Here is a 57,671-nt window from a genome sequence, read left to right on the forward strand (position 1 = left end):
CGATACTGTCGATGCGCGCATGCGCCGCGCTGTCAGCCGTAACGAGGAAATAGGCGGAGATCACGGCGAAGCAGGCGGCCGATATCGCGGCCACGCGTAGCGTCAGACGGACCTTGAGATCGAACCTCGGGCGATTCCACATCGGCTTGCACCTGGTGCGAACGGGTTTGTCGCGCCTCATTAAACGGCAGAACGCCGGCGGCGGGAAGCGTTCCCGCCTTACCGCAGTGCAAACGTCGTGAAATTTTCCCGGCGTTTGTCGGGACGGTCACGGCTGCACGGCGTCAGGCGACCCGTCCAGATTTGCGGGCCGCGTCATCCCCGCGAGGTCCGTATGCACCGCTTCCGGTTGATTCTCTCTGCTTTGCTCCTCTTCGTTTTCTCTTGTTCGCCGGTCGATGCCGCGGGCGCCATTGGCGTTGCCATGGACGATTTCAGCTATACGGACACGTCGGCCGAGCCGACCAACCAGACCGCCGCCCACGAGCGGCGGCTGGCGGCGTTCATGGCCGCGCTTCGACGGGACATCGGCGCGGATCAGCGCTACCGCTTAGTGCCGTCCGCCCAGGACGGAGCGGCGTTCAAGGTGATCGGCGGCATCCAGAAGACGAGCACGCTGGTGCAGTGGGCCAAGGTCGCCGTGATCGACGTCGGCGCCAAGAAACTCGTGCTGGACAAGCTCTACAGCTTCCGCGGCGACAGTGACGAAGCATGGGAGCGCGCCGAGATCTTCGTGTCTCGCGAGGTGATGACCGCGCTCGGCACGCCTGCGCCGGTCGGGCTTGCAGTGTTCGATTTCGAGCTCGAGGACATGACCGCCGCCTCAGCGGGCGCGTCAGCCGGTTCGGACGCCTCGTATCTGGCCGAGGTCACCGGCGGTGTGCGCGAGGCGCTCGGCCAATCCGGCCGCTACCGGATCGTTGATGTCGGCGACGAGGCGGGGAAGGCGAGGGCCTTACGAGATTGCGGCGGCTGCGAGGCCTCCATTGCGCGGAAGCTCGGTGCGGACCAGTCACTGATCGGCGTGGTGCGCCGCGTCAGCCGCACCGAATACACGCTCGGCTTCCAGGTTCGCGATGCCAGGACCGGCGCGGTGCTGGCGCGCGGCGACAGCGGCCTGCGCATGGGCGCAGACTATTCGTGGAAACGGGGTGCCGTCCGGCTGGTCAGCGACCAGCTGATCGAGAGCCAGGCAAAACCCTAGAACGTCAGTTGCACCTTCATCGATTGCGAACGGTCGCTGGCGAGCTCGAAGGCGGCGACCGCGTTCTCGAACGGCATGGTCGCCGTGATCAGCGGCTTGACGTCGATCAGGCCTTCGCCCATCAGGCGCACCGCGAGCTCGAACTCGGGATCGAAGCGGAAAGTGCCGCGGAGCTGCAATTCCTTGGCGACGATGGAGTTGATCGGCAGCGTCATCTCGCCGCCGAGGCCAAGCTGCACCAGCGTTGCGCCGGGCCTGAGCACGTCGAGCGCCGTGCGGAGCGCTGCCTGGTTGCCGGAGGCCTCGAACAGCGTGTCGAACACGCCCTTGCCGGCGCGCCAGGGGTCGAGCGCGGTGGCATTGGTCGCGACATTGATGGCATGCGTGGCGCCGAGCTTTTTCGCGACCGCGAGCGGCGTGTCCGCCACATCCGTCACCACGATCTCGGATGCACCGCCGAAGCGCGCGACCAGGATCATCAGTGCGCCGATCGGGCCGCAGCCGGTGATCAGCACGCGCTTGCCGAGCAGGGGACCGGCCTGCTTGCCGGCGTGCAGACAGACCGCGAGCGGTTCGGCGACCGCAGCTTCCGCCAGCGAGAGCTTGTCGGAGATCGGCACAGCCTGCGTCGCATCGACCGTGATGAACTCGCGAAAGCCGCCCTGTACATGGGGAAAGCGCATCGCGCTGCCGAGGAAGCGCATGTCGAGGCACTGGTTACGTAGGCCTTCCTGGCAATGCAGGCACTGGCCGCACGGCTTGCTCGGATTGACCGCGACGCGCGTGCCCGGCCTGACGCCGGTGACGCCGTCACCGACATCAGCGACCACGCCGGCGATCTCGTGGCCCAGCGCCATCGGCTGCTGGATGCGGACGACGCCGAAGCCGCCGTGATGGAAGTAGTGCAGGTCTGAGCCGCAGATGCCGCCATTGGCGATCTTGACGCGGACCTCGCCGGGGCCGGGGGCCGGATCGGGATAGCTATCGATCCGCAGGTCCTTGGGGGCGTGAATGACGACGGCGCGCATGGCTTGCTCCTGGTTCGCGGATCACATCGCGGCGATCATGCCGCCATCGACATAGATGATCTGGCCGTTGACGTAGGTGGAGGCGTCCGACGCCAGGAAGATCGCGGTACCCACCAGCTCATCCGGCTTGCCCCAGCGCTTGGAGGGAATGCGGCCCATCAGCCAATTGTTGAAATCGGCATTGTTGACCAACGCCTCGTTCATGTCGGTCAGCATGTAGCCGGGGCCGATCGCATTGGCCTGGATGCCGTGCTGGGCCCATTCCACCGCCATCGAGCGGGTCAGGTTCTTGATGCCGCCCTTGGCCGCGGTGTAGGGCGCGATGGTGGGGCGCGCGAGCTCGCTGCCGAGCGAGCCGATATTGATGATCTTGCCGCGCTTGCGCGGGATCATGCGCTTGGCTGCTTCGCGGCCGATCACGAAGGCGCTGGTGAGATTGGTCTCGATCACCTTGCGCCATTCGTCGGTGGTGAACTCGACCAGCGGCTTGCGGTGCTGGATGCCGGCATTGTTGACGACGATGTCGACCACAATGCCTTGTCTGTCGAACTCGTTGAAGGCCGCGATAATCGCGGGCTCGTCGGTGACGTTGAAGGCGGCGCCTTCGGCCTGATAGCCCGCGCTGCGAAACTCGGCGACGGCCTGCTCGACTCGCTCAGGATCGACGCCGTTGATGATGATCTTCGCGCCGGCCTTGGCCATGCCCTCGGCAATGGCGCGGCCGAGGCCGCGGGAGGAGCCGGTCACGAGCGCGGTGCGGCCGGAGAGGTCGAAGAGGGAAGTGCTCATCTCGAGGAATCCTTAGACGTTGGAATGGCGCACGGTGAGATCGGAGCGCTCGAATACGGCGGGCAGAAGGTCGACGCCGAGGCCGGGTCCTTCCATCGGATAGACGTAACCGTCCTTGATCACAGGCATCGTGGTGACGAGCTCATTGTACCAGCCCTTGTAGAAGGCGCGCACCGATTCCTGGATCAAGGTGTTGGGCTGGCTGAACGACATGTGGATGGCCGCGATGAAGCCGATCGGGCCGATGCAATCGTGCGGCGCGAAGGGCCGGTGATAGGTCTCGGCCATCGCCGCGATCTTGCGGCCCTCGGTGAGACCGCCGGTCCAGCACAGATCGGCCATCACCACATGCATGGCGTCTCGGTCGAGCATGTCCTTGTAGGGGAAGCGCGAGCCCAGCGTCTCGCTGGCGCAGACCCAGACGTCGGTCGAGCGCGCATATTCGGCGAGCGCCTGCGGCGAGTTCATCCGGATCGGGTCTTCGTACCAGGTCGGCTTGTAGGGCTCGAGCGCGCGCGCGATCTGCTTGGCGGTCGGCAGATTCCAGAGCGAGTGGAGCTCGACCATGATCTCCATCTTGTCGCCGACGGCTTTCCGGATCTTCTCGAACGGCTCGATCGCCTGCTTCATCTGCGCGGCGGTGATGTAGAGGCCCTTGTTCTCCTGCGCGGCCGGATCGAACGGCCAGATCTTCATCGCCGAGATGCCGCTTTCGAGCAGGCTTTCGGCGAGTGCATCGGCGTGATTCATGAAGCCGTCGAGATCCTCGTAAGGTCCCTTGGAGGCGCCGAGATTCCAGTTCGCGACCGGGCTGATATTGGTCGAGCGGACATATTGCGTGCCGGCGCAGGTGTTGTAGATGCGCTGCTTGTCGCGGCACAGGCCGCCGAGCATCTGATGCACCGGCTGGCGGCAGACCTTGCCGAACAAATCCCACAGCGCGATGTCGATGGCGGAGGCCGCGCGATACTCGACGCCGGTCGACGACTGCGCCATCGGCAGATTCAGCATGTCGCGATGGATCGCCTCGATGTGCAGGGGATTGCGGCCGAGCAGGCGGCCGGCAAAGGTGTCGTGGATCTGCGCCTCAACCGCGCCGGCGCCATAGAAGGTTTCGCCGAGACCGATCATGCCAGTGTCGGTGTGAATGCGCACCCAGATGACGTTGGAAAATTCCTCGGTGCGCAGCGTCTCGATCGACGTGATCTTCACGGCCATTGTCCTCCCCTCACAGGCGCCTCGCGCCCGACGTCTCATTTCGCATTGCAACATGTTGCAGGTCGTGCGGGAGTCTTACGCTTGCTTGTAATATATCACAACATGTTTTAAGGGTACCACAAACCAGGCGCCACCCTGCAACGAGAGCGCGGGCTGACGGGAGAGGACGACATGGCACGGCGCAAACGCGCGCTCGAGGTGGTGAGAAGCGACGGCGGCGGAGGCAAGCCCTCCCGGAGCAACCGTCTCAACTTTTTCGAGCTCGCCTATCAGAGGATCGAAGAGCTGCTCGTTCATTGCGAGCTCAAGCCCGGACAATTCATGACGATGCTGGAATTGCAGCAGATCACCGGCTTCGGGCGCACACCGGTGCATCACGCCGTCAATCGTCTCTCCGCCGATACGCTCATCATCATCCGGCCCCGTCATGGCCTGCACATCGCCCCGATCGACCTCGCGCGCGAGCGCATGCTGCTTGGCCTCCGCCGCGACATGGAGCGTTTTGTCATTCGCCTCGCGGCGGATCGCGCCAGCCTTTCTCACCGCAATCAGGCGCTGCACATCGAGCGTTTGCTGCGCGAACGTCGCGCCACTTTGACACTCGACGAATTCAACAGCCTCGACCGCCGCATCGACGCGCTGGTGCTGGAGGCGGCGGGCGAGCCGTTCCTGGTCCACACGCTGCGGCCGCTGCACACGCTGTATCGCCGCATCGGCTACATCCACCACCGCTTCATGCCGGGGCAGGCAGATCTGTCAGGCACGATCGATCATCATCTCGCCATTCTCGCAGCCGTCGCCAACCGCCGCGTCGACGACGCCGTGAAGGCCAGCGATGCATTGATCGACTACATGGGCGAGATGTTCACCGGCATGGAGGCGGGGATCGATCCGCGCCTGCTCGATTGCAGCATCGAGCCGCTGCTCGGCGCGTAGAGCGTGATCCGGACCCGAAGGGCCGCGTTAGCGCAAAGTGTGAAGCGGTTTTCCGAAGAGATCATGCTCAAAACAACAAGCTAGAGCGCGATGACGAGTCATCCTGATCTCATCGCGCTTAGAGAGTTCTGAAGAAAGGAAGAAGAATGACAACGATGGCGATGCCACAACCGACCGCGAGCGAAGCCGCGGTCCGCTACCTCATCACCAACTACAGCCCCAAGGGCAACAAGGTCGGCTGGCTGATGATGGCCTCGATCCTGGTCGAGGCCTGGGACCTCTATTCGATCGCCTTCGTGCTGATCTTCATCAAGGAGCAGTACAATCCCGATCCGTTGATGCTCGGTCTCGCCGCCGCGGGCACGCAGGGCGGCGCCCTGATCGGCGCGCTGCTCGGCGGCTGGCTGTCCGACAAGATCGGGCGCCGCGTCATGTTCCTGGCGACGATGGTGCTGTTCATCGTGCTGGCGCTGGCGCAGGCCTTCGTGCCGAACGTGGCCTGGCTCGTCGTGATCCGCTTCCTGCTCGGCATTCCGCTCGGCTCCGACATCTCGACCGGCTACACCTACATCATGGAATCCATGGCCAAGGGCGAGCGCGAGGTCATGGGCAACCGCTGGCAGTTCATGTTCGCCGTCGGCGAGGTTCTGACCATCGGCGTCATCGTGATCTTCCTCCTGGTCGACATGAACCACGAGATGCTGTGGCGCGTGACGCTCGGTCTCGGCGCAGTGCCGGCGCTGATCATCCTCATCATGCGCCACGACGTGCCGGAAACCGCGGTGTGGCTGGTGCAGAAGGGGCGCTACCGCGAGGCCAAGCGGGTCGCGCGTGAGATGTTCAACGACAATCTCGACATGCTGCCGGACCAGGACGTCAAGGTGCCGAAGGTCTCGACACGCGCGTTTCTCGCCGACCTCAAGAAGGATCCGATCCGCTGGCGCGCGACGGTCTACGGCTGGATTGCCTGCTTCATGCAAGCAAGCGAGTTCTCGACCTTCGCGTTTTACCTGCCGGTGCTGTTCGCGATGGTCGGCGTTTCGTCAATTCTCGGCAACAATCTGGTGACGATGGCGCTGTTTGCCTTCGCGGGGCTGTCGGGCTGGGTCGGACCCTTGCTGACGCCGAAGATCGGCCATCGTGGCATCTCGATCGCCGGTTTCTCGATCGTGCTGGTGTCGCTGCTCGTCGCGGCCTTCGCGCTCTACACCGACAACAAGATGCTGCTGCCGTTCGCGGCCGCCGCGATGCTGTGGGGCCATTACTGGGACGCCTCGAACTGCATGACGATCCCGACCATGGTCGCCAAGCCGAGATATCGCGGCACCGCCAGCGGCTTCGCCTACATGTTCGTGAAGCTGCCGTCGTTCCTGGCGATCTTCCTGTTCCCGTCGCTATTTGCGGCGATCGGGCAGGCCAACGCCACGCTGTTCGTCGCAATCTTCCCGCTGATCGGATTGCTCGCGGCGATCTTCATCCTGCCGGAAGTCTACGGCTACGAGAACGACTGACAAATTGCCCGGTCGCGGCCTTAGGGCCGCGATCGGGCTTCTCTCGCTACGGGCTCAAGAAGATGGGATCGATCCCGACTCCGTGGCCGAGCAGGCCGATCGCCTGGAGCTGGGCGGTATGGAAATCGATCTGCACGATGGCAAACAGGGTGAACAGCGCCGCTGCGGAGAAGATCAGCAGCGGATGAGACGTCTCAGCTCGGCTCTCGTTCGGCGCAATGAAACCCTGAATCTCGCGGCGCAGGGAGAAGCTCCGCGGCAGCATCTTTGATCGAATCTGCATGATGACCTTCCTTGCCGCGGCCTATCTGAAGCTCGCGACAAGTGAACTCTAGCCGCGGCCGCGCCACCGGCATTGATGCACCGCAAACAACTGCAGTGAATTCGCGGACGCTACCTGATGGCCGCCGCCAGCGCAGCGATCAGAGCAGGCGGCGTCACCAAGAGACCGAGCTTGAGGAACGGCCAGGCGCCGACCTCGATCTTCTCGCGCCGGAGCGCGACCAGCCAAAGGATGGTGGCGAGCGATCCGGTCACCGACAGATTGGGGCCGAGATCGACGCCGATCAGGATGGCGCTGACGACCGGTGCGGGCAGATGATCGTTGGCGGCGACGGAGCCGGCGACGAGGCCGATCGGAAGATTGTTGGCGACGTTGTCGGCGAGCGCGGTGGCGATGCCGACGCTCCAGGCGGCTTCCGTCACGGACTGCGCCACAGCTTGGTGCAGCAGCGCGCTCAGCTGCGCGATCACGCCGGTCTTCACCAGCGCTTCCACCATGACGAAGAGCCCGCCGACCAGCGGCAGCACGCTCCAGGAGACACCGTGCAGCACGGGCAAAGGCGATTGCCGGCTGATCAGCAGCACGAGAGCGGCCGTCACCACGCCGCAGATGAAGGTCGGCAGGCCCAATTGCAGGTCGAGGGCCGAGGCCCAGATCAGCACTATGCCGATGGCGCCGATGCCATAGGCCGTCAACAGGCCACCGCGGCTGAGTTTGCGATGAGGCACCCGCGTTTCGAGGGTTTCGTCCTTCAGCTCGCGATGCAAGGCGAGGCGCAGGGCGATATAGGTGAGAACGATCGAGGCAAGCGACGGCAGAGCGAACTGGCGCAGCCAGGTCCCCAGATGCGGCATGTTCTTGCCGAACACGACGAGGTTGGCCGGATTGGAGATCGGCAGGACGAAGCTTGCGGCATTGGCAATGAAGGCACAGACGAAGAGGTAGGGGAGCGGCTTGGCGCCGGCCGCGCGCGTCGCGGCGTAGACCGCGGGCGTCAGCACGATCGCGGTTGCGTCGTTCGAGAGCAGCACCGTCACGAATGTCCCGACCAGATAGATCAACAGGAACAGCCGCTGCGGCGAGCCGCGTGCATGCTCGACCGCGAACGCTGCCAGATAATCGAACAGGCCTTCGAGCCGCGCCAGCTCGGCGATCAGCATCATTCCGATCAGAAAGAGATAGACGTCGACGCCTTTCTCGATGCCTGTCAGCGCATCCTGCCACGGCAGCAGACCAAGCAGCACCAGCGTTGCTGCACCGATCACGGCCCAGATCGCCTCGGGCAGGCGAAACGGGCGGATGATGACGCCTGCGGTCGCGGCGGCGATGATGCTCCAGGCCCAGATGGCGTCAGACGGCACGGTCAATCCTCAATGTGGAACGGGATCAATCGGCAGCGATAGCCGATGCCGGAGGCGCTGTCTTCCCCCGCGGCCGCAAGGCGCCATGCCGCGTCTCGGGCAAGGCGAGGAGGCAGATGAGGGCGCCGATGGCTGCGACTGCGCCGAGCGTGATGAAGGCCGCGCTGTAGCCCGCACCGACCGCGACGAAGCCGGCGAGCGTCGTCGAGAGCGCAGCTCCGATGCCCTGGGCGGTGATGACGGCACCCTGCGCCACGTTGAAGCGGCCGGTATTGCGCATGAGGTCGGCCACAATGACGGGGAAGATCGCGCCGAAGATGCCGGCGCCGACGCCGTCGAGAAGCTGCACGCCGACCAGCCAGAACGGATTGTCGGAGAGTGTGTAGAGCGCCGCCCGAACAGGCAGGATCAGCAATGCGGCGAGGAAGAAGCGCTTGTGGCCCCAACTGTCGGCCTTGGCGCCGACCAGCATCGCGAACGGGACCATCACCAACTGCGCTGCGACGATGCAGGCCGACATCAGGCTGGTGCCCATGTTCTTGTCCCGAAGTGCAAGCTTTTGCCCGACCAGCGGCAGCATAGCTGCGTTGGGGAGGTGGAAGAGCAGGACGCAGATCGCGAAGACCAGCAGGGGACGGCAGGTCAGGAGCACGGCGAGGCCCGAAGGTGTGTCGCGCTGCGTCTCTGCGTCGGCATCGTGCAACCCGCGGGCGCGGTCGTGGTCGATGGCGCGAGCCGGGATTGCAAGGATGCTGACGAGGCTCGCGATTGCCATCGCGGCGAGAAGATAGAACACCACAGTCGGGCCGAACCAATAGGCGAAGATGCCCGCGAGCCCGGCCGCGACCGCATTGCCGGCGTGATTGAACGTCTCATTGCGGCCGATTCGCCGGGTGAAGGCGGCATGGCCGAAGATGCCGAGCGAGACGGCGGCGATCGCCGGCGGAAAGATCACGGCCGCGGCCTGCGCGATGCCTTGCGAGATCGCAACCGGCAGAAAACCTGGAAAGAACGGCAACGAGAGCGAGGCGAGTGTAACCATGATAGCGGCAATAACCATCACCAGCCGCTTCGCCCGCGTGGCATCGACCAGCGCACCGGCCGGCGTCTGCGCCACGATGCCGGCGATCGTCGCGATCGACATCACGAGGCCGATGCGTGCCTCGTCCCAGCGCTGTTCGGTGAGAAGATAGACCGCGAGATAGGGCCCGAGCCCGTCGCGAACGTCGGCGAGGAAGAAATTGGCCGCGTCCAGCGCACGGCCGGCCCGCCTCGTCTGGTCGGGGTCTTGGCTCGACATCGGACTCCCGATCGAGGCTTCAAATGGTCCCGGATGCAACCTTCATGATGTCCGCCTGGTTCCGCCGATCACGCCGGGCTCCTCAAAACTTGACCGCCAAGCAGAACCGAAAAGGTCAGCGCCGCAAAGCAGGCGGACAGGAGCGCCCAGGTCTGCCAGGCGGAGAGGAGGGCGGGTTTCATGGATGTGTTGCCTTCATCTGGTCGTAGCCTTGTTCGTAGCCCAACACGCCGCTGTCGTCCCGGACAAGCGTAAGCGCAGATCCGGGACCCATAACCACAGGATGCTGTTTGGCGAAGATTGGTGGTTATCAGCTGGCCCGATGGCCTCTCCCTGTGATTATGGGTCCCGGATCAGCGCGCGCTTTAGGCGCGCTTGTCCGGGACGACAGTGGAGAGACACTCACCTTGCCACCGACAGCTTCTCCGTGATCGCCTTGCGGAGGATGCGCGAGAGCGATTCCACCGAATAGGGCTTCTGAATCAGCTCGAAACCGCGATGGGCGCTTTCGGCGAGCACGTTGCTGTAGCCAGAGGTGAGCACCACCGGCAGGCCCGGATAGCGCTCGCGGATGATGCCGGCGAGCTCGACGCCGTTCATGCCGGGCATGATCACGTCGGAGAAGACGAGGTCGACGGCGAACTCGTTCTCGCCGAGGATCGCGAGCGCCGCATTGGCGTCGGCGACGCGGCGGACGACATAACCGAGGTCTTCCAGGAGCTCGGTCGAGAACTGGCCGACATCGTCATTGTCCTCGACCACGAGCACGCGGTAGCCGCGCCCGGTGGCCGCAGCCTCGCTGGTCAGCGCCGCCGCGTCCTTCTCGGTGGCGGGGCTTTGAGCCTGCGGCAGGTAGATGGTGAAGGTCGCGCCTTCGCCCGGCGTGCTCGTCACGACGATGTCGCCCTCAGACTGCTTTGCGAAGCCGAACGCCTGGCTGAGGCCGAGGCCGGTGCCCTTGCCGACCTCCTTGGTGGTGAAGAACGGTTCGAAAATGGACTCGAGATGTTCCGGCGCGATGCCGCTGCCGGTATCCGCGACCGAGATCGCGATGTAGTCGCCGCCGCGCGCCGATTGCGCGCGCAGGCTCGGAATCCCCTGCACCTTGCGCACGGCAATGGTGAGGCGGCCTTCGTCCTCCATGGCGTCGCGGGCGTTGATGGCGAGGTTGATCAGGGCGGTCTCGAACTGTGCGACGTCGGCGACAGTGAAGCAATCCGCGTCCTGAATCTTGACGCTGATCTCGATGCGGCCGCTGACCAGCGGCCGGACCAGCTGGGCCACGCCTTCGACCTGGCTGCCGACATTGAAGATCTGCGGCTTCAGCGGCTGCCGGCGGGCGAAGGCCAGAAGCTGCGCGGTCAGCTTGGAGGCGCGCTCGACGGTGTCGGAGATGGCGTCGACATAGCGGCGGCGCCGCTCTTCCGGTAGCTCGCGCCGGCGCAGGAAGTCCGTGGCCGAGCGGATGATAGTGAGGAGATTGTTGAAGTCGTGGGCGACGCCGCCGGTGAGCTGGCCGATAGCCTCCATCTTCTGCGACTGGCGCAGCGCCTCTTCGCCGAGACGGCGCTCGGTGATGTCGACGGCTTCGGGCACGGCGCCGGTGATGTTGCCGTGGCGGTCGAGCACGGGCCGCATGCCGAAGTCGAAATCGCGGTCGCCGATGGGAAGATGCAGGCGCATCTCCAGCCGCACGGCTTCGCCTTTGAGCACCTTGTCGAAGGCTTCGCGCACGGCGGCACTCATACCGTGCGTGCCGGTGAACCAGGGCGTGTCCCAGAACGGCTTTCCGATCACGTCCGCGGAGTTCGCCTTGATCCCGGCGAGCGCGGTCTTGTTGGCGTAGACCAGTTCGCCCTTGAGATCGACCAGGCCCTGATATTGGTTGCTGGTCTCCAGGATTGCGCGCAACCGCGCCTCGTTGGCTTCGAGCTCGGCGGTGCGCTCGGCGATGCGCTCCTCCAAGGTCTCGTTGAGCCGGCGGAGCTCGATCTCGGCCTGCTTGGCGACCGTGATGTCGTGGGCGACGCCGATGAAGCCGATATGTTTGCCGGTCGCATCCCAGCGCGGCTGCGATTCCGAGCGCAGCCAGCGCCATTCGCCGCTGGCATTCTTGTAACGCGCTTCCAGCACGAAGGGCTTGAGGGACGCTTCACCCTGGACGGATTGCTGCAGCACGTGCGGCAGGTCGTCGGGATGCAGCACCTTGCGCCAGTCGAAATCGATGGCCTGGTCGTAGGGCAGGCCGACGAAGTCGACATAGGCCTGGTTGGCGAAGGACCGCTTGCGGTCGAGCTTTGTGACCCAGATCGGCACCGGCGCGCTGTCGGCGATCAGCCGGAAGCGCTCCTCGCTTTCGCGCAACGTCTCGCGCGCCATCGCCTGGTCGGTAATGTCGATATGGGCGCCGACGAGGCGGACGGCGCGGCCGTCCTTGTCGCGCTGGATCTTGGCGACGACCCGGATCCAGCGGGTCTCGCCGTCGCTCGGACGGATGATGCGGTATTCGGCGGTGTAATCCTCGCTGGTCCCGGAAAGCGCCTCGAAGAAGTGTTTCACCGCCGCGTCGCGGTCGTCAGGATGGATACGGTTAACCCAGTCCTCGTGCGACTCGTCGGCTGCCTCCGGCGGCAGGCCATGGATCATCAGATATTCCGGCGAGCGGCGGTTCTTGAAGCCTTCGCGGAAGTCGACCTCGAGGCCGCCGACCTTGCCGATGCGCTGGATGCGTGCGAGCTCGGCCTCGCGCTCCTGCAGCGCGCGGTAGGCATTGTCGCGCTCGCGCGCGACGTCTTCGAGGTGCTGGCGCAGCCTTTCGGCGGCGATGGTCTCGGGCAAAGGATCGTTCAAGGCGTCGGCCGTTGTCATGCGGGTGCGCACGTGCCGGGCTGATATTCACACAGACGGAGCGCGATGACCATTGCCTAGAGGAAATAGACGGGAAGGGCCCGCGGCCAGCCGGAACGCGGGAAAGTGCGGTCAAGCAACGCCCGGTCTGGCAATTTGTTCCTGATATTGGAACGATGCGGCTGCGGACGAGTCTTCGCGAGGCGCCACAGCTCTCATTCATAAGACTCCCTTTCGGAGAGGCCAGATCTTGAAGCTCTTTGTCTGTCAGTCCTGTGGCAACGTCCTCTATTTCGAGAACCGCACCTGCGAGCGTTGCGGTCACCGCGTCGCCTTCCTCCCGGAGAAGGAGACGATGTCGGCGCTCGAGCCCGAGGGTGAGGCTCAAAGCGGGGGTTGGACGACTCTGGCCGACGCTGGCAGGGGACGCATGCTGTGCCGCAATGCCGAGTACGATGCCTGCAACTGGCTGACGGACACCGGCGAGAGCAGCGGCTATTGCCGCGCCTGCCGCCACAACGGGATGGTGCCGGACCTGTCGGACCCCGCACAGCTCGCCGGCTGGCGCGAGCTGGAGGTGGGAAAACACCGGCTGTTCTATTCCCTGATCCGCTGGAAGTTGCCGCTGCAGAACCGTCAGGACAATCCCGAGCATGGCCTGATCTTCAATTTCCTCGCCGACGATCTACACAGCGGCGAGAAGGTCATGACGGGCCATGACAACGGCCTGATCACGATCGCGCTGACCGAGGCCGACGACATCGAGCGCGAGCGGCGCCGGCTCGAGATGGGCGAGCCTTACCGGACGCTGCTCGGGCATTTCCGCCACGAGGTCGGCCACTATTTCTGGGACACGCTGGTGCGCGACGGCGGCAAGCTCGACCAGTGCCGCGCCGTGTTCGGTGACGATGCGGTCGATTACGGTCAGGCCTTGCAGCGCCACTACGCGGAAGGCGCGCCGCCGGACTGGCGGCAAAGCTACGTCTCGGCCTATGCCACGATGCATCCCTGGGAAGACTTCGCCGAAACCTGGGCGCACTATCTCCACATCGTCGACACTCTGGAGATGGCCTCCGAGTTCGGCATGGAGGTGCGCCCCAAGGTCGACCGCGACGGGGAGTTGACGGCGCGCATCCGTTTCAACCCCTACGAGGCACGGGACGTCCAGGCGCTCGTCGACGCATGGCTGCCCTTCACCTTCGCCATGAACAGCGTCAACCGGGCCATGGGCCTGCGCGACCTCTATCCCTTCATCCTGTCGCCCGCGGTGGTCGCCAAGCTCGGCTTCATTCACGGCCTGGTTCGGGACGCCGCCAAGGCCGGTAAGCCCAGGGAAGCTGCACGGCTTCCCTAGGGCTCGCCGCGCCCATTTCGGTCTTGCGCTGGTACGCCAGAAGCCCCGGATTTAGACCGTTGCCTCCAGCCCATTTTGCTGTACCACGGGAGCCACACGGCCCGTCCCATAGGCCCCAACGGCCGGGGAAGGGTCCCGCCCAAGGTCGAGACTCAAGAAAAGCATGTTCAAACGCATTCTGATCGCCAATCGCGGCGAAATCGCCTGCCGGGTCATTAAGACTGCCCGCAAGATGGGAATTCAGACGGTTGCGGTCTATTCCGAGGCCGACCGCGATGCCCTCCATGTCGAGATGGCCGACGAGGCCGTGCTGATCGGCCCGCCAGCTGCGGCTGAGAGCTACCTGGTGATCGAGAAGATCGTGGAGGCCTGCCGCAAGACGGGCGCCGAGGCCGTGCATCCCGGCTACGGCTTCCTGTCCGAGCGCGAGGCGTTTCCGCGCGCGCTGGAGGCGGCCGGCCTTGTCTTCATCGGCCCGAACCCGGGCGCGATCGCGGCGATGGGCGACAAGATCGAGTCCAAGAAGGCGGCCGCGAAGGCCAAGGTCTCGACCGTGCCCGGCTATCTCGGCGTCATCGAGGACGACAAGCACGCGGTCCGCATCGCCGACGAGATCGGCTACCCCGTCATGATCAAGGCCTCCGCCGGCGGCGGCGGCAAGGGCATGCGCATCGCCCATTCCAAGGCCGAGGTCGCCGAAGGCTTCAACCTCGCCAAGGCCGAGGCCAAGGCCTCGTTCGGCGACGACCGCGTCTTCGTCGAGAAGTTCATCGTCGATCCCCGCCACATCGAGATCCAGGTGCTGGGCGACAAGCACGGCAACGTGATCTATCTCGGCGAGCGCGAATGCTCGATCCAGCGCCGCAACCAGAAGGTCATCGAGGAGGCGCCGTCGCCGCTGCTCGACGAGGCTACGCGCCGCAAGATGGGCGAGCAGGCGGTCGCGCTGGCCAAGGCCGTGCACTACGATTCCGCCGGCACGGTCGAGTTCGTCGCAGGCCAGGACAAGAGCTTCTACTTCCTCGAGATGAACACGCGCCTTCAGGTCGAGCATCCCGTCACCGAGCTCGTCACCGGCATCGACCTCGTCGAGCAGATGATCCGCGTCGCCGCCGGCGAGAAGCTCGCCATCGCGCAGAAGGACGTCACGCTGACGGGCTGGGCGGTGGAATCGCGCCTCTATGCGGAAGACCCGTTCCGCAATTTCCTGCCCTCGATCGGGCGTCTGGTGAAATACCGCCCTCCGGCGGAAGCGAGCCAGGACGGCATCACCATCCGCAACGATACCGGCGTGCAGGAGGGCGGCGAGATCTCGATCCATTACGATCCGATGATCGCCAAGCTCGTCACCCACGCGCCGTCGCGCGCGGCCGCGATCGAAGCGCAGTCCACCGCGCTGGATTCGTTCTATGTCGACGGCATCCGCCACAACATCCCGTTCCTGTCGGCGCTGATGCACCACCCGCGCTGGCGCGAGGGACGGCTCTCGACCGGCTTCATCGCCGAGGAATTCCCCAGGGGCTTTGCAGTGCGCGTGCCCGAAGGCGAGGTCGCGCGGCGGATCGCCGCGGTTGGCGCTGCCATCGATCACGTGCTCGGCGAGCGCAAGCGCCAGATATCGGGTCAGCTTGGCGGCCGCATCGTGCAGCGCGAGCGTCGCCGCGCGGTATGGCTCGACCGTCAGGAGATCCAGCTCGAGGTCGGCCGTGAGAGCGATGCGATCGCGATCCGCTTCATCGATGCCGAGGGCAAGGCCGGCAATGCACATCTGTTGCAGTCGCCGTGGAAGCCGGGCGATCCGGTCTGGCAGGGCACCATCGACGGGCACTTCATTGCGGTGCAGGCGCGGCCGATCGCCAACGGCATTCGTCTCGCGCATCAGGGTGTCGAGGTGCCGGTCTATGTCTGGACCGAGACGGAAGCGACGTCTGCCCGGCTGATGCCGGTGACGACGGCCTCCGACACCGGCAAGAAGCTGCTGTGCCCGATGCCCGGCCTCGTGGTCTCGATCGCGGTGAGCGAGGGGCAGGAGGTCAAGGCCGGCGAGACGCTCGCCGTGGTCGAAGCCATGAAGATGCAGAACGTGCTGCGCGCCGAGCAGGACGGCACCGTGAAGAAGATCCACGCGAGCGCCGGCGCGACCCTTGCGGTGGACGCGCTGATCCTGGAGTTTGCGTAAGGAAGCCCACTCTCGTGTCCCGGACGCGATGCAACGCATTAGCGTTGCTTCGCAGAGCCGGGACCCAGATCGTTAGCGTATCACTCAGCAGCATGGGCCCCGGCTCTGCAGCGCATCGCTGACCGGACGATGCTTCGCATCGCCGGGATGGCGCTGCGTCCGGGGCACGAGAGCGCCATATTTCCGTCGCTCGCAATGACGGAGTATGCTGCGGCCTCCGTGATCTAACCGAGACAACACCATGGCCTTTCGTTCCCGCCGCGAGAAACTGCGATCGATCCTGTCGGGCGGGACGTGCGTCCATCCCGGCTCAGTCTATGACGCGATCTCGATCCGCATCGCCGAGGATCTCGGCTTTCCGCTCGGCATGTTCGGTGGGTCGGTCGCTTCGCTCGCCGTGCTCGGCGACCCCGATGTCGCGCTGATCACGCTCACCGAGCTGGCCGAGCAGATGCGGCGGATGTCGCGCGCCTCAGCGCTCCCGGTTCTCGTCGATGCCGACCACGGCTACGGGAATGCCCTCAACGTGCGCCGCACGGTGCAGGAGCTGGAGACCGCGGGCGCCGCCGGCCTCACCATCGAGGACACGCTGCTGCCGGCGGCCTTTGGCGAGACGAAGGCGCAGCTGATCTCGGTCGAGGAAGGGATCGGCAAGATGAAGGCCGCGCTTGGCGGCCGCAGCGATCCGTCGCTGGTGATCATGGGCCGCACGGGCGCTGCCGCGATCGCCTCGATCGACGATGCGATCCGCCGCGCCAAGGCCTATGAAGCAACCGGGGTCGATGCGTTGTTCTTCACCGGAATCAAGTCGCGCGCCGAGCTCGAGGCCATCGCATCCGCCACGCGCCTGCCGATCGTGCTCGGCGGCGCGTCGGAGGAATTGAACGCACTCGATTACCTTGCGAGCCGCCGCGTACGCATCGCGCTCCAGGGCCATGCGCCGATCGCCGCCGCGACGCAGGCGGTCTACGAGACGCAGAAGGCGTTGCGCGAGGGCATGGCGCCGAAAAGCCTCAAGGATTTGGCATCGTCGGAACTGATGGCCCGCGTCATGCGCGAGAGCGACGTCAAGACGCGCAGCGCCGATCTCCTGGGACCGAAAAAGTGAGCAGGGCGATCCTTCAGGTCATGATCCGCGGCCGCGTCCAGGGCGTCGGCTATCGCGCCTGGGTCGAATACCAGGCGATGACGAGCGGCCTCGAAGGCTGGGTCCGCAACCGCCGCGACGGCAGCGTGGAGGCGCTGTTCGCCGGCGCGCCGAAGCACGTTGCCGACATGGTCGCGCTGTGCCGCCACGGGCCGCCGTCCTCGCGCGTCGACAGTGTCACCAGTGAAACTGCCAGCGAGGATGAACTGAATCTGCGCAGGGCAGGGGAGACGTTCTCGGTGCTGCCGACGGTGTAGGTGTATCGACTCCCTCGCCCCGCTTGCGGGGAGAGGCGAAGAAAAGCCGTTACCTTGGCAATTTCGCGATCGCCTCGCTCAGCTCGTGGATCTCGTAGGGCTTGCGCAGGATCGGGAAATCGCCGCGCACGCCGGCGGCGACCTCGCTGTAACCGGTGGCAAGCAGGATCGGCAGGCCGGGGCGGATCTGGCGCAGGTGATGGGCGAGGCTGAGCCCGTCCATCTTGCCGGGCATGACGATGTCCGAGAATACGAAGTCGACGCCGTTGCTCTCGATCTCAAGCAATGCCGCTTCGGCATCGGCGACCCGGCGCACGTGATAGCCGAGCTGCTCCAGAAGACCGGTGCAGACGGATGCGACGTCGGGATTGTCCTCGACCAGCAGCACCGTACCGCTGCCGCGGAACGGCGTTCCCGATGTCTCGCGCGACGGCGCATCGGTGCCGCGCGGCAGGATGATGGTGAATGTCGTGCCCTTGCCGAGCTCGCTTGCGACCTTCACCGTGCCGCCGGCCTGGTGGGCGAAGCCGTGCACCTGCGAAAGGCCGAGGCCCGTGCCTTTTCCGATCGGCTTGGTCGTGAAGAACGGCTCGAAAATCTTGTCGAGAACGTCGGAGGGAATTCCGAGCCCGGTATCGGTGACGTCGATTGCGACGAAGTCGCCGGCGAGGGGTGTCTCGTTCAGCACGACATTGCGCGCCCCGATCGTCACCGTGCCGCCGTCCGGCATCGCGTCGCGGGCATTGATGACGAGGTTGAGCAGCGCGGTCTCGAGCTCGGAGGCGTCGGCATTGATCGGCCAGGTGTCGGAGTGGATGTCGAAGGCGAGACGCACGGAACTGCCCACGCCGGCGTCGAGCACCTCGCGGATGGCCGCGATGCGTTCGGCGAAATCGATCGCCTGCGGATTGACGCTCTGCCGCCGCGCGAAGGTGAGGAGCTGGTTCGTCAGCGTGGCGCCGCGTCTGGTCGCCGTCTCGATCGCGGACAGGGCGCGCTCGAGCTTGGGGTCGTTGGCGGCGCTCTTCTTCAGGATGTGAAGGCTGCCACTGATGATCATCAGAAGATTGTTGAAGTCGTGGGCAACCCCGCCGGTGAGCTGTCCGAGTGCATCGAATTTGTGCGCCTCGGCCAGCTGCTTCTGCATTGCCTCGAGCTTGAGCTGTGAATTGCGGCGCTCGGTGATGTCGCGCGTGATCTTGGCGAAGCCGATCAGCGTGCCGTCCTCGTAGATCGGGTCGATCACAACGCTGGCCCAGAAGAACGTGCCGTCCTTTCGGACGCGCCAGCCTTCCTCCTCGTACCGGCCCTTTTCCCGCGCAATAGCAAGCGCCCGCGCCGGCTTGCCATTGGCGCGGTCGGTCTCGGTGTAGAAACGGGAAAAATGCTGGCCGAGGATCTCGTCCGGCGAATAGCCCTTGATGCGTTCGCCGCCGATGTTCCAGCTGGTGATGATCCCCTTGGGGTCAAGCATGTAGAGGGCGTAGTCGGCAACCCCCTCAACCAACAGCCGGAAACTGCGCTCGCTCTCGAACAAGTCTCTCTGTTGACTGAACTTTTTGGTCATTCCGGACCCCGCCTCGACGGGGACAAACGCTGCAGCCGGCGGGTTTGTTCCGTTCTATGGGACATTTTTAGGCAAGTGTCATGGGCGGTGTGCAGGGCTTCTTGACACGAAGCCGAAGGCCTGTTGCGCCGGATCGGCGGCCAGCGGGTGCTGCCGAACAAGGCGCTGGGTCGCTGCCTTGTGTTCCGCCAAGAGACGCTGCGCAGCGCGTTCGAGGCGATCCTGTGAGCGCCAAGCGGGCTCAAGCCGCCACGCTCCGAAACGTCGCCGCCACCGCGCGCAGCGCCGCGAGCTTGGCGGGATCGCTGACCTTCGAATGCAGCATCACCTTCGAGCTGCCGAGTTTCGGCAGCTTGTGCGCAGGACCGATGTCGATCAGCCCGGGAGGCGCGATCCGCCGCGCCAGCGGCGCAATGGCAAGTCCGGCGAGTGCGGCTGCGACCACCGCGGTGACGCCGCCGCCGACAAAGCGCTCGCGCCAGACGATGCCGGCCTTGTCGAGCGCGCGCACGGCGACCGCGCGGACGCCGCAGGGCGGGGCGAGGGTCGCGAGCGGCAGTGGCTCGCCCTTCGGCAACGCGAAGCGTCGCGACGCGAACCAGCCGAACTCGTCCTCGGCAAGCTTCTCGCCGCCGCGGCGGCTGCCTTCCTGGCGGACGATCACGGCGTCCAGCCCGCCAGCGTCATAGGCATCCTGCATCTCGCGCGAGAAGCCGATGGTGACGGCGAGGGTGAGGTTGGACGACATCGCATGCAGGCGTTCGAGCAGCGGCACCAGTTCGGGCCCCGCGGCATGATCGGAAATGCCGAGCGAGAGCGACGGCGCGGCCGGTGCCTCACCCGACAGTGCGAGATCGTGCGCCGCGATCAGCGCGCGGGCGCGATCGAGAAACGCAGCGCCATCGGCGGTGAGCCGGACCGCGCGCGGCGAGCGTTCGACGAGGCGTCTTGCCAGCAAAGTCTCCAGCCGCTGGAGCTTGAGGCTGACCGCGGCCTGCGTCGTGCCGAGCGCTTCGGCGGCACGCGTAAAGCTCTGGAGGTCGGCGACCAGAAGGAATGCCTGGACGGTGGCGATGTCGAGTGTGGCTGTCATTATAAGTCGTTATCACTTGTATCAGTATAGATAAGATACCAAAATGACATCGGCGGGTCTAGTTTCTCACCAACGCCGCGCAAGTCGCGCGGCATATCGAGGAGAACGACCATGCCGCTGATCACCGTGTCCTACAGCTCTTCCCGCCAGTCGGCCTCGCTGAAGGCCGACATCGCCAATGCCGTGTCCGAGCTCACCGCTGAGATACTGCACAAGGATCCCAAGGTGACCGCCATCATCGTGAAGTCCGTGGATGCCAGCGACTGGTTCGCCGGCGGCAAGTCGCTCGCCGAGCAGAAGCTCGCAAGCTACTGGATCGACATCCACGTCACCGAGGGCACCAACACCAAGGACGAGAAGGCGGCCTATCTCGCCGCCATGTTCATGCGCATGGCCGAGATCCTGGGCCCGCTGCATCCCGAGACCTACCTGCATGTCGACGAGGTCAAGGGCGACGCCTACGGCTTTGGCGGCCTGACCCAGGAGCGGCGCTACATCGCCGGCAAGCTCGATGTTTCGCTGAAGGCGGCATGACGTTGCAGGCCGCGGGTGAACAATCTCACCCGCGGCCCGCAGCCATCAGCTCGCCACGCGGAACTGAACTTCGGCGTCGTTGATGAAGCACATCTTGTCGAACAGCTTCAGGTCCAGCGGGTTCGGCAAGCGGACATCGCTGAGGTCGGGGCAGGGCTTGGCTGTGGGATCATAGGATCGATCGATCTGCGAGATGAAGACGACGATCAGCCCCTTGTCGCGCGCAAATGATTTCAGCGCGCGCACCTGCACCGTCAGATCGGGATTCTCCCGCCTCTGGTCGAGCAGTTGCAGATAGTCGATCACGACGAATGTGCCGCGGGCAGAAGCGGCCATTTGCTTGACGACATAATCGGCGCTGATGGCATCGGAGCAATCGACCTCGAACAGCTTGTCGAACTGTGCAGGCTCCACGCCGATCGCACGGAGGCGGTCCAGCACATCTCGCTCGGTATATTCCAGCGAGAAGAACGCGGCGCGATGGCCCGACTTCATGGCTTCGACGGCTAGTTCGAGGCTCATCAGCGTCTTGCCCTGGCCGGGACGTGCCCCGACCAGCACCAAATCGCCCGGTCGGAATTGCGGGAACAGCTTGTTGGCTGGCGTCACTGCCGCGGCCTTCGCCGCGAGCATGCTCCAGGCGGAAAACCCTTCCGTCGCAGCGATGCGGTCAAGCGCGTCGTGGAGCGGAATGCTGGCTTCGCGGGACAGGCGCTTCGCCTTGCGCTTCAGATGGTAGATGGGTGCAGACAGTTTCATCGCAAAAACCTCCCATTGCGAGCATGGATCGCAACCCCTCCTTATGCCTGGCGCTCGAACAGTCGGCCGATGATCAACTCGCCCGGCATGAGGTCTGCTTTCCCGGCGGAGGGGGGAGGCGTGGGCGGCGCCGAAATAAAAGCGTAGCTGATTCCGCGGCCGCAGAGAACGAGAGCCGCGCACGGCGAACAGGAAAGCGCCTAAAGCATGATCCGGACCCGAAGGGACGCGTCAGCGCAAAGTACGAAGCGGCTTTCCGGAAAGATCACGCGTAAACAACAACCTAAAGCGCGATGACGATTCATCCCAATCTCATCGCGCTTTAGGCGGTCGCCTCCGGCAGCAGCGCGCGGGTCGGTCCGAACAGTTCTTCGAACGCCTGCCTGAGCGCGATGTCGACATCGGCCATGGTCACGAGCTGGCCGAGATCGACCAGCGAGGTGACGCCGTAGCGGGGATCGACGACGCCGCAGGGCACGATGCCGGCGAAATGCGACAGCTCCGGCTCGACATTGATGGCGATACCGTGGAACGAGACCCAGCGTTTCAATCGGACGCCGATCGCCGCGATCTTGTCCTCGTGATCCGCTCCCTTGTCGGGCCGCCTGACCCAGACGCCGACCCGGTCCTCGCGCCGCTCGCCGCGGACGTTGAACGCGGCAAGCGTGCGCAGGATCAGCTCCTCCAGACCAGCGACATAGGCCCGGACATCGGGCCGGCGCCGCTTGAGGTCCAGCATGACATAGGCCACGCGCTGGCCCGGCCCGTGATAGGTGAGCTGGCCGCCGCGCCCGGTTGCGAAGGTCGGGAATCGGGCATCGAGCAGGTCCGAAGCCTTGCCCGAGGTGCCCGAGGTGTAGAGCGGGGGGTGTTCGAGCAGCCAGACCAATTCCGGGGCCTCGCCCGCCGCAATTGCGGCGACCCGGGCCTCCATCGCGGCCACCGCGTCCGGATAGGGCACCGGAGCGTCCGAGATCAGCCATTCGACAGGCTCGCCGCCTGAGGCGGAAAACGACGTCAAATCGAGCTCTTGACGCTGGTTTTGGCGGGGGTTTTCAGGCGAATTAACCATTGGCTAACCATAACGTGGTGATGATCGCAGGCGCAAATGCCAAGTCCCTGATGCCAAGTCCTTTGGCGCAAGTCCCAAGTTGCGGCGGTCCTGACAGTGCCCACTCTCGACAAAGTCACCGTGGATCTCATGGTCGTCCTCGGGACGACCACGATGCCGATCCATCAGGTATTACGTCTTTCCCGCGGCGCCATCATCGAGCTGGATGCAACCGAGGCCGACGAGGTCAAGGTTCTGGCCAATAATCTGCCGGTCGCCTCCGGTGTCGTGCTGGTCGACCGCAACCGGATCGCGGTCGAGGTCAAGCAGATGCTGCCGCGCACGCCGGGGACCCGGTAGGCCCCGGGGCACACGGTAGCGGTCGGGGCACCCGGTAAGGCCGATCTCCTGGGGAGGGCGGCATTTTCCTGCCAAGCCTGTGGAATTCAGGGCTTTTGCAGGCTTGTATCCCCCTGATGGATTTGTTAGATCGGCGCCGCTGATCCGGCCACCCGAATGACCTCAGGCCGGCATCTCCTAGCGCTCGTGGCGGAACTGGTAGACGCGCTGCCTTGAGGTGGCAGTGGGTAACACCGTGGGGGTTCGAGTCCCTCCGAGCGCACCACTTCGCAAAATCATATTGAGATTGCTTCGGTTTATGGCCGAGATGTTCTCACTTGCGAGTCAGTGGGAACATCGACCTCAGCGCTTCAGCTTTTTGGGCCGTCACGCCGCTTTCTGTAACTTGATCCCGGGGCGCAGCCCGGCGCGCTGCGCAAGCCGGACCAGCATGCTCAGGCTGAACCGGTTGATCTTTCCGTTCTTGATCTCCGATATCCGAGCCTGAGTAACGCCGAGTTGTTCCGCCGCCTCGGTCTGCGTCAATCCGGACTTGTTCAGCCATTTGTTGATGCCGGACAGCAATTTGGCGCGCATCTCGAGCTCTGCGGCCTCTTCCTCGGGGAAGAGGTCGTGGAATACTGATCTTGCCATCATCGTCACCTGATCTGTCTGAGTCGTGTCTTGGCCAGGTCGATGTCCCGTTTGGCCGTTGCCTGTGTCTTCTTCTGGAAGGCGTGCATCACGTGAATTACGTCGCCTCGCGAACGCCGGGGCCGATTGATGGCATGGGTTTCCAGTCAGAGGGATTTTCGCCGATCTGAACCTGAAACAATTGATATCCAGCTTCGCGTCGCGCGTCGTTCGGAAAGGCTTCGACGTCGGATCGGCTGCCGCCGTACCATCTCACTTCCTTCCATTGCCTGATTATGCCAATTTTGGCATAGTCAGTCAATGCGGCTTGGCGTCGGACACTGGCCTTGAAAGAAAGCCGGTGGTACGCGTGGGTGCTCGCGGAAAGGCACTCTTAGCCGCTGCATTTGGGCATGAGGCTGTTCACATCCCGCACCAGATTGGGCATCGCCTCCTCAGCCGAATGTTTGCCTGTCACCAGGCTCTCGGTGTGGTTCTTGATGACCTCGATGATCTTCAGGGAATTCCCTCCCGGAAATGATGCCCAGTCCGTCAGCACCGGCAGTTGTTGAATGCTGGTCATGTGATTGGGGTTCTTGGCATAGAACGAGCCGAGGAGGTCGGACGACTTCACAGCGATCTCATTGCCGGGCATGTAGCCGGTATAGTTCACCATCAGCGTCTGACCGCTCGGGCCAGTGACGAACTTCACATACTCCCACGCAGCCTTCTGCCGCTCGGCGTCCTTGGCGAAGACCATGGCGACATTGCCGCCCGCCGGCAACTTGCCCTCCGGCGCCGATAGCGGAAATGCGACGGTCTTGAAATCGAAGCGGTTGCCGATCTGGCGGTCCGCCGCGGCGACGTAGGATGTGGAATCGACGAGGATGGCGATGCTGCCCGCGACGAACGCCTGACGCGCCTGGCCGATACCGAGATTGGGCATTCCCGACTTGCCAAAGGATTCCAGGATCCCGAGGGCCCACATGCCGGCAGCATCATCGAAGCCGACCGTGCAGCCATCGGCTTTCAACATACGTCCGCCGCGGCTGGTGATGAGCGACTGGAGCAGCCAGTTTCCGGTCTGGTCCCATTGATAGTAGAAGCCGGTCACGCCGGCTCCGGCGATCGCCTGGATTTTCTGACCGACGGCGACAAGTTCGGGCCAGCTTCTGGGCAGATCGGCGGGGGCGAGGCCGGCCTTCTTCACGAGGTCGGCGTTCACGTACAGCACCGGGGTCGAGACCGCGAAGGGGAGGCCATAGAGCTTTCCCTTCCAGCGGCCGAGCGTCGCGAGCGTGGGGTAGTAGCCAAGCTTGTCGAGGCCACCATCCGCCGCCACGAAGGCATCGACCGGCGCGCCGAGGCCGCGATCCACGAACAAGCCGATCTGATTGATGCCGTTGAAGGCGACATCCGGCAGGCGACCGGTGATCTGGTCGCGCAGGATCTGCTGGGCCCCTTCTTCGTATCCGGCTACTGGATTACGAAACTTCACCTTGATGTCGGGATGGGCCTCGGTGAAGCGCTTGGCCAGCTCCTGCTGAAGAGCATTGAAGGTCCCTGGCGTGGTATAAAGGACGTCCAGCGTGATCTCCTCGGCATGGGCGGGGGTGACCGCGCAAGCGGCCAGCAACGCGGCACCCACAAATCTCAACACGCGGCGCGGCAGCAGTTTGTCGATCATGACAATCTCCCTTGGGTCACTTCATGGCGGTGGTTGCCAGCCCGTCGATGAAACGGCGCTGTGCGAGAAGGAAGGCGAGTAGCAGCGGAGCGACGATGATCGTGGCGCCAGCCATCAGCGGCCCGAGGAATTGACCGGCCTCGTCATCGCGGAACAGGAGAATGCCGAGCGCCGGCGTCGAGATGTCCTCCGCCCGGACCGCGATCAGCGGCCAGAACAGGTCGTTCCAGTGGGCGACGACCGAGAACACTCCGAAAGCGGCAAGCGCCGGCGCGCTCATCGGCATCATGATGCGCCAGATGATCTCGAACTCGCCGAGCCCATCGAGACGGGCGGCGTGGATGATCTCGTCCGGGATGGATCGGAAGAACTGGCGCAGCAGGAAGATGCCGAAGGCCGAGATGATCCACGGAAGAATGAGAGCCGCATAAGTGTCGAGCAGCCCGAAGCCATAGAGCAGGACAAAATGGGGGATGGCCAGCGCCTGAGGCGGCAAGAGAAGCCCCACCAGCACAGCGGAAAACAGCGTGTCGCGGCCGCGGAATCGCAGCTTGGCGAGCGCATAGGCACATGGCACGCAAACCATGAGCTGAAGCACGAAGATCGTCGCGCAGACGAACACGCCATTGAGCAGGAAACGGAGCATCGGCGCCGCCGTCAGCGCAACGCGATAATTCTCGACTCCCTGGAAGGTCTTCGGCCAGAGATGGAAGTCGGGTTGAAAGATCTCGTCGGGCGGTTTCAGCGACAAGCTGATCATCCACACGAAAGGCAGCAGCGCGAAGGTTGCGGAAACGGCCAGCAAGGCATGGCGCGCGATGCGTCCTGCAAGCTGGTATCCGGGACGGCGCGCGCTCATGAATAGTGCACGCGGCGCTCGATGAACCGCGCCTGTGCGAGCGTGAGCGCGATCACGATGGCAAGATAAACGACCGTGAGAGCCGCGCCGTAACCCGTGCGCAGATAGTCGAAGCTTTCGGAATAGAGCCGATTCAAAAGAACTTCCGAGGCGTAGTTCGGGCCGCCCTGGGTGAGCACGCGCACACTGTCGAACACCTCGAAGGCACGGCTTGCGGAGAGGATGATGACGAACATGGTGACCGGCCCCAACATGGGGAGAGTTACGATGCGCAGCCGATCAACGAGGCCGTCCGCGCCGTCGACTGCGGCGGCGTCGTAGAGCTGCTGAGGTACCGCCTTCAGGCCGGAGACGAACAGCACCATAGCGAAGCCGAAACCCTGCCAAATGCCGATAAGGGCGAGGGCGAGGAGGGCGGTGCGCTCGTCCCGCAGCCAATTGATCCCGGCCACGCCGAACGCGGCGAGCACCCGGTTGACGAGCCCGATGCTGGGATGGAGCATGGTGCCCCACACCACAGCCATGGCCGACATGGTGGACATGACCGGCAGGAAGTGCACCGCGCGATAGAAGCCGCGCAGGCCAGGGCTCGCCTCGATGAGCAGAGCTGCGGCAAGGCCAAGTCCCACCGTTCCGGGCACGACGATCGCCACATAGAGACACGTGTTGATCAGGGCCTTCCAGAATGGAGGGTCCGCCCACAACGCAGCAAAATTCTCGGTACCGATGAAACGGAATGTCGCGGCACCCAGTTGCCAGTCGGTGAACGAGAACAGGATCACTGCCGCAGCGGGGCCAAAGAGCAGGCAGATGAGCAGGATCGACGCGGGGGAGACTGCAAGCCAGCCAATGGCGGCCTCCCGAGTCCGATGCCGGCGACGGACAACCGAGCGGATGGGGTTCTGGATCGACGCCGTCAGGCTCATGCCGCCACCCGCTCGATGTCGCCGCAACGCCTGCCGGCCTCGTCGAACTGCATCAGCCGCGCGGCGTTGATCTTGAGCCCAACCGTGCAGCCGAGCGAAAAGCGCCGTTCGTCGGGCGCGGTGCGGACCACGACGGTTTCCGGGCCGTCGCGCAGCGCGACATGCACGAAGATGTCGGAACCGAGATTTTCAAGAGTCGTCACCGTGCCGTTGGGCAGCTCATCGGCCGGCGTGGTCAGGACCGCCGCTTCGGGACGAAATGCGAGACGCCTGGTCTGGGGCGCGAGGGCTGCCGACAGAACCGATCGATTGTCCGTCCAGTGAGCGCGCGTGACGATGTTGATCTTCGGGCTGCCGATCATCTCGGCCACTCTGAGATCCTGCGGATCGCGATAGAGTTCTTCCGGAGGGCCGACCTGGAGCAACTCGCCGGCCATCATCACGGCGACGCGGTTCGCCATCGTCATGGCCTCCGACTGGTCGTGCGTGACATAGACGAAGGTCACGCCGAGGCGGCGGTGCAGCGAGGTGATTTCCGTGCGCATCTGCACACGGAGCCTGGCATCGAGATTGGATAGCGGCTCGTCCATCAGGAAGACGGTGGGGCGCCGCACCATCGCTCGCCCGAGGGCGACCCGCTGGCGTTGCCCGCCGGAAAGCTCTCCGGGCTTGCGGTGGAGCAGTTGAGCAACGTCGAGCATAACGGCGGCCTGCTCCACCTCCACGCGAATGCTCCGTTCGATGCCGGCGCGGCCCGGCACGAGTGGTCCGATCAGCGGCAGGCGCTGTACGAAAGAGAGCTGCCGCGTGCGCAATGGCAGCGCGATGTTGTCGAATACGGTGAGATGGGGATAGAGCGCATACGACTGGAACACCATCGCGACATCCCGGTCCTTTGGACGGGCTCCGTCCACGGGGCGGCCGCCGACGCTCACCTCGCCGGCGTCTTGATCCTCGAGCCCCGAGATGATCCGAAGTAAGGTCGACTTGCCGCAGCCAGACGGTCCCACCAGGGTCAGGAATTCCCCGTCTTTGATTTTCAGGGAGACGCCCTTCAGAATCGGTGTCTCGCCATAGCGCTTCTCGATGCCGCGCAGCTCGATCTCAGCCACGGCTGCCTCGCTGGAGCGCGTTGCCGTCCGTCCCGGTGTCGGGCAGACCAAGATGAGCAAGAATAGTAGGCGCGATGTCGATGACCGAGGTTGCTTCGGAGCGCACTGCGCCGGCCGAGAAGCCCGGACCCGAGATCATGAGGAAGGGGGACTGCTCCGCCGCGCCGAGCCCACCGTGCTGACCTGCGCCAATGACGTCTTCCTTGCCTTCGGAACGCTTGGCGGCAAAGCTTGTCCCAACAACCCCGAAACCATTGGGAGCCTCGGTCGCGCGCATGGCGACGGCGCAGGCGAGTCCGTTATCGGTGGATTGGCCAACACGGTACAGCTCGGCCCTGGGCAGGACGGCGCCGGCCCAGTCCTTGCCGGTCAGAAAGCTGGTGATTGCCGCCTCGCGGCCAGCAGCGTCAGGGTGAAGATAGATAAGTGCCGAAGTGCCGTTGGAGGCGACCACCACGTCGTCGGAATCGAGACTTTCCTTGAGGCCCGCGGCGACCAGCTCAGCCTCGATGTGGATGACGCCGCTCACCACCTGATGGCCGTGGTCGGATCCAAGCAGGAAGAGTACATCATCGCCGTCGGGCAGGTGCGCCACCGCGTCCATGACGCGTTTCGCGTTCCGATCGGCTTCCTTCAGGACGGTGAGATGTTCGGGCGAGCCCAGCGGCAGTGCGTGCTGCGACGAGTCGGGTTCGCCCAGCCACATCAGAGCGAGGGCGGGAGGACCCGCGGCCAGCACAGCCTCCGCAATGAAGCGTTCGGTCATGGCCCGATCGCCGGCCACGTCCAGGGTCACGCGAAGCTGTTCGGCTTCGGGCAAGGGAATGCGGCCTCGCCCAAACGAGCCGGCGCGATGATAGATGCGTCCGTGGCCATCGGGATCGTGAGCATAGGCCGCTCCCGGAGACACGTTGCTGTAGATCACTGCACCACCATGCTCACGCAGGCGCTCGGCAAGCGTCGGAACGGCAAGGCTGCGTCCGGTGACCCGCCTTTTGTGCTGGAGAAAATCCGGCCGACCTGCGTCGTGACGCACAAGACGGTCGTCCTCAACGAGGACCATGGTGTTGCCCTGAAGGCCGTGGCGAGCCGGCAGGCAGCCGGTGGCAAGACTTGCCGAAACCACGCGCGTGCATGAAGGAAAGACTGTGCTGTAGGCCGAGAATTGCTCGGCGCGTGCCGCGAACGCGGCCAGATGCGGCGTGGTCTCGGGGGCGACGAAGTCCCGGCGCAGGCCGTCAAGGACAACGAGGATGGCGCGGCGCATGTTCACGCTTCCACGTCGTTGAGCGGCACGAAGGGACGCAAGCGCTGCCGCCATGTCGGCCTGCTGGTGCGACCACTCTTCGGCCGACGTTTGGCCGTCTCCGGCCGCCCGGGCCACCGGTAAAATTTTCGGTTTGTGTTCTGAGGAGGCCGTATCGGCGTCGGTTCACCGCGCTGCATGTCGTTCCATCGTGCCTGAGAGGAGGCGAGGTCTCTTTTGGATTCCTAACGGCGACCGGCGACACTTTTGTGACATAGAGGGTACATTTGTGCCCGATGCAGAATTGCGATATGGATCGAGCAACAGGGAGCCTGGACGTGCTGGACCGAGCGAACAAACAAGAGAATGAGAATGCCGCGGATGCTGCGCTCATGGCGCGGATCTGCTGGCACTATTTCAAGGAGGGGCAAACCCAGGATGCGATCGCCCAACACCTCCAGGTTACCCGCAAGCGTGTGAATCGCCTTCTTGCCGAGGCGCGCGACACAGGATTCGTGCAGATCACCATCAACAGTCCGGTGAGCGCATTTGGAGCGCTCGAAAGCGGCCTGGTGGAGAGATTTGGTTTGCGTCGCGCTATCGTCGTGCCATCGCCACTCGACGGTGGAGACGCGCGGCCCATCGTGGGCGCAGCCGCCGGCCACTATGTGTCCGAGCATTTGCCGGAACCGGGCACCCTCGGCATCAATTGGGGCGGCACCATCAACGCGGCAGCACAGAACCTGCAGCGGCGGGCTGGCGGCGGCAATCGTGTCGTACTCTTATGCGGCGGGCTCGCGGAGAGCACCCGCATCAATCCGTACGACAATGCGGCAATGGTGGCGCGGGCACTGGATGCGGTGTGCTATTACGTCACCGCGCCGATGTTCGCCGATACGGCCACGCTCAGGGATGCGCTTGTTGCCAGTGAGCCGGTGCAGACGGTGCTGGCGATGGTCCCCTATCTCGATATGGCGCTGCTCGCAGCCATCGATTTGTCCGAAACCTCGAAAGCGCTGGAGTACGGCCTCATTAATCAAAATGTTTGGCGATCGCTTCTGGATGCGGGTGCAGTCGGCGACATTTGCGGACACTATCTCGATGCGGAGGGCCGATTGATTGGCCACGATCTGGCAGCGCGGGTCGTCAATCCTCCCCTCAAAGAACTTCTCAAAATCCCTCAGATCGTGCTGGCGGCCGGCGGCCTCCAGAAGCTCGCCATCATCCGCGCCGGAATCCGTGCCAAGCTCTGTCACGTTCTGATCACCGACGAGCAAGTCGCTCGAGCGCTGCTCGAAACATAGTGCTGGCTTACAGGTCAGTTTTTCATTTCTACCACCTCACATCCGTGCGACGCACGCCACCTCAAACGACAGCTTCGCGCGCCCAGCGGTCAAATCAGCGCCGTCGCAACGCCGGCCACGGCGCTGAAGGCGACGACGAGGAGCGGAGGGGCGCGCCACGCCACCAGCAGGACAAAGCCGACAAGCGCGATGCCGAAATCTCTCGGCGCGTGCACGGTCGTCGTCCATACCGGATCGTACAATGCAGCGCCGAGCACGCCGACCACCGCGGCGTTGACGCCCCGCATCATGGCCTGGGCGCCGGCCCGCTTCCGGAACGAATCCCAGACCGGCAGGGCGCCGAGCAGGATCAGGATCCCCGGCAGGAAGATGCCGGCAAGGCCGAGCGTGGCCCCGGCGAGCCCGTGCGGCTCCGGAGTGACTACCGTGCCGAGATAGGCCGCGAAGGTGAAGAGCGGGCCGGGCACCGCCTGAGCGGCACCGTAGCCGGCGAGGAAGGCATCGTCGCTCAGCCAGCCCGGCGCAACGAAGGCCTCGCGGAGGAGAGGGAGCACGACATGGCCGCCGCCGAAGACCAGCGCACCGGAGCGATAGAACGCGTCGAACAAGGCGACGCCCGAGGATCCCGTCAGCCCGCGCAGCGCGGGAAGCCCCACCAGCAGAATAAAGAACATCCCAAGCGTGATCAGGCCAACGGTTCGCGACACCGGAATTTCGACGTGCCCGGACGGCGCCGCCGCCTCGCTCCGGCACAGCCACAGACCGGCGAGGCCGCCGAGGACGATCGCGCCGATCTGGGCGATCGACGCCGTGCTGAAGAGGATGATCAGTGCCGCCACCACCGCGATCGACGCGCGCTCGCGGTCCGGACAGAGGTTGCGCGCCATGCCCCAGACGGCCTGCGCCACGATGGCGACCGCCGTCAGCTTCAACCCGTGCAGCAGGCCGGCCCCGACCGGCCCGGTCAACGCCCCGGCGCCATAGGCGAAGAGGACGAGCGCCGCGGCCGACGGCAGCGTGAAGCCGGCCCAGGCGGCGAGGGCGCCCAGGTAGCCGGCGCGCATCAGCCCGATCGAGAATCCGACCTGGCTGCTGGCGGGGCCCGGCAGGAATTGGCACAAGCCGACCAAATCGGCATAGGCGTGCTCGTCGATCCACTTCCGCCGCACAACGAACTCGTCGCGGAAGTAGCCGATGTGGGCGATCGGGCCGCCGAAGCAGGTCAGCCCGAGCTTGAGGAAGATGCGCAGGACCTCGAGCGGCGAGCCGCGGTGGGCGGGGACGGTCGCGGTTTCGGCGGTGAGATCCATGCGTCACACGTCGTCGAAAACAGGGCGGTGAAACCGAAATCCATATGCTGTTGCTGGTGGCAGTGGAAGAGCGTTGTCCCTGGCAGAGCGCCAAGAACGCTCAATTGATCGCCGGTGCCATCGTGAGACTCTTGCAAGCCATCAGTGACATATTGATGTCAAGGAAGGTTCGTAGACTACGTACTTCTTGTGGCATCCTGGCAAGGGTTTGGGACGATTGTCAATTCGCCTCTCGCGATGCTGATGGCTTGCCGGAGCAATTGATCGGTGTCACGTCGCGTGCCGTATCTGGCTGTGTGTTTGATGTTTGCGGCCGTTGCAGCCGAAGCGGAGCCAAGCGGCGCAATAATTGGGTCGCCGCGCGCGAACTCAGAAATGTCCGTGCCGATGTCGTTCGACATTCCGGCCCAGCCGCTCGCCTCCGCACTCGATCGATATGGCGATGCGACTGGTCGCGAAGTCCTCTACAATCCGGCGCTTGCGCAGGGCCGCACCTCTGAGGCCGTCAAAGGCAGCTTTGGGCCGGAGCTGGCGCTACAACTGCTGCTTGCGGGCACCGGTCTTGCCGCCCGCTTCTTGAAAGACAATTCGTTCGTTCTGGTCCCGGTGCCGGTAGCCGCCGGATCGCCGGAAGGCAGTGCTGCCGCTCTCACGCGCCAATATTATGGTGTCGTTCAGGCGAAGTTGCGCGATGCTCTGTGCCGGACCAACGGAGCGCGGCCGGGAAGCTATCGCATCGCGGCCCTGGCCTGGATCGCACCATCGGGGGCCGTAGCCAGGTTCGAACGACTTGGATCGGCCGGCACGGCCGAGCTCGACCGCGATATCGACGATGCACTTCGACATTTCAGTGTGGGTGCCCCGGTGCCCCCGGGCTTTGCACAGCCGGTACTGATCGTGGTCCTGCCGCAGGCTTCGGGCGTCACAATGAGTTGTGGCGCGACGGCCCTGCCGAAGGCGGCCGGAGGCGTGCGGTGACCGAAGCCTCCGTGGCGATACTGCGCCGCCTGCTGCTCGACCGATATGACGATCTGAAGCGGGGGTTGACCCGCCGACTGGGATCGTCCGAGATGGCGGGCGACGTCCTGCACGACACCTGGCTGCGCCTGGCCCGAACGGACACGACGATCGGCACCTTGCACAATCCGGCCAGCTATCTGCTGCGCATGCTCTTCAACGTGGCGCATGACCGTCGTCGCGCTGAGAAGCGCCGTTTGACGAAGGTTGACATAGAGCATCTGCTCGAGGTCGCCGACGAGACGCCTGGTCCCGCGGAAGTCGCGGAGGCGCGATCGGATCTGGACGCAATGGCCACCATACTCGCCGAGCTGCCGCCGCGCCGTCGCACCATCCTGCTCGCGGCCAGGGTCGACAACATGGCGCGGCAGGAGATTGCGGATCGGCTTGGCGTATCCTTGCGCCTCGTCTCAAAGGAGCTGCAACTCGCCCATGAGTATTGTCTGGCGCGGCAAAGGCAAATGAGAGAGACGGATTGCGCACCGGACCGGCGAAATTCGTCATTGAATCGTGACCCGTCGCCGCCACGCGGTGATCGCGACCATGACCAGGCTGAATGACTCCATGACTCAAGGGCAGATGCAAAGGCTGGACCTGCTGCAACGCGAGGCGATCGCGTGGGTCCAGCGCATCGATTCCGGACATGCGACGTCAGCCGATGCCGAGACCTTGCAACGATGGTGTGCCGCGAGTCCGGAGCATGCGGCTGCCTTCGCCGCGGCGAGCGGGGTATGGCGCGACATCCGCCGGGCCGGCGCGAGCATCCCCCGCAGCCAATTCGAGGCGTTGCCGGTCCGGAAGACGTCACGCCCGGTACTCGACCGCCGCCTCGTTCTCGGTGGCGGGTTGGCAGCCGCCGCGGCCGCCTGCGTCGCCGTTGCCAACCCGCCGCTCGGCTTATGGCCGTCCCTTCGCGAACTGAATGCCGACTACAGAACGGCCGTCGGCGAACAGCGGCAGGTCAGGCCGGCAGAGAACGTCTCGGTCCGGTTGAATACGCAGACCAGCATCGCGGTCCATCCCGCTGACGGGGAGGGTGATCGCCTGGAGCTGCTTGCAGGGCAGGCGCTCTTCGAAACGGTCGCGAGCGCTCGCCCGCTCGTCGTGTTGGCCGCGGACGGGCGTTCGACCGGCAGCCATGCACGATTCGACGTACGTCGCATGAACGGTCCGGCAGGCGCGGTGGTGAGTGTCGCCTGTTTCGATGGCGAGGTGCGCATCGAGCGCAATGACGATTCTGCCATCCTCCGGCCCGCGCAGAGCGTGCGTTACGATGCCAATGGGGTCGGCCGGGTTGCCGCGATCGACGCGGAGGCGGAATCCGCCTGGCAGCGCGGAATCGTGCTGTTCCGGGCTACCCCGCTCGCGGACGTCGTGGAAGAGGTCAATCGCTATCGCGCCGGCCGGATTGTCCTTGTCAATGCGAGCCTCGCGCAGAGGCCGGTCAGTGGCCGCTTCCGCATCGACCAGATGGAGGAAATCCTCGTGCGTCTCGAGCAGGCTTTCGATGTCAGGACCCGCAAGCTGCCGGGCGGCCTGGTTCTGTTGGGCTGACATCCGCTGACAAGAAACTTTCACACAGAAATCGTGCGCGTTCGCCTACAGGCTTCCGTCTTAGAGCTAGATCGTCATCGCAGGGGATGACGAGGGGCGACCCTTCATTGGGTCTAGCCGCGCTGCCAGAAGGAATGCCGTCTTGTCCCACCGCACCGTCCGTTTTCGCTCGTTCCGGTCCGTTAGACACGCGATGTTCCTCAGCGGTGCCAGCGTAGCTGCGTTGCTGGTGGGATCGGCTGCTGCCGACGCGCGCAACCTGGGCAGCGGAAGCGGGAGCCCCGTGGCAAACGTCGCCGTGACGACCAACGCTGCGGGGCAGGCGGGGGCGATCGCATCGGCACAGGCGATGAATCGAATCAACGCCTCGCTTCAGGCGATGCGCGACGTGCAGGCGGCAGCGAGGGCCGGCGCACTGATCGGTCCGGCCAATCTGGGTCTGGACAAGAATCATCCCGGCAAGCTGCTTCCGAATGTGCCGAACGGACTTGCCCCCGGAGGCCTCAATCCCACCAGCAATCCGACCGCGATGATCGACGGGCAACCGGCCTGGACCGGCGCCGGTCTGCCGACCCAATCAACCGGCTCGAATGGCCGGGTCCAGGTCGAGGTCGTGCAGAACCAGCAGAAGGCGATCCTGACCTGGAACAAGTTCAATGTCGGACGCGAGACCGACTTGTACTTCAACCAGTCCGCCGGCGGCGGTGGCGCCGCCAATTGGATCGCGCTCAACCGCGTGCTCGACCCGAGCCTCGTTCCCAGCCAGATCCTCGGCACCATCAGGAGCGAGGGACAGGTCTACATCATCAACAAGAACGGCATCATCTTCGGCGGCTCCAGCCAGGTCAATGTCAGTACCCTCGTGGCCTCTTCCCTCGCCTTGTCGAACGCGCAGTTTCTGGCCGGGATCAACACCTCCATTGTGCTCACCAACGACATCCACGTGCCGACATTCGGCGAATACAACCCGCGGCTGGCCAATTCGCAAAAGCCGGCCACGGATCCAAGCCAGCCTGCGCGGTTCACGCCGGATGGCGTGCCGGGTGACGTCACCATCCAGACCGGAGCTCAGATCAGCGCGAAGACCGGCGGCAAGGCGATGCTGTTCGCGCCGATCGTCTCGAATGCCGGCCAAATCAGCGTTCCCGACGGTCAGATCATCATGGCCGCCGGCGAACAGGTCTATCTGAGGACCAATCCGGGCGACGTGCGCGGTGTGGACGTCGCGGTGACGGCCCCGATGCCCTGGCTATTCAACTACAACCATCTGATGGGGGCGATCGCCGGTTGGGACCTCTTCACGGAGAAGCCCTGGGGCGAGAGCGTTCGCGACATCCTGCTTCCCGAGATGTACGCGCGCGCGGCATCGGTCGGCTACAAGGTCGTGAACACCGGCGTCGTGCAGTCCGATCGCGGCAACATCACTGCGATGGGGCGTGAGATCTTCCAGGGCGGCGTGATGCTGGCCGCGACCGCGCTCAACAACCGCGAAGGATCGATCCGGCTGGATGCCTACAGCCACGGCATGATGGCATCGAGCGGCAGCCTGGACGCCCAGCTCGTGTACTGGAAGACGGGAGACCTGCATCTCTCGCCGGGCAGCGTCACCGCCGTTCTGCCTGATGTCACCGACACGAGCGAGATCGAGGAGACGGCGAAGGCTACGCGCTACAAGCCGGGGCGCGTCGAATTGCGCGGCAACTTGATCGATATCGGGGCGCAGGCGAACATCCTGGTTCCCGCCGGCACCGTCAGCATTGTCGCCAGTACCGCGCCCGTGCCGACGGAGGAGCCGATCAACGGCGAGACGCCAATTCGTGACGGCAGCCGGATCTATATCGGCGAGGACGCCTATGTCAGCGCCGCCGGCGTGCAGGATGTCCTCATTCCCATGTCGCGAAGGTTCGTGCAGGCCGAATTGCGCATCAACGAGCTGCGCGATTCTCCGCTGCTGCGGAATTCCTGGCTGCGGGGGCAGAAGATCATCGTCGATCGCAGCGCCAGCGGCGTCTTCACCGATGGTCCCATGGCCGGCGTGAGCTGGGGAGGCGCGGCGGGTGAATGGATCGGGACGCCGCTCGGCGACGTCTCGGCCTGGATCGGCAACAGCAAGACCAATCTCGCCGAGCTGTCCACCATCGGCGGCAACATCACGCTCAAATCGGCCGGCTCGATCATCACCCGCCAGGGTTCGCTGCTCGATGTCTCGGGCGGCTCGTTCCGCTATCAGGACGGCATGGTCAGATCGACGAAGCTGCTCGGCGCCGATGGCAGGATTTACGATATCTCCTCGGCAACGCCGGACAGGGTCTATGTCGGCTTCGCCGGCGGGTTCACTCGCACGCACAGCAACTGGGGCAAATCGGATTCCTGGAGCACGCCGTGGTCAGCGAGCCACTTCGAACGTGGTTTTACCGAGGGACGTGATGCCGGCGCCATCCAGTTTTACGCCACCGAAGGCGTTGCGTTGGAGGGCGGCTACTGGGGCGGCGTGATCGTCGGCGAGCGTCAGTCCGCAAGCGGAAAGACTGCCAAGGCCGGCTCGCTGACGTTCGGCGGCGACGGCGACGAAGACCGGCTGTGGCTGCTCGGCAAGCTCGTGATCTCCAAGGATCCGACGCAGCTGCCGACGAATTTCACGGCCACCACGTCGCTTCCGTCCAGCTGGTATTCGGGCGCTCCCGGCAACCAGGATTCGTTCCGGTTGCGGACGACCTATCTCGACTCGGACGTGCTTGCAGATGCCGGGCTCGGGAAGATCGAGCTCTACGTCTCCAACAACGTCACCCTCGAGAAGGGCACGACGCTCGAACTGACGCCGGGCAGCACGTTCTCGATCAAGGCCAATTCCACCGTTGCATACAGCCAGGACTTCAAGATCGATGGCGTGATTCACGCTCCGGGCGGCAGCGTCAATCTGCTGGGCGCGGAAAACGTGTCGTTTGGAGCCGGGGCGGCCATCGACGTCAGTGGCCAATGGGCGAACCAGGTCAAGGGCGGCGCCTCGGCACAGCCGCCGGTGATCAACGGCGGCAGCATCACGCTGGACCAGGCGCACTTTCAGCCGGGTGTCGTGCTCGATGTATCCGGCGGCGGCTGGTATCGGCTGCGCAACGGCAAGCCGCAGGTGAAATTCGGCGACGCGGGCAAGATCAACACGATCGATGCAACGGAGTTGGCGAACGCCGACATGCGCGCGCATGCGGCCGGCTCCGGCGGCAGCCTGACCATCAGCGTAGGGACGGCGTCGCTGCAGATCGGCGGCGATGTGCCGACCGCGCCCAACACCGTTCGCCTGTCGGAAACGCTGTTCTCGGAGCGCGGCTTCCGCTCGCTTCAGATCTCCACGGGCGGCGATATCACGATCCCGGAAGGGGTGAGCGTCACGCAGCTCCCATACAACGTCGATCTCAGGGGTGTAGACGTTTCGGGCTTCAGCACGGGTACGCCGATCGGCGAGATGGGCCCGCTCGCGGTGTTGCCGTCACCGCAGCGTCTGGCGCTCAAGCCGACGTCGCTCTCGCTCAGCGGCGGGTCGCTGACGATCGGCGCGGGGGCAACGGTGCGGACGGACACCGGCGGCACGATCGCGCTGTCCCTGCAGAATTCTTCGACCGGTACGCTGCGGGTTGCCGGCACAGTGGAGGCGCTGGCGGGCACGATCAATCTTTCGACAAGTGCGGGATCGGTCGTTGTTGCAAATACCGGCGCGATCATCGCGCGGGGGACGGCGGTCGGCGAAACCGATGTCAGGGGGCACCGGAGCGGCGTCGTACGCAACGGCGGCTCGGTCGCGTTCGAGTCCGCCGCGGTCGAACTCGAATCCGGCTCGCTGATCGACGTCGCCGGTGGCAGTGGCGAATTCGACCTCGAGTCGGATGACCGCCGGTTCGCACCGGTCACCCTCGCCAGCAATGGCGGCTCGATCAGCGTCAAAGCCCAGCGGGGTCTGGTCGAGGGAACATGGCACGGTCAGAGTGGAGGCAACGGCGCGCGCGGCGGCAAGGTGACGTTGGCGTCTGCGACGTCGACCGTAATATTGTCCGAAACGGCCGCCGCCCAGCCCGGTCTGGTCGTGCGCACCTCGAGCCTGCAAGGGGCGGGCTTCGCCGATCTCGTTCTTCCGTCGACGACGCGGCTGGACGGTGTCGACCTCGCATTCGGCGGCTCGATCTCGATCACGGGATCGCTGATCAACGGCAACGGTGCCAGCTCGCGGCTCTGGGCGCCCTACATCTCGCTGTTCAGTCTGACATCGGGCAATCCGGCGCGCGCAGGCACGCTGACGCTGGCCGGATCCGTGATCGACATCGTGCAGGCGAACATCCGCGGCTTCGAACGAACCGTGCTCGAGGCGAGCGACATCCGGCTGTCGCACAGCAATGTCAGCCAGCCGGCGTTCCTGGACGTCGACGGCACGCTGATCGTGAAGGCCGGTCAAATCTATCCCACCTCGCAGATCAACGCGACGATCAGGGCCAGCGACAGGCTGACCGTGCAGCAGAACGGACCTGCCGGCCTTGCGCTGTCGGCCGGCGGCACCCTGACGCTTCAAGCGCCGACGATCGAGCAGAACGGCACTCTGCGTGCGCCGTTTGGCCAGATCACGCTCAAGGCCAGCCAGCGCCTCACGCTCGGCGCCGGCAGTGTCACCTCGGTGACCGGCGATGGCCTCGTGCTGCCTTACGGTGCTCTCAGCAATAACGAAAACTGGACGGTGACGAATGGAACGCAGCCAACCACTATCGCCAGCCTGCCGGAAAAGCGTGTGACGCTCGAGGCGCCAACGGTCGAGCTCGCCGCCGGATCGGTGGTTAACATCAAGGGCGGCGGCGACTTGATGGCATGGGAGCACGTGCCTGGACCGGGCGGCTCGCATGACATGCTGGCGCTTCCGGGCCTGTTCGCGGTCATGCCGGCTTTCGCCGGTGCGACGGCACCCAGCTCGGCGTCGATCCGCACTGGCGACCGCATCTGGCTCGACGCCGGCAGCGGATTGCCGGCGGGCTGGTACACGCTGCTGCCCGCCTCCTATGCGATGCTTCCGGGCGCCTATGCAATCCAGGCGGTGGCTGGTTCGACAGGCCAGGGAACGATGTCCAAGACGCTTGCCGACGGCACGGCGATGGTCTCAGGCTATCGCGCCAATGCCCTCGATGGCAGCCGGGACCAGCAGTCTTCGTCGTGGCGCGTCATGTCGGGCGCGGTGCTCCGGCAATACAGCGAGTACAATGAAGCGTTCGCCAACACCTTCTTCGCCTCCGATGCTTTCAAGCTGACGCAGTATCGGCTCACCGGCCAGCAGATCGTCACGCCGCGTCTGCCGGTCGATGGCGGTTCGGTGGTGTTCAAGGCGACGCAGGATCTCATTCTGAAGGGCGAGTTGCGTTCTCAGGCGGCAGCCGGCGGCCGCGGCGGTCTGGTCGATATCGCCGCCAACAAGATCGCAATCGTGGGCGCCGACCAGAGCGCCGGCACGTTGCGAGCCGATGGTTATCTGGTCATCGATGCCGCTGCCCTGTCCGGCTTCGGCGCCGGCAGCCTGCTGGTCGGTGGTTTCCGCAGCGGCGACGTCGGCGGTCTGCGCGTGGATGTGCAGGCCCATGACATCGTCGTGCGCAACAGCGCAAATTCGGCGTTGACGGGGCCGGAGATCATCCTCGCCGCGGGCGAGACGATTGACGTTTCCGCCGGCAGCGTCATCGTCGCGCGCGGCGAGGCGCCGACCGGCGCCGGCGATCTCATCATGGCCCCGCAGGCGTCCGATCGCGACTGGGGCGCCTTGATCCGCTTGTCCAACGGCGATGCGGTGCGGGTCCGCCGCAAGAACGTCGATACGACCGTTGGCGGTCAGGTCACGATTGGTGCCGGCGCCGTTCTCGATGGCGGCAAGACCCTTCTGATCGACGCGACGGGGACCGCCCTCGTCACCCAGGCCAGACTGACGGGCGCAGCCTTGTCGCTGGCGTCGGGCCGGATTGGCTTCGGCGGTGGCAGCGGGCTGGTGCTCGATGCCGCGGCGCTCGCCGCGCTCAACAACACCCAGCATCTGACCTTGCGCAGCTATTCCACCATCGACTTCCACAGCGCGGTGGACCTGTCGGGCCTCCAGGCCGTGACGCTCGACGCTGCAGGGCTGGTCGGCCGCGGCAACAACGAGATCGCGGTGAATGGCAATCGGATCGTGCTGGAAAATACGGCGAGCACGTTCAGCGAGCCGGTCGGCGCCGGTCATGGCAGCCTGAAGCTCACCGCGACCGAGCTAGCCCTTGGTGAGGGCGCCAAGGCGCTGCGCGGCTTCGACACCATCGAGCTGACGGGAACGGCGCGCATTGCCGGCGAAGGCAAAGGCTCGCTCGACGTCGCCGGCGCGGCGCTGACCTTGTCCGCGCCGGTCTTGACTGGCCGGGGCGGTAGCCAGCAATCGGTCACCACGACCGGCGTCCTCACAGTTGCCGCTCACGGGACGGCCAGCCCGGCGCGCGATCAGGACAGCCTCGGCTCCCGCTGGACACTCACGGGCCGCGCCGTCGACTTCGCCGGACGTATCGATGCACTGGGGGGAGCGGTCAAGCTGAACGCCGCCAATGGCAACGTCAATCTGGCGGCGGGTTCGCGGATCGACGTCGGAGGATTCGAAAAGAAGTTCTTCGACGTGTCCGAATATGCCGATGCCGGGACCATCTCGCTGAGCGCCCACGGCGGCTCGGTGCTGCTCGCGGCGGGCGCGACCCTCGACCTCGGCTCCGCCCGCGATTCCGAGGGGCGTCCCATCGGGGGCGGCGCGGGCACGCTTGCGATCGAACAGGATAGCGGCCAGGTCACGCTGGACGGCACGATCAACGCCAAAGCTGCGGCGGGCAAGCGTGGCGGTTCCTTCTCACTCGACATCGCCGCGTTGTCGGATTTTGGCGGGCTCAACCGGCGCCTGAATGGCGCCGGTTTCACCAAATCGCGCAGCTTCCGGATTCGCTCCGGCGACGTCACGGTCGACGGCGCAACGACGGCCGAGGAGTTCGCGTTGGCAGCCGATCAGGGCGGCGTGACCATCGCAGGCACAATCGACGCGCGTGCGACTTATGGCGGCTCGATCTCGATCTATGGCGGCCAGGGCCTGACCATGACGAGTACGGCGCTGCTGCGGGCAGGCGCGACCGACACGGTGGACGGGCTCGGCTCCGGCCGGGTCACCCTCGGAATCTCCAACGGCGTGCTGCGGGTGCTGGGCGGCGTGATCGACGTGGCGGGCGGCGAGGGCGGCAAGGTGACCCTGCGGGCGCCCGTCATCGAGCAGCCAGGGGCCGACAAGGTGAATGTCAGCTTCGCCGGCGCGATCAACGGCGCGCGCGAGATCGTGCTGGAGGGGTACAAGCGCTTCGACCTCGCGGCGCTTGCATCCGATCCGCGCTTCGTCGGCGTCACCGTCAATGGCAGCGGTCAGGCCGAACTCGATCTCACCAAGGCCGCGGCCGGCAAGCTCAACGTGCTGGCGGACTATGGTGCCGGAACCCTCGTCGAATTCGTGCGCGACTTCGACGTCAGTGCCGGCTACGCGGATCTTGGCACACTGACGAGCCAGTCGAACTTCCACGCACGCGCGGGCATGGAGCTGAATTTTTCCGGCGACATCGTGCTCAAGAGCAACTGGAATCTCGGCGCAGGTGTGGTCGACCAGGCCTCGGCGCTCGCGGCCGGCGTGATGGCCCTCGAACCGGTGCTGGGCAAGGCCTATGTCGTTGCCGGCAAGGAAAGCGCCTTGCTGCGCGACCATACGACCATGGTTTATCGTACGGGGGGCAGCATTCTCGGAGAGCCGGGCGTCCTGACCATGCGCGCGGGCGGCAATATCGACCTGAAGGGCAGTGTCACCGACGGCTTCTTCCAGTTCGCCAACCCGCTGGATTCGACCTACGTCGCCGTCAAGGGCACCACCTCGACGAACCTCGGCATGGTGTTCAACGTTGGCCGCACCAGCACCACCGCGACTCTCACGCCCTACGACAGCAACAGCACGACCAACCCGTCGGCCTATGCCGGCATCACCTTCGCGACGCTCGGTACAAGAAAAACCGAAAGCATGACGACGCCGCCAACGCTCATGGGTGTTCCCTACAGCCCAGAGGCCAACTCGCCCGGCGCGAGCGCGCCGAATACGCTTGCCTATTCGGTCCTGTTCCCATCGATCACTGAGCCAGATGGCTCGAGGGTGGCGGTGCCGTCCTGGAGCCTGGGGCTCGTCGCCGGCGCCACGCCAATGGGCGAAAGCGCCGACCCGACACGCCTCGCCAGCGGCGCGACGGGCAAGATCACGCTCAGCGAGCAGTCGGCGTACACCTATGTCAGCGGCTCGAATTCCGTTACTGCGACCGCTCTTGTCGACTCGGTCGCCTCCTATGGCTCGGGCAGCTCGCCCGGTTCGACGACGATGGATCCTGCGGATTGGCCCGCGAGCCTGGAGTCCACCGCCGGCACCCGCCTCAAGAACGATTCCAGCGCTCAGATATCCTTCGGCCTGCCGACGGATCCGGCCTACGGCTACGTGCTCGACCTCTGGAATAACTATGCCGCCGCGAACCACCTGAACCCGGATCCCGCGCAACCTCAGGCCGACTTCAGGTGGACCAACACGGCCGCGAGCGGCGGCAACCGCCTCAGCGTCATCACGAGGTACTCGACCTTCAAGGATTTCTACCAGACGAAGATCGTCCCCAATCTTGCGACGATCGCCTCGCTCTATGCGACCATCAAGCCCGGGCCGACCACGTCCACCGTCAATCCGGTGACGATGGTGCGCACCGGCACCGGCGACGTCAGCATCGCGGCACGCGGCGATCTGCAGCTCAAGGGCGGCGCCTCGATTTATACCGCCGGCCGGCGCGATCTCGCCGTTCTCGACGACTTCACCACGGCGCCGGCGAACGCGACCTACGGGGTGGGCGGCGGCCATCTCGACATTGCGGTCGGCGGCAACATCGACGTGGCGCTGCCGGCGGACCGCTCGCAGATGCAGCACTATACGGAGTGGCTGAACCGGCAGGGAGCGACGGACAACGCCTACGTCTTCGGTCCCTGGACTCACGCCGCATACGGCCAGATGCCGGCTCAACAAAGCTCCTGGTGGATCGACTACGCGAACTTCCTGCGCGGCGTCGGCGCGCTCGGCGGCGGCAATGTCGAAGTCCATGCCGGCGGCGATCTCAACAATCTGACCGTTGCGCTGCCGACCAATGGCCGGGTGCGGGGAGGGCGTTCCACGACGGAGAGAAAGCTCCTGGAATTGCGCAACGGTGGCGCGATGACGGTCGAGGCAGGCGGTGCCGTTCGCGCCGGTTACTATTACATCGGACGCGGTGCCGGCGCGATTACCGCCGGTGAGTTCGCGGTCGGGCGCGAGGTCAAGGCGCAGTTGGGGGGACAAATCGTCACCTATCCGATTGCTCCGATCCTGTCGCTCGGTGACGCAACCCTGGACGTGCGAACCGCCGGCGATCTGCGGCTGCAAACGGTCCTCGATCCGCTGCTGGTCGGCAAGGGGATGTCCCATGAGCTGACCTTCATGAGCAGTCAAAGCGAGCGCACCGCACTCAACCTGACCTCGACGGGCGGCGACGTGATCCTGGTCGGGCAGGCGACATATTTGTCCAAGGACATAACGACGTCAGCCTTGACGTACTTTGCGAACGTGAACTCGCTCGCCGCGAACATCTATCCGTCGAAAACGCGCGTGACCGCGCTGAACGGCTCTGTGCTGAACAACATGCTGTACACGATGCCGAGCAGCAATCCGGAGCTGCGGCTTCTCGCCGCAAATGACGTGTTCGCCGGCGAGATCGTGATGTCCCGCGCCGCACTTGAGATGATTCCATCGCCGTTCGAGCCGGTCGGAGGCACCGTTTCCTCTCCGGTCAACCTCGGCGGTTCCTCGCCGGATACCTTGAGCGGGCTCCATTACGTTCTGATCAATCAGTTCACCGCGCCGGCCAGCAATATCGCCGGCCATGCGCTGCATCTCTACAACCTTCGCAATCCCGCGCATCTGCCGAACGAGGGAGACTACGAGCCGAGTCGTGTCTATGCCTTGAACGGTTCGATTGTCGGCACCCTCACAACGCTGAGCGGTTCGATCATCACGTCCGGCGTCACGGCCAACGAGCAGACCTGGTTCCGCGCCGGCCTGGACATCCGCAACGTCAACTACTCACTACGCAACGTTCATCCGACCGATGTGTCGTTGCTTGACGCCGGCAACGACATTATCGGCGGCCCGGTGCGGGGTTCGGTCTATGTGCAGGGTCCAGGCGCAGTGCAGGTGAGCGCGGGTCGTGACGTATACGCGCCGGAATTGACGATCTTCGCCACCGGCAATCGGGAATACGATTCCAACAACCGGCCAAAGGATTTCACTGATGTCATCGGCCTGCCCGACCAGAGCGCGGCGGTCACCGTGATCGCGGGCCTCAAGGGCAAGCAGCCGTCCTATGATGCATTCCTGGCGGCCTATCTCGATCCGGCAAATGTCGGAAAGATGCCGGATTATCTCAAGATCACCCTGGCGGACGGCACGTTGGTGCCGCTCTATCTCACCGACGCATTCGAGCTACGTTCCTCCGGGCCGCACAAGATCCGCACAGGCATCGTCTCCTTCATGCAAGAGGTGACCGGTGAGATGCTGTCGCCGCTCGATGCCTGGAGCAAATTCCAGGCTCTGCCAATGCTGGTGCGCGAACGCTTCGTGCGGCAGGTCTACATGCAGGAGCTGCGCGCCGCAGGCGATGACCAGACCACACCCGACGCCAACGGTAAGCCACGCAATGGCGGATATAACCGTGGTTATGCGGCGATCGGGACGCTATTCCCGGGCACCGACTGGGCGGGCGACGTCAGGACCGGAAATGCCAAGTTCCGCACCATGTCGGGCGGCGGCATCGAGGTGTTGACCCCTGGCGGCGGCCTGCAAGTTGCGGCGCTCGGCAGGCCGGCGCCGGTGGAATACGGTCTCGTCACACTGGGACCGGGCGACATCAACATCTTTGCGCGCGACAGCGTGACCGTGAATCGCTCGCGTATCCTGACCTTTGCCGGCGGCAACGAGATCATCTGGTCGACGCAGGGCGACATCGACGCAGGCCGCGGTGCCAAGACCGCGCGCGTGCCCTCGGCGCCGGAGATCCAGACCGATATCGATGCCGTGACGCGGGTGGTCGAGAAGGCCGATATTTCCGGAAGCGGAATCGGAACGATCATCGGCTTCACGGGGGTGACGGAAGGTGACGTCACCCTTATCGCTCCCCAGGGCACCGTGAATGCCGGCGACGCCGGCATCCGCATCGCCGGCAGTTTCATCTGCGCCTGCTTCAATGTCGTGGGCGTGGACAACATCCAGGTCTCGGGCCAAAGCAAGGGTCTGCCGAAGGCGGAGGCAAAGACTGCGCCACTCACGCTAGAGACCAAGGACAAGGCTGCAACTGACGCCATGAAGGACGTGACCAAGCAGGGATCGTCGGATCGGCCGTCGGTGATCATCGTCGAAGTTCTCGGATACGGCGGCGGTGACGGCGAGCGGCGCCAGCCCGACCCGAGCGAGGATGAGAAGCGCCGGGCGCCCGACAAGCAGAGCTACGATCCGAACGGCATGTTCCGCGTGCTCGGCAACGGCGAATTCACGGCCGAGCAGTTGAAGGACCTGACAGAGGATGAGCGAGCGGCACTGTTGCAGCGGTTGGGGCGCAAGGCGTCGCTCTGAGCCGGGGGTCGAGCAGGCATCCGGGTCTGATATCCGGTCGTGCCGGTTCGTATCGATCAGCCGGATGGGTGCCCCATCCGGCGTAGATCGTAAATCCAGCTTCTTTCAATCGAAGGCTTGTGGCGGCCCGGTGTTGTCACCGCGGTTGGCCGGCCGGAGCGGTGATCCGGCCGGAGCCGGGGCGTCGATGCACGACACAAGGTGCGCCGGTTAGATGACTGTCATGCAAACGATATAGAGGAGGCTTTCGCCCAAGCTTCAACGATCCAGATGGCAGTCGTGCGAGTTCTGGTCGACGAGAGCAGCACGATGAGAGCAGTTACATTGCATGGCGCCACGGCGTTGGATGCCGACCGCCCTCGGGACGTTGTTCGAACGGCGTTCCGGTTGCTGGCAGCATTGGCCGCATTGCTGATCACGAATGTCGGCGCCAATGCTGCGGAAGAAGACCGGGTGCCGAGTGCGGGCAGGCCGATCGCATTCCACATTCCTGCGCAGTCTCTGGCTGGTGCCTTGCAGGCCTATGGGCAGGCCACCGGCATTCAAGTGCTCTATGAAAGCAACTCCGCCGTCGGCCGTATGTCGGTCGCGGTCGAAGGAACGTATGCCGCCGATGAAGCACTGAGCCTGCTGCTCACGGGCACGGAGCTGAGGGTGCGCTACATTCGTCCAGACGCTATCACGCTCGCTCTTCCCAGCGCGGAGGGCGTCCGCTATGCACCTCCGGCGGCGCCGCTCGCAGCGTCGGATCTGTCCCTGGGAAGATTGCGCGTGCGTCGGAACGGTGATGCCGACGAGGCCGCCCGGTTGCAGGATTACAGCCAGGGAGTGCAGATGGACATTCAGAATGCGCTTCGAAAGAACGCAAAGACGCGCGATGGCAATTATCGCGCGGTGCTGGATATCTGGATCGACCCCGCACGCACGATCGAGCACACCGAGCTGTTCCGCTCGACCGGCGATCATGAACGGGATGTTGCGGTTTCGGCGGCGCTTCGGGGCCTGACGATCAGCAAGCCGGCGCCGGCAAATACGCCGCAGCCGGTCCGCGTCGTCATCGTGGTGAAGTCCCTGCAATGAGTGACAGCGATATCCGCCGCGGGAACGAGAAGGGACGAGCGGCGGTGCTTGGATCCTACCAGGACGATGAGCTCGATGCCGCCTCGTCGTCGGGAGAGTTCTATCGCCTGCTCGGTATTCCGGCTTTGGCGGCCGTACTTTTCGTCGGCGGAGTTTACTGGATCAGGATGCAGGTGCCGGCCGGCTCTCCCGGGCAACAGTCGGCCGCGGTCGTGCAGGTTCAGCTGCTTCCGCGGCCGAATGCCGTCCCGATAGCAGTCGCCCCGGTTTCTCGACCGGACACGACGAATGTCGCCAGCCTCGCCGATACGTCACTGAAGAATCCGGATCCGATACCATCCGACGATCCCGTTCCGGTCCCGAAGGCGAGAACCTTCACGCCCGGAGACGTGCCGCCCTCGGATGTCATGTCGACGCCCTCGGCCGTGAGCGGACCCGCAAGCAGCGCGGCCGTCAAATTTCAACAGGCGTTGCTTCGGCACGTTTCGCGGTACCAGCGTTATCCCAACGCGGCGCGCGCAGTGCATCTCGAAGGAAAGGTCGTCGACACGCAGTTCGCGATGGCCAGGGATGGCACACTGCTCGGCATCTGGGTCCGGACAAGCTCGGGTCATTTGCTGCTCGACAAGGAGGCGATCGAGACGATTCGGAGAGCCCAGCCGCTGCCGCCAATTCCGCCCGAATTGCCGGATCGGCTCAATATTCATCTGGAGCTCGAGTTTTGATCCGCCATGCGATCGGCCGATTGAGCAGGGCCTCCATGCAATGGCGACGGGATGTCGTCGCTCCCGTCTCGTGCCTTGTGTCATAAATGTGTAGCCCGGCAACGGTACGACCCTTCCGAACTTTAGTTGCGTAGGCAATGTTTGCTTCGGAAATGCCAGAGTATGTTGGGCACGTGAAACGTGGCTGATAGCAATCGAATACGGCTGCGGGGGCAGTTGGTCGAGAACTATGACGGCTTGATCCGGAAGCTAACGCGTCGCCTGGGATCGGCCGATTTCGCCCACGAAGCCTTGCACGAGACATTCCTGCGCCTCGACAGGGTAACCGATGCCGAGCCCGTCCGCAGTCCTGCCGACTACATCTTTCGTACCGCCATCAACATCGCGAAGGATCGCCAGAAAGCGCAGAATTATCGGGTCAGTTCGTCGGAGATAGACGCGCTCCTCGACATATGCGATGACGAACCCGATCCTGCCAGGGTGGTCGAGGCGCGTTCGGAGATCGAGGCTTTCAAACGTGCGCTGGCCGAGTTGCCGCCACGGCCCCGCGAGGTTCTCCGGAGCATTTCGATCGAGGGGCAGCCGGCGCATGAGGTCGCCGCTCGGCTCAAGGTCAGCATCCGCACCGTCGAGAGCGACCTGAAGCTGGCGCTTGGCCATTGTGCCGACAGCCTCGAACATACATTGCGACGCCGTCTCGGCGGCCCGCGTCCGCGATCCTGAGCGCGTCGATATTGCAAATCGGCGCATCGGATGCCTTGTTTCGCCTGGCGCAGGCAGGAAGTTTGATCGATAGGCTGCCCCGTGCGCGGTTTTTCTTCGGGATAGCCGGGCGCCATTCGTCTATCGAGTAGATGCACAATTCAGCAGGCCTCACGCGCCGCAAGCTGCACAGAGGATTCCGGGGGAATGACACAGGTGATGGCAGTGGCGGCGATTGCAAGGTGGGCCAATCCGGCTGCCGCAGCCATTCGTTTCGCTGACCGCGGATGTGTCTTGCTGTTGATTGCCGGAGCGTTGCGGCCGATGTCCCGGCCCGGGGGACGCTGTTCGAAATCGAGGGGAATCGATAATATCTGGCCTCTGGCCGCCTGTGGCCCGGTGTGGGTGCAGGTCAGGCGAGTGCGATAGATGGACCATGGATCTTGACCGCGACCAACGAAACACCTGAGCAGGATGCGCTTCTGCGCGAAGCCCTGGACTTCGTCGTTCGCCTCAAGACGGGTGAGCCGACCAGGGCGGACGTCGAGGCGCTGCAAGCGTGGCGACAGCAAAGCGACGCGCACGAAGCCGCCTTCAGGGGCGCAGCCCGGATCTTTCGTCATGCGGGTGTCGCGGCGCAGGAGTTGGCAGATGGGCCGGCGACAGGCGACATTGCACGGTTGTCGCGAAGACCGGCGTCCCGTCCGATTGGACGCCGCGCCTTTCTGGGCGGCGCTGGCGCCGCGGCAGCGGCCGCCGTGGGTTACGCAATCGTTCGTCCGCCGCTGGGCCTCTGGCCGTCGCTCGAAGAGCTTTCCGCCGACTACCGGACCGGAAAGGGCGAGTTACGCAAGATCGCCGTCGCGCCGAACGTATCCCTGGAGCTGAACACGCAGACGAGCATTGCGCTGCGTTCGGCCTCGAACGAAACCCGGATTGAACTGATTTCGGGCGAGGCCTCCGTGGTGGCGACGTCCGCTGCCATCCCCTTTGTGCTGCTGGCGGCCAATGGCCAGATCTCCGCGGTGCAAGCGGATTTCAATGCGCGTTGCCTCGATGGCGTCGTCTCGGTGACCTGCTTGAGCGGAAGCGTGGACGTCGCGCAAGGCGACAGAACGGTGCGACTCGGCAGGGCACAGCAGGTTTCCTATTCACCGGCTGGCATCGAGGCCTCCGTGCAGGTCGATCCAGGGCAGGTGACGGCTTGGCAGGCGGGACTCCTGATTTTCCGCGACCGGCCGCTTGCCGATGTCGTGGAAGAGGTCAATCGCTATCGATCCGGAAAGATCATCATCACCAATACGGATCTGAAACGCCGCATGGTCAACGGCACGTTTCAGATCAACAAGCTGGGAGACTTCGTGCCCCAGGTTCAGCAGCTGTTCGGGGCCCAAGCGCGGTCGCTGCCGGGCGGAGTTGTGCTGCTCGGCTGAACGCTCTCCGGTGGATTCGAACATGCGCGCGCGTTCGTCGCGCCGCTCTTGTTGCTAGGCATGAATCGGCACTGACGCGTCGTACTGGACGCTGTTCGCAAAATAATCGCTAGCGTCTCCCGAACTTGCGGAAAATTTTGCGGGTTTGACGTGGCCCAGTCGTCTTTAGAGCGAGGGACGTGATTACGGTGTCCGGCCGTGGCCTCGTTCTGCTGGTTCGGGAGTCGGGCGGGGCATCTGTGAAGAGTGGAATTGATTGCGAGCACCGCCGGCGTGCGTCGGCGGGCACGGCGCTGTTTTGTCTGACGGCGGGCATGTTGGCCGGCGGCCTCGTTGCCGCGCTTCCGGCCCATGCGGCCAAGGTCTCCGTAGCCGGCGCGCCGAAGGCGAACAGCCCGTCCGCTTCCGCCGGAACGGAAGCTGCTGCCTCCGCGCCAAAGCCGGCGGCCGTCGTGCAGCGTTTCGATATCGACGATTTCGCAATCCAGGGCGCCGAGACGCTTCCGCAGGTCGACATCGAAGAAGCGGTCTATCCATATCTCGGACCGAACAAGAGCGCCGACGACGTCGAAAAGGCGCGGGCGGCCCTCGAGAAGGCGTATCACGACAGGGGTTTTCAGACCGTCAGCGTTTCCGTTCCGCAGCAGAATGCGCAGTTGAGGATGATCACCCTCAAGGTGACGGAGTTGAAGGTTGGCCGTCTGCGGGTCAAGAACGCGCGCTATTTCCGGCTGGACAAGATCACCGAAGGGGCGGGATCTCTCAAGGAAGGGACGGTCCCGAACTTCAACGAAGTCACCAAGGATATCGTTGCGCTCAACCAGTGGTCCGATCGGCGCATAACTCCTGCGCTGCGTGCCGGCGTGACGCCGGGCACCGTCGACGTCGATCTTAACGTCGAGGACAAGGTCCCGATACATGCCAATGTCGAGGTGAATAACCGGAAGTCCCCCAACACGACCGCGCTGCGCGTCAGCAGCACGGTGCGCTACGACAATCTCTGGCAGTTCGGCCACTCCGTGAATTTCAGCTATCAGGTCGCGCCGGAGCGTCCCGGCGATGCGGAGGTGTTTTCCGGCTCTTATTCAGCGCGGGTGCAGAACGTCGATTGGCTGAGCGTCCAGTTCTACGGCGTGAAATCGAGCAGCGACGTCGCGACTGTCGGCGGCACGAACGTGATCGGACCTGGAGAGATCATCGGCAGCCGCGCGGTGATGACGTTGCCGACGCGGGAGAACCTGTTCCATACGCTTTCGGCCGACGTCGTCTACAAGCATTTCGATCAGACCGTGAAGCTCGGCGGTGCCGGCTTCTCGTCTCCAGTCACCTATTACCCGTTTGTCGCAAGCTATGGCGCGACATTCCAGAACGAGACGTTCACGACCCAGTTCAATGCCGCCGTCACCTACAATCTGCGGCCGCTGGGAGATGGCGTCGTCCCGTTCGACAACAAGCGCTACGGGGCCTCCCCGAGTTTCACCCATTACAACGTCGATGTGTCGCATACCCAGGAATTGCCGGAAGGCTTCCAGCTTTACGGCAGGGTGCAGGGACAGCTCGCCGACGGGCCGCTGGTCTCGAGCGAGCAGTTCAGCGTCGGCGGCCTCGACACAGTGCGCGGCTATCTCGAGTCCGAGACGCTCGGCGACAACGGCGTCGTCGGCAATCTCGAGCTGCGCAGCCCCAATGTGGGAGAGATGCTGCAAGCGCAGATGAAGGACGAGACCGGGCAGGGAAAGGCGCGCTTCACGATCTTCAACGAATGGCGGGCGTTTGCGTTCGCGGACGCCGGCATGGCGACCATGCTGAATGCGCTTCCCGAACAGCAATCGCAATTCAATCTGTGGAGCTACGGCGTCGGCAGCCGCTTCAAGATGTTCGACTACCTGAACGGTACGCTGGTTTATTCGGTGCCGATGGTCAGTCAGGCCTATACGAGCGCGAGGAGCCCGCGCATCAATTTCCGAATCTGGGGTGAATTCTGATGACTGCAGGATGGGATCATATGGCTGGCGCGTGCCGATCGGCGCTTCGGCGAGCGGCCGGGCGGGCTCTGACAGGACTGGTGCCGGCCTTGGTCGCGGCGTCGATGTTGTGTCCGTCGCCGGCCAAGGCGTGGTGGAACGACGAGTGGCAGCTTCGCAAGAAGATCACGATCGACGCCAGCGCATCGGGCGCCGGCATCACCGATCCGATCGGGACTGCGCCTGTGCTGGTCCGGCTGCATGTCGGAAACTTCCGGTTCGCCTCGGCCAAGGATGACGGCAGCGATCTGCGGTTCGTGGCCGGCGACGACAAGACGCCGCTGAAACACCACATCGAGAAATACGATTCGCTGCTCGGTGAGGCGCTGCTCTGGGTAGCCGTGCCCAACCTTCAGCCCGGCGCCAAGACCGACATCTGGCTCTATTCCGGCAACAAGAAAGCGGTCGCGACCGGCGATCCGAAGGGGACTTACGATCCGGATACGCTGCTGGTCTATCATTTCAACGAGCGGGGCACGCCGGCGCTGGACGCGTCGGTCTGGGCCAACAACGCACAAAGCGTCGGCCAGCCTGCGGACGGCTCGCTGATCGGCACCGGCTTGCGCCTTGACGGCCGTGGTGCGCTCACCCTGCCGGCTGCACCGTCGCTCGCGTTGAGCGACAACGCAGCGTTCACCTGGTCGGCCTGGATCAAGCCGGGAGCGATGCAGCCGAACGCGGCGTTGTACAGTCGTCGCGACGGCGCCAACGGTCTTGTCATCGGGCTGGACAATGGCGTGCCGTTCGTCGAGGTGACGTACGCGGGATCTGCGCAACGCAGTGGTGCCGCCGCGCCGCTGGCACCGAATGGCTGGCATCATGTCGCCGTCGTCGCGAATGGCGGCCAGGTCGTGCTCTATCTCGACGGAGTGCCCTATGCGTCGCTCGCCGCGACGCTGCCGGCGCTCAGCACGAACGCCGTGGTAGGAGGTGATGCGGCACCTGCATCGCCCATGGCCGCTCCCGCGGCGGCGCAGCCATCGTCCGCCGCGGACGATGGGGCGGCTTCGGACGCGTCAGCCCTGGCGTCGGAGGCCGCACCTGCTGCCGCCGCGGCGATGGCCGGTTTCATCGGTGACATCGACGAGCTCCAGATCGCAAAGATTGCGCGATCGCCGGGCTTCATCAAATTCGCCGCCATCGGGCAGGGGCCGAACCAGGCTAAGCTCGTGACCTTCAGCGTCGACGAGGAGACCGCGAGCTGGCTGTCGGGTTACTTCGCGGTGATCCTGAAATCGGTGACGCTCGACGGCTGGATCGTGATCGGCATCCTGTTGATCCTGGCGGTCGTCAGCTGGGTCGTGATGTACGACAGGGCTTCGTACCTGAACAGGCAAGCCAAGGCCAATGCTCGCTTCATGAAGAGCTTCCGCGAGCTCGCGGCCGATCTTACCATGCTTGACCGCGGCGATGTCGACGAGGTCTGGACACTGGGCGGCCGGATCGATGAATCCGATGCCAGGATGATGCAGGCGTCGTCGCTCTATCGCATCTATCATATCGGGGCGTCGGAAATCCGCCATCGCTTCGCCGGAAAGGGCGAGCGGGTCCCGGTGCTCTCGGCCGCGTCGATTGCTGCCATCCGCGCCGCGCTGGACGGCGGCTCCGTCAAGGAGACGCAGCGGCTCAACCGCCTGATGGTGGTGCTGACGATCGCGATCTCGGGCGGACCGTTCCTCGGCCTGCTCGGCACCGTGGTGGGCGTCATGATCACCTTCGCCGCCATCGCGGCCAGTGGAGACGTCAACGTCAACGCGATTGCCCCGGGCATCGCCGCCGCGCTGGTTGCGACGGTTGCCGGCCTCGGCGTCGCGATCCCGGCGCTGTTTGGCTACAACTACCTGATCTCCCGCATCAAGGACCTGACCACCGACATTCAGGTCTTCGTCGACGAGTTCGTGACGAAGATGGCGGAGTTCTATACCGCCGACCAGATCGAACGCAGCATCGCCGCGGAGTGACGACGATGCAGGTCCAGAACGACTCCAAGCCGTATGACGACATCAACATCACTCCGATGCTGGATCTCGCCTACGTGCTGCTGGTGATCTTCATCATCATGACGACCGCGACGGTGCAGGGCCAGAAGGTCAATCTGCCGAAAGCATCTGCTGCGCCGAGCCTTGCCACCCAGACCACCAAGGCGATCACGGTCGCCAATGACGGCAAGATCTTCCTCGATACGATCCCGGTGACGCTGCCGGAGCTCGAGCAGCGCCTGGTGCAGCAGAAGGCGCTGACGCCGGAATTCCCGGTGGTGCTGCGCGGCGACGCCCAAGCCCAGTACCAGAGCGTGATGGACGTGCTCGACCTGCTCGGCCGTGTCGGCCTGACGCAGGTCGGGCTCGCGACCAAGCCGCTTGTGAAGTGACGGAACGAATGGGCACCTCCATGGATATGCGCGCCGATCCGCGAAGGGGCGCCAGGGCCCTGTGGTCATGGCTTCGTGGGATATTGTCCTGTCCGGACCGGACCGCCATCGACGTGCCGTCTATCGTCGTGAACGAGGGAGGTTCGCTCGCGCCTCCAGCATCGACGACTGGAGCGAGAACTGCCGGGCAAGCCGGCGTCGAACGAAGCGCGCCGGATACCGGCTTGGTGCTTCACTTCCCGATCCGTGGCGAAGCCTTGCTGGTCAAGCTTGCGGACCTCTTGCGCAAGCAAGTCGCGAGCGGCGCCCCTGAACGCGATCCTTTGCTGCTGACAATGTCGCGCTGCCCCGGTTCGCGCCTGTCGATCGATCGCATTGCCTATGTCGACTTCCTTGCCGATCGCTCCACCTATCACGTCGTCATCGAGGCGGCTGCCGATGCCAGGATCACCCTGGATACGACCGACTTCGACACGGTCGTGAATTTCGTCGTGCAGTACGTCACCGGCAGGAATTCTGGGCCGGTAGCGCTCGAGGCGGTGTCATGAATGCGCCGAAAGAGCAGAGCGGCCCGCGGCCGCCACTCCTGCCAAGAGCGAAACCATTGCTGCGTTACGGCGCTGCGCTGGCCATCGTCGGCTTCCTTGGCGTCGCGATACTCCTTCTCGTCGATCATGACGATGTGCCGCCACCGCGCCAGGTGCGGGAATTGACGGTCGTCAACATCACGCCGCCGCCGCCGCCTCCGCCACCACCTCCACCGCCGCCCGAGCAGAAGATGATCGAGCAGCCGAAGATGGCGGAGCCGGAATTCAAGGAAGACAAGCCGGTCGAGCAGCCGAAGGACGAGCCGCTCAAGGACGCCAAGAACGAAGAGCCGCCGGGACCACTCGCTCTCGATGCCAAGGCCGTCGGACCCGGCGACCTGTTCAATCTCGGTAGCAAGGTCGGCGGCAGCCCCTATGGCGGCGGAGGTGGCGGCGGCAGTCGATGGGGTTGGTATACCTCCATCGTGCAGTCGCAGATCGAGGCCGCACTGCGGGCCAACGGCAAGACGCGCAATGCGACGATGCAGGTGCAAGTCCGGCTCTGGGCCGACGCCACCGGCCGCGTCAGTCGCATTCAGCTCGTCTCGTCAACCGGCGACGCCGAGCTCGACGCCATTATCCGTGACGATGTCCTCGGCAGTCTCGTGTTGCGAGAGCCGCCACCCAGGGACATGCCGATGCCGATGGTGACGCGCGTCACGGCGCGCCGGCCAAGCTGACGCGCCGCAATCAATTCGTTTGAGTCGAGTGACTAGCAGAGGACTGGGGACTTATGTTCAAGAAGAAACGCGACGTACGCCGTTTGACGTCGTCGACCGCCATATCGCTGTGCGCGCTTGCCGTCGCCGTTCCAGCTTTTGGCCAGGCCGCATCGGATCAGAGCCCGACGCCGGCGAAGAAGTCCGAGTCGAAGCGCCCGGCCGTGTCGGACGCAAAGCCCCTGTCGCCGAGCACGACGATCAATCTCGTCAACTTGCTGGTGAAGCAAGGCGTGATCAAGGAGGAGCAGGCTCATGCGCTGATCAAGCAGGCCGACGACGAGGCCTATGTGTCGCGCCAGGCCGCGAAGGACGCCGCCGCAAAGGCCGACGAAGCGGCAAGGGCCGCGAATGCAGCGACCGCGGCAGCCACGCCGCCCGGCACCCGGCACGTCACGTACGTCCCCGAGGTCGTCAAACGGCAGTTGCGCGAGGAGATCAAGAAGGAGGTGATGGCCAAGGCGCAAAAGGAAAACTGGGCTTCGCCCGGCGCATATCCGGAGTGGGCGCAGCGGATCCGCTTCTCGGGCGATGTGCGCTCGCGCTATCAAGGCAGCTTCTTTCCGGAAGGCAACGATCAGATTCACGCGTATAATTTCAACGCGATCAACACCGGTTCCCCGTACGATCTCAACAGCAACAGCTTCGCGCCGACCTACAACGCGACCCAGGATCGCCATCAGGCCCGGCTTCGCGCCCGCCTGGGCATGGAAGCGGATATCTTCAACGGGTTCACCGCGGGCATACGCATCGCAACGGGAGAGAACAGTTCGCCCGTCTCCACCAATCAGTCGCTCGGCGCGAACGGCGGCAACTTCTCCAAATACGCGCTGTGGCTCGATCGGGGCTTTCTGAAGCATCAATCCTGGGACGGCAATCTGGTGGTTTCCGTCGGTCGCTTCGACAATCCCTTCTGGTCGCCGACCGATCTCGTCTGGCACAGGGATCTCGGCTTCGACGGATTGGCAGTGCAAGGAAAGTATGAGATCGCCAAGGGCGTCACACCGTTCGCGGTAGCCGGTGCGTTCCCGATCTACAATACCGACTTCAACATCGGTACCAATTTCGACGCAAACACCGGTGGGGTCACGAAGTTCGCGAGCCACGACAAATGGCTGTTCGGCGGTCAGGCGGGCGTGGCGGCGCGCCTCAGCTCCGAAACGTCGATGCGGGTCGCCGCCGCCTATTACGATTTCTCCAATGTCCAGGGACGCTTCTCCAGCCCCTGTCTGGTGCAGTCGGCATCGGATATGTGCGACACCGATCTGACCCGGCCGTCCTTCGCGCAGAAGGGCAACAGCTATACGACGCTGCGCAACATCGTCTCCGATCCCGCGGTGACGGTCCCGCCGCTCTATCAATATTTCGGTCTGGTTGGACAATATCGGCCCGTCGTCGGCAGCGTACAGTTCGACCTCGGGCATTTCCACCCGGTGCATATCGTGCTCGACGGCGAGTATGTCTGGAACAGCGCGTTCGATCGCAATCTGATGAATCGATATGCCATCAACAACCGCGGGCCCGACGTCGCGACCGGTGTGCCCGGTGCCTTCAACGGCGGCAATCAGGGATGGCTCGGCCGCGTCACCGTCGGCAACAGGGAGATCAAGCATCTCTGGGACTGGAACGTGCATGCGGGCTACAAATATCTGCAGTCCGACGCCACCATCGACGCTTTTGTCGATTCCGACTTCGGCCTCGGCGGCACCAATCTCAAGGGCTATTTCGTCGGCGGCAATGTCGGGCTCAGCGACAACGTGTGGGCCAGCGTGCGCTGGCTGAGCGCGAACAACATCGCGGGCGTGCCTTACGCCGTCGACGTCCTGCAAGTCGATCTGAACGCGAGGTTCTGATCATGCATCCCCGGATTCCCGGTCTGGTG

General features: G+C 64.6%; 44 protein-coding genes, 1 tRNA gene and 1 pseudogene (2 of these 46 only partly in view). 26 read left to right on the forward strand and 20 right to left on the reverse strand.

Annotated features, from left to right (window positions below):
• Positions 1 to 142 carry the 5' end (the start) of a sensor histidine kinase gene (locus JQ566_RS25155; protein ID WP_212377112.1) on the reverse strand. The gene continues 1,241 nt to the left of window position 1, outside the view, so the window shows 142 of its 1,383 coding nt (coding positions 1-142); it begins with the start codon at positions 140 to 142; its stop codon lies beyond the left edge, outside the window.
• A gap of 192 nt (positions 143 to 334) precedes the next feature.
• Between JQ566_RS25155 and JQ566_RS25160 the strand changes: the two genes are divergently transcribed.
• Positions 335 to 1,204 (forward strand): DUF3280 domain-containing protein, encoded by an 870-nt coding sequence (locus JQ566_RS25160; RefSeq protein WP_212377115.1) that lies wholly within the window; start codon positions 335 to 337, stop codon positions 1,202 to 1,204.
• Here JQ566_RS25160 and JQ566_RS25165 read toward each other — a convergent pair.
• From JQ566_RS25165 to JQ566_RS25175, 3 genes are read right to left on the reverse strand one after another with little or no spacing between them, the layout of a single operon-like run.
• A complete protein-coding gene (locus JQ566_RS25165; RefSeq protein ID WP_212377118.1) occupies positions 1,201 to 2,232 on the reverse strand; it encodes an L-idonate 5-dehydrogenase in 1,032 nt (343 codons plus the stop codon). The two genes, JQ566_RS25160 and JQ566_RS25165, sit on opposite strands and share 4 nt — an antisense overlap.
• A gap of 21 nt (positions 2,233 to 2,253) precedes the next feature.
• Complete coding sequence (locus JQ566_RS25170; RefSeq protein WP_212377121.1) at positions 2,254 to 3,021, reverse strand: SDR family oxidoreductase; 768 nt, start codon at positions 3,019 to 3,021, stop codon at positions 2,254 to 2,256.
• A gap of 12 nt (positions 3,022 to 3,033) precedes the next feature.
• Positions 3,034 to 4,233, reverse strand: coding sequence for a mandelate racemase/muconate lactonizing enzyme family protein (locus tag JQ566_RS25175; protein WP_212377563.1), 1,200 nt, complete (start codon positions 4,231 to 4,233; stop codon positions 3,034 to 3,036).
• Between the two features lie 177 nt (positions 4,234 to 4,410).
• On the opposite strand from JQ566_RS25175, the gene JQ566_RS25180 reads away from it, so the two are divergent.
• Complete coding sequence (locus JQ566_RS25180) at positions 4,411 to 5,175, forward strand: GntR family transcriptional regulator (protein WP_212377124.1); 765 nt, start codon at positions 4,411 to 4,413, stop codon at positions 5,173 to 5,175.
• A gap of 146 nt (positions 5,176 to 5,321) precedes the next feature.
• On the forward strand, positions 5,322 to 6,686 hold the full coding sequence (locus JQ566_RS25185; protein ID WP_212377127.1) for an MFS transporter: 1,365 nt from the start codon (positions 5,322 to 5,324) through the stop codon (positions 6,684 to 6,686).
• A gap of 46 nt (positions 6,687 to 6,732) precedes the next feature.
• On the opposite strand, the gene JQ566_RS25190 is transcribed toward JQ566_RS25185, so the two are convergent.
• From JQ566_RS25190 to JQ566_RS25205, 4 genes are all read right to left on the reverse strand, one after another.
• A complete protein-coding gene (locus tag JQ566_RS25190; RefSeq protein ID WP_212377130.1) occupies positions 6,733 to 6,969 on the reverse strand; it encodes a hypothetical protein in 237 nt (78 codons plus the stop codon).
• A 110-nt stretch (positions 6,970 to 7,079) separates the two neighbouring features.
• On the reverse strand, positions 7,080 to 8,330 hold the full coding sequence (locus tag JQ566_RS25195; protein ID WP_212377133.1) for an arsenic transporter: 1,251 nt from the start codon (positions 8,328 to 8,330) through the stop codon (positions 7,080 to 7,082).
• Between the two features lie 25 nt (positions 8,331 to 8,355).
• Positions 8,356 to 9,630: an MFS transporter gene (locus JQ566_RS25200; RefSeq protein ID WP_212377135.1), complete on the reverse strand. Its 1,275-nt coding sequence runs from the start codon at positions 9,628 to 9,630 to the stop codon at positions 8,356 to 8,358.
• Between the two features lie 402 nt (positions 9,631 to 10,032).
• Positions 10,033 to 12,510 (reverse strand): PAS domain-containing hybrid sensor histidine kinase/response regulator, encoded by a 2,478-nt coding sequence (locus JQ566_RS25205; protein ID WP_212377138.1) that lies wholly within the window; start codon positions 12,508 to 12,510, stop codon positions 10,033 to 10,035.
• A gap of 217 nt (positions 12,511 to 12,727) precedes the next feature.
• Here JQ566_RS25205 and JQ566_RS25210 point away from each other — a divergent pair, with 217 nt between their 5' ends.
• The 4 genes from JQ566_RS25210 to JQ566_RS25225 all read left to right on the forward strand — a co-directional run bounded on the left by JQ566_RS25210 (position 12,728) and on the right by JQ566_RS25225 (position 17,414).
• A complete protein-coding gene (locus JQ566_RS25210) occupies positions 12,728 to 13,831 on the forward strand; it encodes a zinc-binding metallopeptidase family protein (protein WP_212377143.1) in 1,104 nt (367 codons plus the stop codon).
• Between the two features lie 163 nt (positions 13,832 to 13,994).
• Positions 13,995 to 16,010 carry an acetyl-CoA carboxylase biotin carboxylase subunit gene (locus tag JQ566_RS25215; protein WP_212377146.1) on the forward strand — a complete coding sequence of 672 codons (2,016 nt, stop codon included), beginning with the start codon at positions 13,995 to 13,997 and terminating at the stop codon, positions 16,008 to 16,010.
• Positions 16,011 to 16,251: 241 nt separating this feature from the next.
• The gene (locus JQ566_RS25220) at positions 16,252 to 17,118 is read left to right on the forward strand and encodes an isocitrate lyase/PEP mutase family protein (RefSeq protein ID WP_212377150.1); all 867 of its coding nucleotides are present in this window, start codon (positions 16,252 to 16,254) and stop codon (positions 17,116 to 17,118) included.
• Positions 17,115 to 17,414, forward strand: coding sequence for an acylphosphatase (locus tag JQ566_RS25225; RefSeq protein ID WP_212377155.1), 300 nt, complete (start codon positions 17,115 to 17,117; stop codon positions 17,412 to 17,414). The genes JQ566_RS25220 and JQ566_RS25225 overlap by 4 nt, the downstream gene beginning before the upstream one ends.
• A gap of 49 nt (positions 17,415 to 17,463) precedes the next feature.
• Here the strand turns inward: JQ566_RS25225 and JQ566_RS25230 are convergent, their stop codons facing one another.
• A complete protein-coding gene (locus JQ566_RS25230) occupies positions 17,464 to 18,981 on the reverse strand; it encodes a PAS domain-containing sensor histidine kinase (protein WP_212377158.1) in 1,518 nt (505 codons plus the stop codon).
• 241 nt (positions 18,982 to 19,222) lie between these two features.
• The gene (locus tag JQ566_RS25235; RefSeq protein ID WP_212377161.1) at positions 19,223 to 20,074 is read right to left on the reverse strand and encodes a LysR family transcriptional regulator; all 852 of its coding nucleotides are present in this window, start codon (positions 20,072 to 20,074) and stop codon (positions 19,223 to 19,225) included.
• A 111-nt stretch (positions 20,075 to 20,185) separates the two neighbouring features.
• On the opposite strand from JQ566_RS25235, the gene JQ566_RS25240 reads away from it, so the two are divergent.
• Positions 20,186 to 20,608: a tautomerase family protein gene (locus JQ566_RS25240; RefSeq protein ID WP_212377166.1), complete on the forward strand. Its 423-nt coding sequence runs from the start codon at positions 20,186 to 20,188 to the stop codon at positions 20,606 to 20,608.
• Between the two features lie 45 nt (positions 20,609 to 20,653).
• Here the strand turns inward: JQ566_RS25240 and JQ566_RS25245 are convergent, their stop codons facing one another.
• Positions 20,654 to 21,367, reverse strand: coding sequence for a DNA helicase (locus JQ566_RS25245; protein ID WP_212377169.1), 714 nt, complete (start codon positions 21,365 to 21,367; stop codon positions 20,654 to 20,656).
• Positions 21,368 to 21,689: 322 nt separating this feature from the next.
• The gene (gene lipB, locus JQ566_RS25250; RefSeq protein ID WP_212377172.1) at positions 21,690 to 22,439 is read right to left on the reverse strand and encodes a lipoyl(octanoyl) transferase LipB; all 750 of its coding nucleotides are present in this window, start codon (positions 22,437 to 22,439) and stop codon (positions 21,690 to 21,692) included.
• 96 nt (positions 22,440 to 22,535) lie between these two features.
• On the opposite strand from lipB, the gene JQ566_RS25255 reads away from it, so the two are divergent.
• Both JQ566_RS25255 and JQ566_RS25260 read left to right on the forward strand, forming a co-directional pair.
• The gene (locus JQ566_RS25255; RefSeq protein ID WP_011088012.1) at positions 22,536 to 22,778 is read left to right on the forward strand and encodes a FliM/FliN family flagellar motor switch protein; all 243 of its coding nucleotides are present in this window, start codon (positions 22,536 to 22,538) and stop codon (positions 22,776 to 22,778) included.
• A gap of 180 nt (positions 22,779 to 22,958) precedes the next feature.
• A tRNA-Leu gene (locus JQ566_RS25260) sits at positions 22,959 to 23,043 on the forward strand.
• A gap of 101 nt (positions 23,044 to 23,144) precedes the next feature.
• Here JQ566_RS25260 and JQ566_RS25265 read toward each other — a convergent pair.
• The 7 genes and pseudogenes from JQ566_RS25265 to JQ566_RS25295 form a co-directional block, all read right to left on the reverse strand.
• Positions 23,145 to 23,414, reverse strand: a complete 270-nt coding sequence (locus JQ566_RS25265; RefSeq protein ID WP_349643353.1) for a helix-turn-helix domain-containing protein — start codon at positions 23,412 to 23,414, stop codon at positions 23,145 to 23,147.
• A 2-nt stretch (positions 23,415 to 23,416) separates the two neighbouring features.
• Positions 23,417 to 23,685 (reverse strand): annotated as a pseudogene (locus JQ566_RS25270) (type II toxin-antitoxin system RelE/ParE family toxin).
• Positions 23,686 to 23,784: 99 nt separating this feature from the next.
• Complete coding sequence (locus JQ566_RS25275; RefSeq protein WP_212377180.1) at positions 23,785 to 25,077, reverse strand: ABC transporter substrate-binding protein; 1,293 nt, start codon at positions 25,075 to 25,077, stop codon at positions 23,785 to 23,787.
• A gap of 16 nt (positions 25,078 to 25,093) precedes the next feature.
• Positions 25,094 to 25,936, reverse strand: coding sequence for a carbohydrate ABC transporter permease (locus tag JQ566_RS25280; RefSeq protein ID WP_212377184.1), 843 nt, complete (start codon positions 25,934 to 25,936; stop codon positions 25,094 to 25,096).
• Positions 25,933 to 26,862 carry a carbohydrate ABC transporter permease gene (locus JQ566_RS25285; RefSeq protein ID WP_212377187.1) on the reverse strand — a complete coding sequence of 310 codons (930 nt, stop codon included), beginning with the start codon at positions 26,860 to 26,862 and terminating at the stop codon, positions 25,933 to 25,935. Before JQ566_RS25285 ends, JQ566_RS25280 begins: the two co-directional genes overlap by 4 nt.
• On the reverse strand, positions 26,859 to 27,974 hold the full coding sequence (locus tag JQ566_RS25290) for an ABC transporter ATP-binding protein (RefSeq protein ID WP_212377189.1): 1,116 nt from the start codon (positions 27,972 to 27,974) through the stop codon (positions 26,859 to 26,861). The genes JQ566_RS25285 and JQ566_RS25290 overlap by 4 nt, the downstream gene beginning before the upstream one ends.
• On the reverse strand, positions 27,967 to 29,241 hold the full coding sequence (locus tag JQ566_RS25295; protein ID WP_212377192.1) for an alkaline phosphatase family protein: 1,275 nt from the start codon (positions 29,239 to 29,241) through the stop codon (positions 27,967 to 27,969). The genes JQ566_RS25290 and JQ566_RS25295 overlap by 8 nt, the downstream gene beginning before the upstream one ends.
• A gap of 317 nt (positions 29,242 to 29,558) precedes the next feature.
• Between JQ566_RS25295 and JQ566_RS25300 the strand changes: the two genes are divergently transcribed.
• Positions 29,559 to 30,524, forward strand: coding sequence for a sugar-binding transcriptional regulator (locus tag JQ566_RS25300; protein ID WP_349643354.1), 966 nt, complete (start codon positions 29,559 to 29,561; stop codon positions 30,522 to 30,524).
• Positions 30,525 to 30,613: 89 nt separating this feature from the next.
• Here the strand turns inward: JQ566_RS25300 and chrA are convergent, their stop codons facing one another.
• Positions 30,614 to 31,834, reverse strand: coding sequence for a chromate efflux transporter (gene chrA, locus JQ566_RS25305; RefSeq protein WP_212377200.1), 1,221 nt, complete (start codon positions 31,832 to 31,834; stop codon positions 30,614 to 30,616).
• A 375-nt stretch (positions 31,835 to 32,209) separates the two neighbouring features.
• Between chrA and JQ566_RS25310 the strand changes: the two genes are divergently transcribed.
• The 15 genes from JQ566_RS25310 to JQ566_RS25380 all read left to right on the forward strand — a co-directional run.
• Complete coding sequence (locus JQ566_RS25310; protein ID WP_212377203.1) at positions 32,210 to 32,812, forward strand: STN domain-containing protein; 603 nt, start codon at positions 32,210 to 32,212, stop codon at positions 32,810 to 32,812.
• The gene (locus JQ566_RS25315) at positions 32,809 to 33,411 is read left to right on the forward strand and encodes an RNA polymerase sigma factor (RefSeq protein ID WP_212377206.1); all 603 of its coding nucleotides are present in this window, start codon (positions 32,809 to 32,811) and stop codon (positions 33,409 to 33,411) included. The genes JQ566_RS25310 and JQ566_RS25315 overlap by 4 nt, the downstream gene beginning before the upstream one ends.
• Positions 33,395 to 34,405 (forward strand): FecR family protein, encoded by a 1,011-nt coding sequence (locus JQ566_RS25320; protein WP_249139789.1) that lies wholly within the window; start codon positions 33,395 to 33,397, stop codon positions 34,403 to 34,405. Before JQ566_RS25315 ends, JQ566_RS25320 begins: the two co-directional genes overlap by 17 nt.
• Positions 34,406 to 34,688: 283 nt before the next feature.
• Positions 34,689 to 46,148, forward strand: coding sequence for a filamentous haemagglutinin family protein (locus JQ566_RS25325; RefSeq protein ID WP_212377209.1), 11,460 nt, complete (start codon positions 34,689 to 34,691; stop codon positions 46,146 to 46,148).
• 270 nt (positions 46,149 to 46,418) lie between these two features.
• Positions 46,419 to 47,228, forward strand: a complete 810-nt coding sequence (locus JQ566_RS25330; protein WP_249139790.1) for an STN domain-containing protein — start codon at positions 46,419 to 46,421, stop codon at positions 47,226 to 47,228.
• Entirely contained in the window at positions 47,225 to 47,953 is a 729-nt protein-coding gene (locus JQ566_RS25335) for a TonB family protein (RefSeq protein ID WP_212377215.1), read from the forward strand. The genes JQ566_RS25330 and JQ566_RS25335 overlap by 4 nt, the downstream gene beginning before the upstream one ends.
• Before the next feature lie 180 nt (positions 47,954 to 48,133).
• On the forward strand, positions 48,134 to 48,676 hold the full coding sequence (locus JQ566_RS25340; RefSeq protein ID WP_212377218.1) for an RNA polymerase sigma factor: 543 nt from the start codon (positions 48,134 to 48,136) through the stop codon (positions 48,674 to 48,676).
• Positions 48,677 to 49,098: 422 nt separating this feature from the next.
• On the forward strand, positions 49,099 to 50,088 hold the full coding sequence (locus JQ566_RS25345) for a FecR family protein (protein WP_212377221.1): 990 nt from the start codon (positions 49,099 to 49,101) through the stop codon (positions 50,086 to 50,088).
• Between the two features lie 314 nt (positions 50,089 to 50,402).
• On the forward strand, positions 50,403 to 52,073 hold the full coding sequence (locus JQ566_RS25350) for a ShlB/FhaC/HecB family hemolysin secretion/activation protein (RefSeq protein ID WP_212377224.1): 1,671 nt from the start codon (positions 50,403 to 50,405) through the stop codon (positions 52,071 to 52,073).
• Positions 52,073 to 54,073 carry a DUF2341 domain-containing protein gene (locus tag JQ566_RS25355; RefSeq protein WP_212377226.1) on the forward strand — a complete coding sequence of 667 codons (2,001 nt, stop codon included), beginning with the start codon at positions 52,073 to 52,075 and terminating at the stop codon, positions 54,071 to 54,073. Before JQ566_RS25350 ends, JQ566_RS25355 begins: the two co-directional genes overlap by 1 nt.
• A 5-nt stretch (positions 54,074 to 54,078) precedes the next feature.
• Positions 54,079 to 54,483, forward strand: a complete 405-nt coding sequence (locus JQ566_RS25360; protein WP_018319914.1) for an ExbD/TolR family protein — start codon at positions 54,079 to 54,081, stop codon at positions 54,481 to 54,483.
• Positions 54,484 to 54,503: 20 nt separating this feature from the next.
• On the forward strand, positions 54,504 to 55,031 hold the full coding sequence (locus tag JQ566_RS25365; RefSeq protein ID WP_249139791.1) for a hypothetical protein: 528 nt from the start codon (positions 54,504 to 54,506) through the stop codon (positions 55,029 to 55,031).
• Positions 55,028 to 55,750 (forward strand): TonB C-terminal domain-containing protein, encoded by a 723-nt coding sequence (locus tag JQ566_RS25370; protein WP_212377230.1) that lies wholly within the window; start codon positions 55,028 to 55,030, stop codon positions 55,748 to 55,750. Before JQ566_RS25365 ends, JQ566_RS25370 begins: the two co-directional genes overlap by 4 nt.
• Positions 55,751 to 55,803: 53 nt before the next feature.
• Complete coding sequence (locus JQ566_RS25375; RefSeq protein WP_212377232.1) at positions 55,804 to 57,642, forward strand: putative porin; 1,839 nt, start codon at positions 55,804 to 55,806, stop codon at positions 57,640 to 57,642.
• Between the two features lie 2 nt (positions 57,643 to 57,644).
• Positions 57,645 to 57,671, forward strand: the start of a protein-coding gene (locus JQ566_RS25380; protein ID WP_249139792.1) for a hypothetical protein. Its footprint extends 573 nt past the window's final position; 27 of the gene's 600 nt are visible here — the first part of the coding sequence; its start codon is at positions 57,645 to 57,647; the stop codon falls past the right edge of the window.

Source organism: Bradyrhizobium sp. SZCCT0231, from assembly GCF_018130245.1.
In the GTDB taxonomy this organism is placed as follows: Bacteria; Pseudomonadota; Alphaproteobacteria; order Rhizobiales; family Xanthobacteraceae; genus Bradyrhizobium; species Bradyrhizobium japonicum_F.

What these genes read in the sequence shown, in the direction of transcription:
- JQ566_RS25165 (WP_212377118.1), bottom strand. Translation starts at nt 2,232, where the DNA reads ATGCGCGCCGTCGTCATTCACGCCCCCAAGGACCTGCGGATCGATAGC.
- JQ566_RS25355 (WP_212377226.1), top strand. Translation starts at nt 52,073, where the DNA reads ATGACTGCAGGATGGGATCATATGGCTGGCGCGTGCCGATCGGCGCTT.
- JQ566_RS25350 (WP_212377224.1), top strand. Translation starts at nt 50,403, where the DNA reads ATGTTGGCCGGCGGCCTCGTTGCCGCGCTTCCGGCCCATGCGGCCAAG.
- JQ566_RS25185 (WP_212377127.1), top strand. Translation starts at nt 5,322, where the DNA reads ATGACAACGATGGCGATGCCACAACCGACCGCGAGCGAAGCCGCGGTC.
- JQ566_RS25230 (WP_212377158.1), bottom strand. Translation starts at nt 18,981, where the DNA reads ATGACCAAAAAGTTCAGTCAACAGAGAGACTTGTTCGAGAGCGAGCGC.
- chrA (WP_212377200.1), bottom strand. Translation starts at nt 31,834, where the DNA reads ATGGATCTCACCGCCGAAACCGCGACCGTCCCCGCCCACCGCGGCTCG.
- JQ566_RS25375 (WP_212377232.1), top strand. Translation starts at nt 55,804, where the DNA reads ATGTTCAAGAAGAAACGCGACGTACGCCGTTTGACGTCGTCGACCGCC.
- JQ566_RS25360 (WP_018319914.1), top strand. Translation starts at nt 54,079, where the DNA reads ATGCAGGTCCAGAACGACTCCAAGCCGTATGACGACATCAACATCACT.
- JQ566_RS25245 (WP_212377169.1), bottom strand. Translation starts at nt 21,367, where the DNA reads ATGAAACTGTCTGCACCCATCTACCATCTGAAGCGCAAGGCGAAGCGC.
- JQ566_RS25335 (WP_212377215.1), top strand. Translation starts at nt 47,225, where the DNA reads ATGAGTGACAGCGATATCCGCCGCGGGAACGAGAAGGGACGAGCGGCG.
- JQ566_RS25240 (WP_212377166.1), top strand. Translation starts at nt 20,186, where the DNA reads ATGCCGCTGATCACCGTGTCCTACAGCTCTTCCCGCCAGTCGGCCTCG.
- JQ566_RS25170 (WP_212377121.1), bottom strand. Translation starts at nt 3,021, where the DNA reads ATGAGCACTTCCCTCTTCGACCTCTCCGGCCGCACCGCGCTCGTGACC.
- JQ566_RS25275 (WP_212377180.1), bottom strand. Translation starts at nt 25,077, where the DNA reads ATGATCGACAAACTGCTGCCGCGCCGCGTGTTGAGATTTGTGGGTGCC.
- JQ566_RS25285 (WP_212377187.1), bottom strand. Translation starts at nt 26,862, where the DNA reads ATGAGCCTGACGGCGTCGATCCAGAACCCCATCCGCTCGGTTGTCCGT.
- JQ566_RS25160 (WP_212377115.1), top strand. Translation starts at nt 335, where the DNA reads ATGCACCGCTTCCGGTTGATTCTCTCTGCTTTGCTCCTCTTCGTTTTC.
- JQ566_RS25180 (WP_212377124.1), top strand. Translation starts at nt 4,411, where the DNA reads ATGGCACGGCGCAAACGCGCGCTCGAGGTGGTGAGAAGCGACGGCGGC.
- JQ566_RS25190 (WP_212377130.1), bottom strand. Translation starts at nt 6,969, where the DNA reads ATGCAGATTCGATCAAAGATGCTGCCGCGGAGCTTCTCCCTGCGCCGC.
- JQ566_RS25215 (WP_212377146.1), top strand. Translation starts at nt 13,995, where the DNA reads ATGTTCAAACGCATTCTGATCGCCAATCGCGGCGAAATCGCCTGCCGG.
- JQ566_RS25295 (WP_212377192.1), bottom strand. Translation starts at nt 29,241, where the DNA reads ATGCGCCGCGCCATCCTCGTTGTCCTTGACGGCCTGCGCCGGGACTTC.
- JQ566_RS25320 (WP_249139789.1), top strand. Translation starts at nt 33,395, where the DNA reads ATGACCAGGCTGAATGACTCCATGACTCAAGGGCAGATGCAAAGGCTG.
- JQ566_RS25220 (WP_212377150.1), top strand. Translation starts at nt 16,252, where the DNA reads ATGGCCTTTCGTTCCCGCCGCGAGAAACTGCGATCGATCCTGTCGGGC.
- JQ566_RS25370 (WP_212377230.1), top strand. Translation starts at nt 55,028, where the DNA reads ATGAATGCGCCGAAAGAGCAGAGCGGCCCGCGGCCGCCACTCCTGCCA.
- JQ566_RS25280 (WP_212377184.1), bottom strand. Translation starts at nt 25,936, where the DNA reads ATGAGCGCGCGCCGTCCCGGATACCAGCTTGCAGGACGCATCGCGCGC.
- JQ566_RS25330 (WP_249139790.1), top strand. Translation starts at nt 46,419, where the DNA reads ATGGCAGTCGTGCGAGTTCTGGTCGACGAGAGCAGCACGATGAGAGCA.
- JQ566_RS25365 (WP_249139791.1), top strand. Translation starts at nt 54,504, where the DNA reads ATGGATATGCGCGCCGATCCGCGAAGGGGCGCCAGGGCCCTGTGGTCA.
- lipB (WP_212377172.1), bottom strand. Translation starts at nt 22,439, where the DNA reads ATGGTTAATTCGCCTGAAAACCCCCGCCAAAACCAGCGTCAAGAGCTC.
- JQ566_RS25265 (WP_349643353.1), bottom strand. Translation starts at nt 23,414, where the DNA reads ATGATGGCAAGATCAGTATTCCACGACCTCTTCCCCGAGGAAGAGGCC.
- JQ566_RS25200 (WP_212377135.1), bottom strand. Translation starts at nt 9,630, where the DNA reads ATGTCGAGCCAAGACCCCGACCAGACGAGGCGGGCCGGCCGTGCGCTG.
- JQ566_RS25235 (WP_212377161.1), bottom strand. Translation starts at nt 20,074, where the DNA reads ATGACAGCCACACTCGACATCGCCACCGTCCAGGCATTCCTTCTGGTC.
- JQ566_RS25310 (WP_212377203.1), top strand. Translation starts at nt 32,210, where the DNA reads ATGTCCGTGCCGATGTCGTTCGACATTCCGGCCCAGCCGCTCGCCTCC.